Source organism: Sulfitobacter sp. PS-8MA, assembly GCF_040933935.1.
In the GTDB taxonomy this organism is placed as follows: domain Bacteria; phylum Pseudomonadota; class Alphaproteobacteria; order Rhodobacterales; family Rhodobacteraceae; genus Sulfitobacter.
Map to the genome: position 1 here is coordinate 55,614 of NZ_JBFQYJ010000005.1, position 57,671 is coordinate 113,284.

The 57,671-nt window shown below is 61.6% G+C and carries 44 protein-coding genes and 1 pseudogene (1 of these 45 only partly in view); 12 read left to right on the forward strand and 33 right to left on the reverse strand.

The genetic code is table 11. The features are described from left to right. The 9 genes from AB4M76_RS03330 to AB4M76_RS03370 form a co-directional block, all read right to left on the reverse strand. Window positions 1-877 carry the 5' portion of a glutathionylspermidine synthase family protein gene (locus tag AB4M76_RS03330; RefSeq protein ID WP_368440385.1) on the reverse strand. 350 nt of this gene lie to the left of the window's left edge, so only the first 877 of its 1,227 coding nucleotides appear in the window; it begins with the start codon at window positions 875-877; its stop codon lies beyond the left edge, outside the window. Between the two features lie 120 nt (window positions 878-997). Beyond that, entirely contained in the window at window positions 998-4,102 is a 3,105-nt protein-coding gene (locus AB4M76_RS03335; RefSeq protein WP_368440386.1) for an ABC transporter transmembrane domain-containing protein, read from the reverse strand. Between the two features lie 105 nt (window positions 4,103-4,207). Further along, window positions 4,208-4,966, reverse strand: a complete 759-nt coding sequence (locus AB4M76_RS03340; protein ID WP_368440387.1) for a polysaccharide deacetylase — start codon at window positions 4,964-4,966, stop codon at window positions 4,208-4,210. Continuing rightward, window positions 4,963-6,108, reverse strand: a complete 1,146-nt coding sequence (locus tag AB4M76_RS03345) for a glycosyltransferase family protein (RefSeq protein WP_368440388.1) — start codon at window positions 6,106-6,108, stop codon at window positions 4,963-4,965. Before AB4M76_RS03345 ends, AB4M76_RS03340 begins: the two co-directional genes overlap by 4 nt. Continuing rightward, entirely contained in the window at window positions 6,105-6,689 is a 585-nt protein-coding gene (locus AB4M76_RS03350; RefSeq protein WP_368440389.1) for a histidine phosphatase family protein, read from the reverse strand. Before AB4M76_RS03350 ends, AB4M76_RS03345 begins: the two co-directional genes overlap by 4 nt. Beyond that, window positions 6,689-7,765 carry a glycosyltransferase family 4 protein gene (locus tag AB4M76_RS03355; RefSeq protein WP_368440390.1) on the reverse strand — a complete coding sequence of 359 codons (1,077 nt, stop codon included), beginning with the start codon at window positions 7,763-7,765 and terminating at the stop codon, window positions 6,689-6,691. The genes AB4M76_RS03350 and AB4M76_RS03355 overlap by 1 nt, the downstream gene beginning before the upstream one ends. Beyond that, entirely contained in the window at window positions 7,762-9,006 is a 1,245-nt protein-coding gene (locus AB4M76_RS03360) for a glycosyltransferase family 4 protein (protein ID WP_368440391.1), read from the reverse strand. The genes AB4M76_RS03355 and AB4M76_RS03360 overlap by 4 nt, the downstream gene beginning before the upstream one ends. Continuing rightward, window positions 9,003-10,226: a glycosyltransferase family protein gene (locus AB4M76_RS03365; RefSeq protein WP_368440392.1), complete on the reverse strand. Its 1,224-nt coding sequence runs from the start codon at window positions 10,224-10,226 to the stop codon at window positions 9,003-9,005. The genes AB4M76_RS03360 and AB4M76_RS03365 overlap by 4 nt, the downstream gene beginning before the upstream one ends. An 11-nt stretch (window positions 10,227-10,237) precedes the next feature. Beyond that, window positions 10,238-11,518, reverse strand: coding sequence for a nucleotide sugar dehydrogenase (locus tag AB4M76_RS03370; RefSeq protein WP_368440393.1), 1,281 nt, complete (start codon window positions 11,516-11,518; stop codon window positions 10,238-10,240). 163 nt (window positions 11,519-11,681) lie between these two features. Here AB4M76_RS03370 and AB4M76_RS03375 point away from each other — a divergent pair, with 163 nt between their 5' ends. Further along, window positions 11,682-14,054 (forward strand): mechanosensitive ion channel family protein, encoded by a 2,373-nt coding sequence (locus AB4M76_RS03375; RefSeq protein ID WP_368440394.1) that lies wholly within the window; start codon window positions 11,682-11,684, stop codon window positions 14,052-14,054. A 6-nt stretch (window positions 14,055-14,060) separates the two neighbouring features. Here AB4M76_RS03375 and AB4M76_RS03380 read toward each other — a convergent pair whose 3' ends face one another. The 4 genes from AB4M76_RS03380 to AB4M76_RS03395 are packed head-to-tail and all read right to left on the reverse strand — an operon-like array spanning window position 14,061 to window position 19,909. After that, window positions 14,061-15,215 carry an ABC transporter permease gene (locus AB4M76_RS03380; RefSeq protein WP_368440395.1) on the reverse strand — a complete coding sequence of 385 codons (1,155 nt, stop codon included), beginning with the start codon at window positions 15,213-15,215 and terminating at the stop codon, window positions 14,061-14,063. Beyond that, window positions 15,212-16,240 (reverse strand): ABC transporter permease, encoded by a 1,029-nt coding sequence (locus AB4M76_RS03385; RefSeq protein WP_368440396.1) that lies wholly within the window; start codon window positions 16,238-16,240, stop codon window positions 15,212-15,214. Before AB4M76_RS03385 ends, AB4M76_RS03380 begins: the two co-directional genes overlap by 4 nt. After that, window positions 16,237-18,147 carry an ABC transporter substrate-binding protein gene (locus AB4M76_RS03390; RefSeq protein ID WP_368440397.1) on the reverse strand — a complete coding sequence of 637 codons (1,911 nt, stop codon included), beginning with the start codon at window positions 18,145-18,147 and terminating at the stop codon, window positions 16,237-16,239. Before AB4M76_RS03390 ends, AB4M76_RS03385 begins: the two co-directional genes overlap by 4 nt. Beyond that, window positions 18,140-19,909 (reverse strand): dipeptide ABC transporter ATP-binding protein, encoded by a 1,770-nt coding sequence (locus tag AB4M76_RS03395; protein ID WP_368440398.1) that lies wholly within the window; start codon window positions 19,907-19,909, stop codon window positions 18,140-18,142. Before AB4M76_RS03395 ends, AB4M76_RS03390 begins: the two co-directional genes overlap by 8 nt. Window positions 19,910-20,108: 199 nt before the next feature. Here AB4M76_RS03395 and AB4M76_RS03400 point away from each other — a divergent pair, with 199 nt between their 5' ends. Together AB4M76_RS03400 and AB4M76_RS03405 are read left to right on the forward strand one after the other, a co-directional pair. Then, a complete protein-coding gene (locus tag AB4M76_RS03400; RefSeq protein ID WP_368440399.1) occupies window positions 20,109-20,867 on the forward strand; it encodes a polysaccharide deacetylase family protein in 759 nt (252 codons plus the stop codon). Between the two features lie 7 nt (window positions 20,868-20,874). Next, the gene (locus AB4M76_RS03405; RefSeq protein WP_368440400.1) at window positions 20,875-21,729 is read left to right on the forward strand and encodes a GNAT family N-acetyltransferase; all 855 of its coding nucleotides are present in this window, start codon (window positions 20,875-20,877) and stop codon (window positions 21,727-21,729) included. 29 nt (window positions 21,730-21,758) lie between these two features. Here the strand turns inward: AB4M76_RS03405 and AB4M76_RS03410 are convergent, their stop codons facing one another. From AB4M76_RS03410 to AB4M76_RS03420, 3 genes are all read right to left on the reverse strand, one after another. Continuing rightward, window positions 21,759-22,760 carry an NAD-dependent epimerase/dehydratase family protein gene (locus tag AB4M76_RS03410; RefSeq protein WP_368440401.1) on the reverse strand — a complete coding sequence of 334 codons (1,002 nt, stop codon included), beginning with the start codon at window positions 22,758-22,760 and terminating at the stop codon, window positions 21,759-21,761. Between the two features lie 232 nt (window positions 22,761-22,992). Next, window positions 22,993-24,456, reverse strand: a complete 1,464-nt coding sequence (locus tag AB4M76_RS03415) for an MFS transporter (protein ID WP_368440402.1) — start codon at window positions 24,454-24,456, stop codon at window positions 22,993-22,995. Window positions 24,457-24,774: 318 nt separating this feature from the next. Continuing rightward, window positions 24,775-25,224 (reverse strand): MarR family winged helix-turn-helix transcriptional regulator, encoded by a 450-nt coding sequence (locus AB4M76_RS03420; RefSeq protein WP_368440403.1) that lies wholly within the window; start codon window positions 25,222-25,224, stop codon window positions 24,775-24,777. A 357-nt stretch (window positions 25,225-25,581) separates the two neighbouring features. On the opposite strand from AB4M76_RS03420, the gene AB4M76_RS03425 reads away from it, so the two are divergent. The 3 genes from AB4M76_RS03425 to AB4M76_RS03435 all read left to right on the forward strand — a co-directional run bounded on the left by AB4M76_RS03425 (window position 25,582) and on the right by AB4M76_RS03435 (window position 28,558). Continuing rightward, on the forward strand, window positions 25,582-26,532 hold the full coding sequence (locus AB4M76_RS03425) for an MBL fold metallo-hydrolase (protein WP_368440404.1): 951 nt from the start codon (window positions 25,582-25,584) through the stop codon (window positions 26,530-26,532). 173 nt (window positions 26,533-26,705) lie between these two features. Beyond that, window positions 26,706-28,334: an FAD-dependent oxidoreductase gene (locus tag AB4M76_RS03430; RefSeq protein ID WP_368440405.1), complete on the forward strand. Its 1,629-nt coding sequence runs from the start codon at window positions 26,706-26,708 to the stop codon at window positions 28,332-28,334. A gap of 5 nt (window positions 28,335-28,339) precedes the next feature. Further along, on the forward strand, window positions 28,340-28,558 hold the full coding sequence (locus AB4M76_RS03435; protein ID WP_368440406.1) for a DUF2783 domain-containing protein: 219 nt from the start codon (window positions 28,340-28,342) through the stop codon (window positions 28,556-28,558). 52 nt (window positions 28,559-28,610) lie between these two features. Here AB4M76_RS03435 and AB4M76_RS03440 read toward each other — a convergent pair whose 3' ends face one another. From AB4M76_RS03440 to hdhA, 4 genes are all read right to left on the reverse strand, one after another. Next, entirely contained in the window at window positions 28,611-29,657 is a 1,047-nt protein-coding gene (locus tag AB4M76_RS03440) for an FUSC family protein (RefSeq protein WP_368440407.1), read from the reverse strand. 9 nt (window positions 29,658-29,666) lie between these two features. Further along, the gene (locus AB4M76_RS03445) at window positions 29,667-30,758 is read right to left on the reverse strand and encodes an HlyD family secretion protein (RefSeq protein WP_368440408.1); all 1,092 of its coding nucleotides are present in this window, start codon (window positions 30,756-30,758) and stop codon (window positions 29,667-29,669) included. Window positions 30,759-30,850: 92 nt separating this feature from the next. After that, window positions 30,851-32,500: a serine hydrolase gene (locus tag AB4M76_RS03450; RefSeq protein WP_368440409.1), complete on the reverse strand. Its 1,650-nt coding sequence runs from the start codon at window positions 32,498-32,500 to the stop codon at window positions 30,851-30,853. A 106-nt stretch (window positions 32,501-32,606) separates the two neighbouring features. Continuing rightward, complete coding sequence (gene hdhA / locus AB4M76_RS03455; protein WP_368440410.1) at window positions 32,607-33,374, reverse strand: 7-alpha-hydroxysteroid dehydrogenase; 768 nt, start codon at window positions 33,372-33,374, stop codon at window positions 32,607-32,609. Window positions 33,375-33,587: 213 nt separating this feature from the next. Here hdhA and AB4M76_RS03460 point away from each other — a divergent pair, with 213 nt between their 5' ends. Continuing rightward, window positions 33,588-34,034: a hypothetical protein gene (locus AB4M76_RS03460; RefSeq protein ID WP_368440411.1), complete on the forward strand. Its 447-nt coding sequence runs from the start codon at window positions 33,588-33,590 to the stop codon at window positions 34,032-34,034. A gap of 96 nt (window positions 34,035-34,130) precedes the next feature. Here AB4M76_RS03460 and AB4M76_RS03465 read toward each other — a convergent pair whose 3' ends face one another. The 5 genes from AB4M76_RS03465 to AB4M76_RS03485 all read right to left on the reverse strand — a co-directional run bounded on the left by AB4M76_RS03465 (window position 34,131) and on the right by AB4M76_RS03485 (window position 39,942). Further along, complete coding sequence (locus AB4M76_RS03465) at window positions 34,131-35,363, reverse strand: Tm-1-like ATP-binding domain-containing protein (RefSeq protein WP_368440412.1); 1,233 nt, start codon at window positions 35,361-35,363, stop codon at window positions 34,131-34,133. 9 nt (window positions 35,364-35,372) lie between these two features. Beyond that, complete coding sequence (locus tag AB4M76_RS03470; protein ID WP_368440413.1) at window positions 35,373-36,857, reverse strand: aldehyde dehydrogenase; 1,485 nt, start codon at window positions 36,855-36,857, stop codon at window positions 35,373-35,375. Window positions 36,858-36,863: 6 nt separating this feature from the next. Then, the gene (locus AB4M76_RS03475) at window positions 36,864-38,381 is read right to left on the reverse strand and encodes a tripartite tricarboxylate transporter permease (RefSeq protein ID WP_368440414.1); all 1,518 of its coding nucleotides are present in this window, start codon (window positions 38,379-38,381) and stop codon (window positions 36,864-36,866) included. A 12-nt stretch (window positions 38,382-38,393) separates the two neighbouring features. After that, window positions 38,394-38,933: a tripartite tricarboxylate transporter TctB family protein gene (locus tag AB4M76_RS03480; RefSeq protein ID WP_368440415.1), complete on the reverse strand. Its 540-nt coding sequence runs from the start codon at window positions 38,931-38,933 to the stop codon at window positions 38,394-38,396. A gap of 64 nt (window positions 38,934-38,997) precedes the next feature. Continuing rightward, complete coding sequence (locus AB4M76_RS03485; protein ID WP_368440416.1) at window positions 38,998-39,942, reverse strand: tripartite tricarboxylate transporter substrate binding protein; 945 nt, start codon at window positions 39,940-39,942, stop codon at window positions 38,998-39,000. 111 nt (window positions 39,943-40,053) lie between these two features. Here AB4M76_RS03485 and AB4M76_RS03490 point away from each other — a divergent pair, with 111 nt between their 5' ends. Both AB4M76_RS03490 and AB4M76_RS03495 read left to right on the forward strand, forming a co-directional pair. Then, a complete protein-coding gene (locus AB4M76_RS03490; protein ID WP_368440417.1) occupies window positions 40,054-40,863 on the forward strand; it encodes an IclR family transcriptional regulator in 810 nt (269 codons plus the stop codon). Beyond that, the gene (locus tag AB4M76_RS03495; protein WP_368440418.1) at window positions 40,860-42,206 is read left to right on the forward strand and encodes an aspartate aminotransferase family protein; all 1,347 of its coding nucleotides are present in this window, start codon (window positions 40,860-40,862) and stop codon (window positions 42,204-42,206) included. The genes AB4M76_RS03490 and AB4M76_RS03495 overlap by 4 nt, the downstream gene beginning before the upstream one ends. A gap of 514 nt (window positions 42,207-42,720) precedes the next feature. Here the strand turns inward: AB4M76_RS03495 and AB4M76_RS03500 are convergent. The 7 genes from AB4M76_RS03500 to AB4M76_RS03530 form a co-directional block, all read right to left on the reverse strand. Then, the gene (locus tag AB4M76_RS03500) at window positions 42,721-43,095 is read right to left on the reverse strand and encodes a response regulator (protein WP_368440419.1); all 375 of its coding nucleotides are present in this window, start codon (window positions 43,093-43,095) and stop codon (window positions 42,721-42,723) included. 6 nt (window positions 43,096-43,101) lie between these two features. Next, window positions 43,102-44,586, reverse strand: coding sequence for a histidine kinase dimerization/phosphoacceptor domain -containing protein (locus tag AB4M76_RS03505; RefSeq protein WP_368440420.1), 1,485 nt, complete (start codon window positions 44,584-44,586; stop codon window positions 43,102-43,104). Window positions 44,587-44,674: 88 nt separating this feature from the next. Next, window positions 44,675-45,034, reverse strand: coding sequence for a response regulator (locus tag AB4M76_RS03510; protein WP_368440421.1), 360 nt, complete (start codon window positions 45,032-45,034; stop codon window positions 44,675-44,677). 3 nt (window positions 45,035-45,037) lie between these two features. After that, a complete protein-coding gene (locus AB4M76_RS03515; RefSeq protein ID WP_368440422.1) occupies window positions 45,038-48,475 on the reverse strand; it encodes a CheR family methyltransferase in 3,438 nt (1,145 codons plus the stop codon). Next, complete coding sequence (locus AB4M76_RS03520) at window positions 48,468-49,007, reverse strand: PAS domain-containing protein (RefSeq protein ID WP_368440423.1); 540 nt, start codon at window positions 49,005-49,007, stop codon at window positions 48,468-48,470. Before AB4M76_RS03520 ends, AB4M76_RS03515 begins: the two co-directional genes overlap by 8 nt. A 283-nt stretch (window positions 49,008-49,290) precedes the next feature. Continuing rightward, window positions 49,291-50,480 (reverse strand): IS3 family transposase gene (locus tag AB4M76_RS03525; protein WP_368440424.1). Its coding sequence is split into 2 segments (ribosomal slippage): window positions 49,291-50,228 and window positions 50,228-50,480, totalling 1,191 coding nucleotides; the frame shifts between segments, so codons are not numbered across the junction. Window positions 50,481-50,999: 519 nt separating this feature from the next. Next, window positions 51,000-51,713 (reverse strand): endonuclease/exonuclease/phosphatase family protein, encoded by a 714-nt coding sequence (locus AB4M76_RS03530; protein WP_368440425.1) that lies wholly within the window; start codon window positions 51,711-51,713, stop codon window positions 51,000-51,002. 103 nt (window positions 51,714-51,816) lie between these two features. Between AB4M76_RS03530 and AB4M76_RS03535 the strand changes: the two genes are divergently transcribed. Then, on the forward strand, window positions 51,817-52,830 hold the full coding sequence (locus AB4M76_RS03535) for a hypothetical protein (RefSeq protein ID WP_368440426.1): 1,014 nt from the start codon (window positions 51,817-51,819) through the stop codon (window positions 52,828-52,830). Here AB4M76_RS03535 and AB4M76_RS03540 read toward each other — a convergent pair. Continuing rightward, entirely contained in the window at window positions 52,725-54,266 is a 1,542-nt protein-coding gene (locus AB4M76_RS03540) for a phospholipase D-like domain-containing protein (RefSeq protein WP_368440427.1), read from the reverse strand. The genes AB4M76_RS03535 and AB4M76_RS03540 overlap by 106 nt on opposite strands. 251 nt (window positions 54,267-54,517) lie before the next feature. On the opposite strand from AB4M76_RS03540, the pseudogene AB4M76_RS03545 reads away from it, so the two are divergent. Next, a pseudogene (locus tag AB4M76_RS03545) lies at window positions 54,518-54,757 on the forward strand (Glu/Leu/Phe/Val dehydrogenase dimerization domain-containing protein); the annotation flags it as partial. A 419-nt stretch (window positions 54,758-55,176) separates the two neighbouring features. After that, window positions 55,177-57,519, forward strand: coding sequence for a cytochrome P450/oxidoreductase (locus tag AB4M76_RS03550; protein ID WP_368440428.1), 2,343 nt, complete (start codon window positions 55,177-55,179; stop codon window positions 57,517-57,519). The last annotated feature ends 152 nt before the right edge of the window (window positions 57,520-57,671 follow it).

Consider the following 57,671-nt stretch of genomic DNA (forward strand, 5'->3'; position numbering starts at 1 on the left):
CGCCGATCTCCGCTTCGAAAAACGCGGGCAGCAGGTTCGGGTGGCCTTCGAACATCTGCCAGAGAACAGGCAAGAGCCCCTTGTTGGAGAGCAGCGCCTTCCAAGCCGGTTCGAGAAAGAGACAACCCGACCCCGCGATATGCGCGGCGTAATCGTCCCGCAGCAAATCCTCCCAAGGGTAGAGTTTGAACAGGACCGCAATGCGGCGGTCTTGGTCGTCAAGAAACTGCCCGTCCTCGCTGAGCGCGATCTTGTCGAGATCGCAGTAATGCGCCCCCAACCCCGCCTCGCGCGCCGCCCAGCCCATCGCCTCGACCGTGCCATAGTCTTCGGGGTTGTCCGCGACGGCGGTGAAATGCAGATCACTGTCGGGCTCGAAAACCTCGGCAAAGCGCGCGACCAGAGCTTCGTGGATGCCGTTGAACTGATCCGACCCCTGTGGCAGAACATCCGCCTTCAGCTGATCCTCCAACCACTGCCATTGAAAGGCCGCGCTTTCATAAAGCGATGTCGGCGTGTCAGCGTTGTATTCCAGCAGCTTTGCCGGCCCCTCGCCATCATAGGCGAAATCAAACCGCCCATAGATCTCCGGATCGTCGTCGCGCCAGCTTGCCGCCACGAGATCTCGGTGCGCATCGGGGATCGCCAGATGGTCCATCAACTCTTCGCTGGCGACAATCTCTGCCACTGCGGCGCGGCACATCGCGTGCAGTTCGGTCGCCGGGTCTTCGAGGTCATTCTCAATCTGCTCAAGGGTGAAAGCATAGGCCGAGGTTTCGTCCCAATAGGGTTCGCCGTGCATATCGGCAAAGGTGAAACCGACCTCCTGAGCATGGTCGCGCCAATCCGGGCGCTCTGGCAAATCGATCTTCTGCAAGTGTCCACTCCCCAGCCGTTTCGATTGCTTCTAGTCGGCTTTGCCCCGGACCGCTAGGGGCGCTCTGCTGGCGGCGCTGGACCCGCTCAATACCCGAGCCGATATCGCGGCAGGGGCGACCTATTCCTGCTCAAAGGTCCGCGCATCCAATTCGGTCAGATCGACCCCATGTTCGACCGCAAATAACCGGGTTTTTCGCAGCGTCTGTTCAGCACTCATAAGGTGGCCCGCAACAGACCGCAGCAAGCTGGTTGCCACGGCCACGTCGTTTTCGATCACCGCCAAGAGCTCCCGCCCGCCAATGCGCAGGAACTTACTGTCTTCGATCGCGACCAGATGCATGGTGCGGTTTTCGTTCATGATAACGGCAAGATCGCCGATCAACCGGCCGGGTTCAATCTTGGCGACAAGGATGTTCGATGTCCCGGTATCCGACAGATACATCCCGGCCAGACCCGACACACAGAGATAGGCGGCGTCGGCCTCTTGCTGGGCCCTGAAGATTACCTGCCCTGCCGGTGCTTCATACCATTGCGCGCTGAAGGCCAGAAGGCGCTGCTGCTTGCGGTCCAGGCCTTGGAAAAGGTCGGCCTCGGCGACCGTGCGGAGCTTGCGGTTCAAATCCCGGCGCGCATCCTCGTCTAATGTTTCGTCCTCTCGGGTTTCGCCATCGATGCGCCCATCCTCGATCTCGACGAAAAGATCGTAGTATTCGGGGTTGGAGAATTTCTTCTCGATGAAAATCTTCGTCGCATCTGGCAGCAGCTCACTGATCCGTTCGCGCATTCTGGAGCGCATGTCGCTATCATGATTGGCCATCGCGTTCTGCAGGATCAGGACGTCAGGCTTCTTGATCCCGGCCCGGCTGAAGGAAATACGCTCGCGGAACATCGACGGGAGATTCTCGCCGCCTTGGATGGTGGGCAGGTCAAAGATGCTTTGCGCAACCAACCCCCGCAGGCCATGCTCACCGAGCACTTCGACAACAATGTCTTCGACCTGCTTTTCCCGCGCGCCGGCGAGGCTTGAGATCCTGCCAAAAATGGCATTGCCCAGAACGGACATCACGGGGAAGTATTTTTGCGGGTCGATGGTTTCGAACAACCCGTCAAGTTCCGCCACCATCTGCGCCGCGTCGTTCCGTCGGATGGCGAGGATGCGCTCTCTGAATTGATCGCGGAAAGTGGGGCCAATCTGCTCTGCCGAGAATGCGAAAGGCATGGTCAGCAAGAGGGCAAAGTCCGCCGGGGGCAGCCCGGCATCGCCGACCTCGCGCCGTTTCGCCGCGATCTCGCCCAGCCGGAGATAGAGGTCCTCCGAGAGATTAAGACGCCGGAACAGCGGGTGGTTCAGATCCTCTTTGCCGAATGTCGCGGTCAGCCCTTCGATAACACCGGCGGACATCTGGGCCAATTCATCGACCAGCCCATGCGCGCGCAGGATGGTGATGAACTTTTCTTCCTGCGCCAAGGACTCCTGCGGGAGTTTGCGGGTGGGCAAGGCGTAAAGAAGGTTGGTGCCCAGCGGAGATACCGGGTTGAATTTGGTCGGGTCGAACCTGTGCACGATGTCGTTCAGCCCGGCTGCGGTGAGACGTTCGGCGATCACGGGACGCAGCCGAACGATCGCATCCGCCAGTGCCTGTTGCGTGTTAGGGTCCACGCAGAAGCTCAGGGCGCGCCGGACAATGAAGTCATCGATGCCCATCGCCTCGACCAGGCGAAACCACCAATCGCGGATCTCATCGGGACTTTGCAAACCGGCAAACCCCGGCGCGACCCATTCCGTGTCGAAAGGATCGGTGCTGTTGCCTGTGCGGGCGGCCTCGGCCTGCCAAAGCGCGATGTCATCGAGCAGGGCGTCGACGGCCACCGGCCTGTTTTTGAAGGGCATCAAGAGGTTTTCGCCAACGGTCCCCTGAAAGATATAGGGCGTTGAACTGGCATAGCCGATTTTATTGGCGATGACGGTCTGGTGCAGATCATTCAGCCGGTGCCCGGCGATCCGCACCTCACCGCGCGCGGGGAGCACCTCGCGGGTCAGCACATCCGCGAGCGCGAGCGCCGCGGTTTCATTCCCGGTCTTGATCGCAATCCGCGCGCCCCGAGGCAGGACAAGGTTGATGTCTTCGAGAACCGGAAAGCCGTTTTCGTTCAGCACCGTCACATCGCGCAGTTCGATATCGCCATCAAGTTGCGGGATCCTGTCGGGGGTGCCGTTGAACAACGTCTCATCGACGAGGGAGGGCTGGGTAAATTTCTCGGTCACGACCTCCCATCTGAGCGACATATCCTGAGTCTGATTGTAATAGGCCAGCACCTCTTTCCACGGCGAGGACAGGTCTTTGTAGGCGGCCAATGCCGCCACGAGCGCGCCGACGGTGATATCCCCGGTGATCGCCAGATAGCCGCCGACAGAATAGAAGAAAAACGGGGTCAATTGATTGATGAAGTTATTGAGAAACTTCATGAAATACTTTTTCTTGTAGAGTTTCAGGCGAATGCTGAACAAGACGCCCAGACGGGTGGAAAAGAGCGACATTCTGTGCCGTGCGCCGCCATTGCGCCGAATGTCACTGACCCCTGCTGCGGTTTCGCCGATCTCTGTGGCCAGTTTGCGCACTTCCTGAATGCGCGCCTTGTTCAGCAAGCTGACCTGACGCTGCAATTTTGGAATGATCCAGGCCTGCAAGGGGATCAGGGCAATGGATACCAGCCCGAACCAGACGCTTTGCGCAAAGAGGAACACCAGGATCGTGAGCATCTGGCCGAGCTGAAACACGGGCTGCGACAGCATATCGCCCATCAACCCCCCCATCGGCTCGGCCTCTGACGTGACCATGGAGACCAATTCGCCCTGGCTGGTCGCGCGGAAGAAAGGACGGGGAAACATCAGCATCCGCGACAAAAGCTGAAACCGGAACCGCCGCAGCAAACGCTCGGCCAGCACCCCTTTCATCGTATTGAGCCGCATTTTCAGCAAGCCATTCGCCAGGACCGCCAGAAGAAAGGCGAGGCATAGCACCATCAGAAATTCCACCTGGCTCAGCCTTAGCCCCAGAACATCGATATCCGCGCCGGTGCCGCCGATCGCATCGTTGATAATGCGCTTGGGCAATTCCAGAGAGACATAAAGCAAGGGGAAGGTCAGCAACGTGATGGCAAGCAACAGGAGCTGGTCTCGCTTCGAGTTTTTCCAGATGAACTGAAAGAGGCTCTTATCCATTAAGGCCATCCGTTATTCGAGGGTCAGAAATCTATACAGACTTTTCCGGCCCAAAGGCATGGCTGTTTCGCAAAGCGCCCGAAAAAAGGCGTTGGTTGCGAAAAGCTAAGGCAGGTCAAGTGGCTGGCGCAGCAAGTGACGAGCTTCGGCGCCGCCGTCGAGCAGTTCGGACAAGAACCCCCGCGCAAAGTCCCAGATCGCTGCGTCTTGGACCAGATGGTGGCTGAGAAACCCCAGAGGTTCGGTGCAATCCGCCCGCCCGCTGCGCCGGTCTTGCAAGAGCATGATGGTCTTGGCGATGATCGCCTCGGGGGGCATCAACCCACCGCCCGCGCGCCATGCGATCGGGTCGATATGCGTGTTGATCTGCACCAGCCCCGCGCAACGTCTGGCCTTGCGGGGCGTAAAGGTCGACAGGGCGCGATAGCCTTGCGCGGCAAGGCCCGATGTGACGCTCGGGTCAATCCGGTTCCAAGGCGGTACAAACATCGCCAGCATGTCACGGCCGAAAAGCTGGCGCATGTGCCGCAAGGCGGCCTCGGTTTTGGCAGCGGCGTCCGCGTCGGGGTGACCGAACTCGGCCCTTTTTGCCCCTTCGGGAGCGCGGTTTTCATGTGCCCAGCCATGGACGATCGGCACCATCAAAGGCGTGGCACCTGCGATTTCGGCAAGGTCGGGCGAGGCGGTTTTGGGGATCACCGCGATATGTACGGGCAGGTCCAGCTCCGCACTGAGCTTCAGCAACCTGTGCAGGGCGGGGGTGGGGGCGGTCGCATCGTCATCGCGCCACCAGAACGGCAAGGACAGCCCGTCGGCCCGGTGCCGCGCCAATTCGGCACGCAGGGGGGACCAATCGATGCTCATGCCCGCTGCGCCCGTAGCGCGGCAACAATGCGAACGGTCTCTCGTGCCCCGTCAAAACCGGAGAGTGCGGGCCCGCGGTCGGGCGCATGACGCAGGGCGCGGAGGGCGTTCAGAAGGGTCTCACCCGTGAGATCGGCGCTGCGCAGAACCTCGATCCCCGGCAGCCGCGCCAGCGCGGTCGCCCGAATGGTTTGCTCGACCTCGTCCCCCGCATCGAAAGGAATGAAAACGGATCTGCAACCCGCCTGCAATATGTCGATGGCCGTGTTGTATCCGCACATCGAAACGGAGGCCGCAGCGCGGTGGAGCAGCGCCCGGAAATCAGGCCGCGTCGCTTCGATGATGACATTGGCAGGGGCGTTTTCGCGCAGCTGTCTGAGACGGGCCTCTGGCTGCGCCCCACCGACCAACAAGCGCCACAGCCGCCCGTCGGCGCGGGCGGCGCGGGCGGCGCGCAGGGTGGCCTCAAAGATATGCGCCCCCACGTCGCCGCCCCCTGCGCTAACGATGATTTCACCTTCGCCCGCCCCTTGGCGGTAAGGGGCGGCGTCAGTTGGCGCCATAAAGCCGGTATAATGCAGCTTTGGCCTAAGCCCGTCAGACACCGGCCAAGAGGCGTCCAGCGGGGTGACATGTGGGTCGGCATGGACCAGAACCGCATCGTAATACCGCGCCAGCACGCCATGGGTTCTATCGGCCTTTGCCGGCGACGAGGGCGGCGCCAGAATGTCGCGCACCGAGGCGCAGATCAGCGGCGGCTCGGCCGTCTGATCTGCGGCCTGCAACAGGGCGGTGAACTCGCTCTGAAGGACGCGGCGCCCGAAGGGGTAGAGTTCGGTGATCAGGACATCGGGGCCTATTCTGTCGATCTGGTGCAAAAGCTGGGCCTTGCGCGCCTCTTGCGCCGCTTGGTCAACTGACGCGCCCTTCGCGTCCAGCAACCGGGTGAAATTCACACCATCCGAGCGCACCGGGGGGAGTTGCACGATCGGGACATCGCCGCGGTCCAGCACGGGCACCGGCATACCGCCGGACACGACCGTGGCCCGATGCCCGGCATCTTGAAACGCACGGGCAAGGATCAAGGCCCGCGCCAGATGGCCTGAGCCCAAAAGATGGGTGACAACGATCATGACCTTCATGCGCATCGCGCCACCAAACGCGTGAAACCGGGCTCCAGCCGCCAGCGGTCTGGTTCAATCTGCAGGATGTAGAGACGATTGCGCTTGATGTGGAACGGCGCCGGGCCGGTGAAAGCCCAGCCCGTTGCCTGCGCCATCAAGACACGCATCACTCCGATGTGGCAGACCGCAACGGTGTCTTCGGTCAGATCCCCGACCCAGCCGTTCAAACGGTTTCTCACCGCGATAAGGCTTTCGCCCCCCGGCGGGCAGAACTGCCAGCCCCAGTCTTCGATGTGACGATAGCCCGAAGCGCCGTCTGCGAAAAGGTCCTGGCCCCGGCGCCCCTCCCAGTTGCCGAAATCCATTTCGATCAGCGCCATCTCCGTCGCAGGCGGGCGGCCGCTGACGATCCGGGCGGTTTCCAAGGCGCGTGAAAGGGGGCTGGACCAGATCGGCGCATGGTCCCACGGGGCGGGCAGCTGCAATTGCCGCAACTGCGCCCGCGCGGGTTCGTCCAGCGGCAGATCTCTGCGCCCCTGTATCCGCCCCGCGCGGTTCCACGCGGTGTGGCCGTGGCGCAGGAGGGCCAGCCGGGGCATCAGTGCACACCGACGCTGGCAAGGCCGCGGCTGAGGGTTGCAACAGCGGCGGGCAGCAGGTGGTTCTCGGCGATATAATCGCGCGCGGCCTGTCCTTCACGGCGCCGTGCCTCGGGATCGCCCAGCAACTGCGCGAGGTCTTGGGCAAGCCCGGCGGCCCCGGCCTCGACCGGTGGGTATGACCCGGGCGACAATACCTCGCGCACCGCTGGCCGGTTCTGGGCCAGGATCGGCAGCCCGGCTGCCTGCGCCTCAAGGTACACAAGCCCAAAGGCTTCGTTCACGCCGGGCCAGAACAGCAGCCCCGCGCGGGCATAGGCCGCTGTGAGGTCTGAGGCGCCCAGATTCCCCAGAAACTTAACCTTCGCGCCAAAGGGGGCCATCAGCGCCATGACCGCATCCCGCGCCGGGCCATCGCCGGCAATCTCAAGCTGCCATCTGTCATGGGGCAGCAGCGCAAGGGTGTCGGCGATGATGCGGAAAGATGCCAGTTTGTCGCCATGGCGCATCATCCCGACGCTCAGGATCGGCGCATCCGGCGCAAAGGTCGCAGCAGGCAATGCGGTGGCGTTGAGAAAGGGCCGCAGGTGAAGCAGGCTCTGCGTCGAAACGGCATCTCTGCGCAGGGCGACTTCATCGCGGGTGGTGAGGTAGAAAATCACGTCAGCCTGATCGCAGGCCTGCTCGGCGGCGCGTGCATAGTGCGCCCATGGGCCGCGGAGCCGTTTGGCGGCACGGGTTGCTTCGATCAGCAGATAGGGGATGCCAAGGGCCTGTACCACCGCGCCGCCGATCAGGTCGGGGGCCTTGTAGTAGTTGTGATAGGTCACCCAGGCCCGCCAGCCCTCAGCATCTCCGCGCGCGATGAGGGCGGGCAGGGCGGCATCGGCTTGCGCCATGATCTCGCCTTGCCGCGCCGCATTTCCCTGCCCGTCACGACTGCGCAATTCACTGGCAAGGGTGACGGTATGGCCCGCCGTCTCCAACGCTTGGATCAGCGCACGCGCCATGGTGCGATCGCCCGAGGGCACCGGGTGATCAGGGGGTTTCATCGGGGCATAGAAGGCGAGGGTCATTCCGTTACCTGCCCGAGCATTGCACGCAAACGATGAAGGAGTCGCGTGATGCCGGGCGCCATGGTGAAATCCCGGGTCAAACGCCGATGTGCCGCATCGGCCAGACGGGGGCCGAGCGAGGGCGCTGCGGCGAAATCGGCAATCGTCTTTGCAAGCAGCTTGGGGTCATCGCTGCGGAGCAAACCCTCTTTGCCGTCTTCGATAAACTCCGGAATGGCAGAGACCGGCGTGCTCAGAATGGGCAGTTTCTGGCTCGCGGCCTCCATCAGCACATTCGGCAACCCGTCCCGATCCCCATCTTCCGCGACGCGCGCGGGAAGGACGAAGAGGTCATTGGTGCGCATCGCCGCGATCACCTCCGACTGGTCGCAAGCGCCGCGCCAGGTAATACGGTCTGCGATACCCCGTTCGACCGCGCGACTGCGCAGTTTGGCATCCAATGTGCCACCGCCGATATGGGTCCAATGCCACTCAAGACCATCGGGGAGCAGGGCAAGCGCATCGATAAGCCTGTCAAAACCCTTCTTCTCCACCAGCCGCCCGACGGACATGATCCTCAGCAGGCTGCCATCCGGGCGGCTCGCGCGATCGGGAGGGGGCGGGAAGCGGGACAGGTCCAATCCGTGATAGACAAGGCTCACCCGGGCCGGGCTGTCGGCCAGCCCTTGCAGATGCTTCGCGCCAAAACCGGTGCAGGTCGCGCCAAAGGCGGCGCCATGGTGATCTGGCGAGAGTTTTTCGCGCAGCTCCCATTCCGGTGAGGTCCAGATGTCCTTGGCATGGGCCGAAAAGGACCAGGGCAGCCCCCGCAAGATCGCCACATAGCGTGCAACGGATGCGGGCGTATGCAGAAAATGGACGTAGAGCCCGCCGATATCCTGCGGCATCTCATGCGCCATGACACAGGCCTGCCCCCACCGCCGCCGCCGGTTTGCGCTGTCATCGCGGGCGAGGTCGCGGGCATAGGCCGCGGCGGCGGCGTCGAATCCGGGCAGGGAGACGGCGGCCCCCATGGCACGGGCCACCCGGCGCGGCTCATCCCTGAGGTATTCCGGCAGATAGCGTACCGGCGCCTGCAATCTGGCGTGCAGCGCATGGGTCTTTTTGTCGGTGGGGTGGCGCAGGGACCAGATATCGAGATCAAGGCCCGCTTCCTCCAGCGCCACCAGTTCCTGCGCGATGAAGGTTTCCGAAAGACGGGGCCAGCCTTTCACGACGACGGCGAGGCGGGGGGTGGTCATCGCGGGCCCATTTGGGTCATCAGCGCATTGACCCGTGCGATCACGGTATCAAGCCCGCCCAGCAGATCATTCGCCCCGGCCTCTGAGGGTTTCTTCTGCTGCGGCAGATTGCGGATCGCATCGATCATCGCCCGGGTGGTCATGCCGTCCCGGGTTTCCTCCAGCATGCGGACCAGCCCCATTTCCTCGGCACGGCTGGCGCGCAGCCATTGCTCCAGACGCGGGGTCGTGCGCGGTACGATCACGGCGCGTTTGTCAAAGGAGAGCACCTCGCAAAACGTGTTGTAGCCGCCCATGCTGATCACGCCCTCCGCACCGACGAAAAGCGCTTCGATATGCCTGTCAAAGCCGGTGGCGGTGACCCGTCCGTTCAATTTGGCCACCCGCGCGTCAAAGCCTTCGCGCAGGTCGCCCGACAGGAAAGGCCCATAGACCAAGACCGCGTTCGGCGCCAAAGTCGGGTCTTGCTCATAGGCCGACAGGACAAGCGACACCATGGCCGCGCCATCGCCGCCGCCGCCCGGGGTGACGAGGATATAGGGGCTGTCGGGCACATCCGTCTCATTGGCAAGCGCGCGGCGCAGATATCCGGTCCAATGCATCCGCGCGCGGGCGTCATGGGACAGAGGCAAGCCCTGGGTCGGGTCATACATCTCGCGCAGCCCATAGACCCAGATCTCGTCATATAGGTCTTCGGCGGCGCGGGTGGCGCCCTTACGCTCCCATTCGCTGGCCAGTGATCTGGGCTCGTCCAGCACGTCACGCAAACCAAGCACGGTGCGGGTATGCCCGCGCTGGCGCAGCCCTTTCAATGTGCGGAGCAATTCGCCGCGAAACCCTGTCGGTTCCTTGTCCACCACCAGGAGATCCGGCTCATAGCGTTCGATCGCAGCCTGGATCAGCCCCGCGCGCAGGGAGGTCGTATCTTCGATGCCGGTGCCGAGCGACTGGCTGACATAGCTGCCATCGGAAAGTTTCGTCACCCCCGGCAGACGGATGTGATCGACGCGCTCGGGAAAGGTGAACCGCCCCGCGACCGGGGACCCGGTGAGGATGATCGCAGAGGTTTGCGGGTCGCTTTGGGTAAGTGCCGTGGCCAAGGTGCGCGACCGCCGCAGGTGGCCCAGTCCGAAAGTGTCATGGCTGTAGAACATGATCCGGCGCGGCGGCATGTCGTTACGGTGATCTTGGGCCGCTTCCTGCTCCGCGCGTTCGTCCATCTCAACCGCCTTTAAAGCCGCAAATCACTACCGGATTTTCCGAAAATACCCTTGATGTCAAACAATACCGCGCCCGATTTGCCCAGTTTGCGCAGGGCGTCGCTGCCCCGGTCGACAAATTCCCTATGCCCCACGGCCACGACCACGGCGTCATAGATGCCCATCGCGGGCTGCTCGACACCGTTAACGCTATGTTCAGAGCGTAACTTTTCCGCCCCGATCCAAGGGTCATGCACGTCGACGCTGACGGAATAGGCGGCAAGCTCAGACACGATATCCACGACCTTGGTATTGCGGGTGTCGGCGCAGTTTTCCTTAAAGGTGTAGCCCATCACCAAGACCCGGGCGCCGCGCACCGCGATGTCCCGGTTCAGCATCGACTTCACAAGCATCTGCGCCACATGCGCGCCCATCTGGTCGTTGATCCGCCGGCCGGCCAGGATAACCTGTGGGTGATAGCCCATCTGCTCGGCGCGGTATGTCAGGTAATAGGGGTCGACCCCGATGCAATGCCCGCCCACCAAGCCGGGGCGGAAGGGTAGAAAATTCCACTTGGTGCCCGCTGCCTCAAGCACTTCCAACGTATCAAGGCCGAGCCGGGAAAAGATCAGCGAAAACTCGTTCACCAAGGCGATGTTCAGATCACGTTGGGTGTTCTCGATGACCTTGGCCGCTTCCGCGGTCGCGATCGAAGAGGCGCGGTGGAGCCCGGCCTTGACCACCGGGGCATAGATCGCTTCGACACGCGCGAGGGTTTCGGCGTCCTGCGCGGCGATGATCTTGACGACATTCTCCATCGAATGTTCGGCATCGCCGGGGTTGACCCGTTCGGGGCTGTAGGCGAGCTTGATCTGACGCCCGGTCTCCAGCCCACTGCCCGCCGCGAGGGCAGGCCCGCAGATGTCTTCGGTGACACCGGGATAGACCGTGCTTTCCAAAATCACCAAGGCCCCGTCGGTCAGATGGGGGGCGATGGTGGCACAGGCCGTCAGGATCGGGCCTAGATCCGGCGCCTTGGCGTCGGTGATCGGGGTCGGGACGGCGATGATGAAAACATCGCAGTCTTTGAGATCAGAGGCGGTACAGCTATAGCGGGCGGCGCTTGCCGCAAGGGCGGCGTCCGAAACCTCGCCATTGGGATCACGGCCATTGCGCAACGCAGTGACGGTTGCGGTGCAGGTGTCAAAACCGGTGACGTCAAACCCGTTTCGAGCCAGCGCAAGCGCCAGCGGCAGCCCGACATAACCCAGGCCCAGAACAGCAATTCGGGTATCAGTAGCATGGCGGGGCAACGATATATCCTTGGGATTGTGTTGATCCGGGCCGCGTGCAGTCTATGACGGACAAATGGCGGTTTGCCGCGCCGGTTTCAGATAGATTGACCCCTTCAGAATTGCAATAGCGCGATTGCTGGCTTAGCCTCTTAGGGATCTGGGTTGATTTGATGGGGACCACATGCGCGCCATATTCCTCGTCAGCCTGTTCTGCCTCGCTTTGCTTTCGATCCTTCCGGGCGCTGGCCACTCGCAGGGCGTGGGCTCGCTGTTTCCCGGAACGAACCCTGTCGAAGCAACCGATCCCCCCGATCTTGACCCGGGCGGCGCTGCCGACAGCGGCGCGGTCGAGGGGGCGGCGCCCCTGCCAAACGACGGGTCCGATGCGCCAGCGGAAGGGACCGAAGGCGACGGAACCTCATCCATGTTGGGGCTGCAGGACCGCGTCGCGAAGTTTCGCAACGCCCTGGTGGAGCGGGTGCTGACCCTGCCGGTGGCCTTCAATGAAGTGCTCTACATTCTACGCGCCGCCAGCCCGGACGGAACCCTTTGGGCGTTCGGGAAAGCGCTGGTGTTGAGCCTGCTGATGTTGGGGGCCGGCGCTCTTGTCGAAAGAGAGGTCTACCGCAAACGCCTGATGAAGCGCCTGCTGACAAGACGTATCAGCGAGAACCCGGAAGGCTATTATGAGAAAATCCCCTTTCTCGCGCTGCGCTTTTTCGTGGGGCTGGGGGGCATTCTGGTCTCGATGGCGGTGGCCTATGTGCTGGGCGCTTCGATCTTTGGCCCGCTCGATGACACGGCGATGCAATTCACCGTCACGCTGATCAACATCGGCTATTTCGCATGTCGCGTCGTCGCCATTCTGTGGCGCATGATCCTGTCTCCCTTCCTCACGCAATACCGCATTCCGGCGCTGAACGATCGGGATGCCAAACGGTTGCACCGTTGGCTGTGGTTTCTGGCGTCCTGCGAAATCTGCGCAATCCTATTCGGATTCTGGATCGCAGAACTGGGTTTGAACTACGACGCCTATGCCTTTTTTGCCTCCGTCATGTCCGCCACGCTGGTGTTGCTGAACATCCTGCTGGTGCTGGTGAACCGCCGCGCCATCAGCCGGGCGCTGCGTCACGGCAAACCGCCTGAGGAGACGTCGATGACGGTGCGCTTCCTGTCACGTGCCTGGGCGCCCGCCGTCTTTATCTATGTCATCTTTGCATGGTTTGAACTGACGATTGACCTCGTTCTCGGCAATCCCAGTTCGGTCCCCTTGATCGCAGGCGCCTATGGCATCCTGATCACGATCATCGTCGTCTACGGGCTGATAAACTTCGCCATTGAACGCGGCTTTGCCACCTCCCGCAAGTTGCGACGGTTGAACGCCGAAATGCAGGAGACCAGCGCGCCGGATGCAGCGGCGGAGGCGCCCGCGGCCGATCCTCCGGCGGAGGGGGAGGAGAAAACCCCGGCCGAAGGCATGGTGCAGCAGCAATCCTTGAACACTTTTGAGGAACTTGCCCGCCGGGTGGCCGGCATATTGTCCTTTGTCGCCGGCACCTATGCCTTCTTTTATATCTGGGACAATGACGGCGCCGAGATGATCGAGCGCTTTGCCAATCAGCTCATGGATATCCTGGTGGTGATCTTCGTCGGCTATGTGATCTATCACGCGTTCCGCATCTGGATCGACAGCAAGATCAGGGAGGAAACCCCCGAGGATGACGAGGTGGAACCGGGCGACGAAGGCGGCGGCTCCGGCGCCAGCCGGCTTGCGACCTTGCTGCCGCTGTTTCGCAACTTCACGCTGATCCTCGTGGTGCTCACCATCTTGCTGATTGTTCTGATGGAGATCGGGGTGAATGTCGGCCCCCTCTTTGCCGGGGCCGGGATTATCGGCATTGCCATCGGCTTCGGCAGTCAGGCGCTGGTGCGGGATGTGTTTGCCGGGGCGTTTTTCTTGTTCGATGACGCATTCAGAAAGGGCGAGTATCTGGATGTCGGCAATGTCAAAGGCACGGTCGAGAAGATTTCGGTGCGCTCGTTCCAGCTGCGCCACCATCTGGGCGCATTGCACACCATCCCCTTTGGTGAATTGCAGGTGATCACCAATTATTCCCGCGATTGGGTGATGATGAAACTGCCGTTGCGGGTGACCTATGACACCGATGTCGAACAGGTCCGCAAGTTGATCAAGAAACTGGGGCAGGACCTGCTCAGCGATCCGGAAATCGGGGATGCCTTCATCCTGCCGTTGAAATCCCAAGGCGTCATTGAGATGCAGGACAGCGCGATGATCATCCGGGTCAAGTTCATGACCAAACCGGGGGACCAGTGGTTGGTGCGCAAGAAGGTCTATCAGGAAATCCGCAACCTGTTCGAGCGCGAGGGCATCAAATTTGCCCATCGCGAGGTGACGGTGCGGCTGGCCGATGCCCAGGCGGAGGATCTTACCGACGCGCAAAAGCAAAAAATCGCGGCTGCGGCCCATGCCTCGCTTGAGGAAGACATGCTGGACCGCGACGATGAGGGCGACAACGGCGGCGATGACCGCTGAGCCGGGTCAATGTTCGTAAGGGTCCAGAGAGGCGCGTAGCCCGTCGCCCAGAAAGTTGAACGCCAAAACCACCACGATGATCGGCAGCATCGGAATGGCCGTCCACCAGTAGATCTCGATGCTGGCGAGGTTTTGAGCGTCATTCAACATGACGCCCCAGCTGACCGCCGGGGCGCGCAGACCCAAGCCAAGATAGCTCAGCGCCGTTTCCCCGAGGATCATGGCCGGGATCGAGAGGGTCGCGCTGGCAATCAGGTGGGACATGAAATTCGGCAGCAGATGACGGCGAATGACACGCCCCGGTTTGGCGCCCATCATTTCGGCGGCCTTGATATATTCCTCTTCGCGCAGGGACAGGAATTTGGCGCGCACGGACCGCGCGAGGCCGGGCCAGTCCAGAATGCCGAGAATGATCGAGATGATAAAGAAAACCGCCACCGGCCCCCAGCTCGACGGCACCGCCGCCGAGAGCGCGAGCCAAAGCGGCAATTCGGGCAGGCTGCGCAGAATTTCAATGAGGCGGTTAAGAACCCAGTCGATCTTGCCCCCGAAATAGCCCGCCATCGCCCCGAATGTAATGCCGAGCGCGAATGACACGGAGATGCCGATCAACCCCACCGTCAAAGACAGTTGCGCGCCGTATAGGATACGGCTGAACACATCGCGGCCGAGACGATCGGAGCCCCATAGGAATAGGCTCGCGCCCTCGGGAGGGCAGAACAGATGGGTGTTCGACGGGATCAATCCAAAGAGCTTGTAACTCTGCCCCTCGCAGAAGAACCCCAACCGCAGGGGTTGGGTCTTATCCTCGGTATAGGTCCAGCGATAATTCGTCAGATCGGCCTCAGCCGTGATCGGATAGACAAACGGGCCGATAAAGGCGCCTTCGTGCCACAGGTTGATGCTTTGCGGCGGGGCATAGAGATAATCGGGATTGCGTTCATTGGGCGTATAGGGCGCGATGAAACCGGCGATGGGCAGGATCAGGTAAGCGCAGAGCAGAAAGATGCCGGACAGAAGCGCCAGCCTATGGCGGCGAAAATTGCGCCAGATCAACAGCCAGGCGGGCGCGTCCAGCTCTCTGCGTTCGGGGGCCGAAACATCCGGGGTATCGACCCAGGGCTCGGTGTCCACAAATCGGTTGGTCGGCTGGGTGCTCATGTGCCGCGCCCGCCATAGCGGATACGCGGGTCCAGCAAGACCAGCAGCATGTCGGAAATCATCGTGCCGATCAGCGTCAGCAGCGCCACGAACATCAGCACGAACCCCGCCAGAAACTGATCCTGCGACTTCAGCGCCGTCAGCAGATAGGGCCCGATCGTCTGCAGGCCGAGCACCACAGAAACCAAGACCGAACCCGAAACCATGGCGGGCAAAAGGTTCCCGATATCGGCGACAAAGGGGTTAAACGCCACCCGCAGCGGGTATTTCACCAGCAGACGCGTCGGCGTCATCCCCTTGGCCTTGGCGGTTTCGACATAGGGTTTGCTCAACTCGTCCAGCATATTGGCGCGCAGCCGTTGCATCATCGCCGCCGCCCCCGAGGTGCCGATGACGAAGGTTGGCACGATCATATGTAGAAGGATCGATTTGACCTTGGGCCATGACATCGGGGCACCCTCGAACGCCGGGTCCATCAACCCGCCAATCGGCAGATTGAGGTATCTATGCCCGTAGTAGAACAAGATCAGCGCCAAGAGGAAATTCGGCGTGGCGAGACCGAGATAGCCGACAAAACCCGCCGTATAATCGGCCCATGTCTCAGCCTTGGCAGCCGCGAGGACGCCGAGCGGCAGGGCCACGGCATAGACGAAAAGCACGGCGGCGAGATTGACCAAGACCGTCAGCCACAGGGCCTCCCCCACGATCTCGCCCACGGGGCGGTCAAATTCGAAGGACCAGCCGAAATCGCCCTGGATAAGGCCGGAAAACCCCTGTGGGCCGGGGGCAAAGCCGACCCAGATCAGATATTGCTCCCATAGCGGGCGGTCGAGCGCATATTCGGCCCGCAGGAATTCAGCCTTTGCAACGCCTTCCGCCTGACCGGTGGCGCGCAGTTCCGCGATCTGGTTGGACAGGTAATCGCCGGGCGGCAGATTGATAATCACAAAGATCAGGACCGAGACGACCAGCAGCGTGAGCAACATCGTGAAAAAGCGGTAGATTGCATAGCGGAGGAACATCATTGCGCCACCTCCTGATCCGGGTCCGCGAAGTAAAACTCGTCAATGCGGTGGACCCCGAAATGCGCGCCCGGTTCATAGGCCCAAAGCCCCTGTTCAGGGACGTTGCGCAGCCTTTTCGACACGACCACCGGCTGGGGCGCTTCGGAAAGAATGCCGATGGCATAGACCTGCTGCGCGTGAATGCGCAGCATCTCGCGCCAGAGGCGCGCGCGCATCGCATCGTCTTTGGCGTGGTTCCAACGCTCCGCCAAGGCCAGCAGCCGGTTCGGTGCCGCGCCCTGCGGTTTTTCCCCCAACTCGCCTTTGGATTGGTAATACTGCCCCCACATCGGCCAGGCAAAGAACTCCTGATTGGTGGGGGCGAGATACATCGGAGAGGTGCGGGCTGTGGGCACCCCATTGTCCCAGCCGAACCAGACAGCCGCCATGCTGAGCCCCGCGTATACCCGGTTGCGCAGGATATCGCGGTCGAGCGGACGCATCACCAGCTTGATGCCCAATTCACGCCAAGTATCGCTCAGGATGGCGAGCGCGTTTTCGACCTCCTGCCGCTCGCCTGCGGTTTCAACGACGAATTCCATCGGGCGGCCATCAGGCAGTTTGCGGATACCGGCCTGCGTGCGCGCGGTCAGGCCGATCTCATCCAGCAAGGCGTTTGCTTTGGCCGGGGAATATTCTGCATAGGCATGCAAATTCTCGGGGTCATGCAGGGGGCTTTGCGACAGGGCCGTCATCCCCCCTTCCTTGGCCAGCCCGAAATAAAGCGCGCGGTTGATCATATGCCGGTCCACACCATGGCTCAGCGCACGGCGAAACCGCACATCGCGCAGGACCTCTCGCCAGACCGGGTCGGCAAAGTTCAGGTTGGGATAGATCGCGATCTGACTTGCCGCCCCGTTTTCCCACAGCAGCGTGCGATAATCGCCGCCATCCGCCTCGCCCTTTTTCAGGATCGAGATATCGGGGAAATCGAGGCCGCGGGCCTGAAGGTCCGCCTCGCCCGCATTCGCCTTTGCCGCGATAAGACCGCCGGTCGTGATCGTCATTTCGACCCTGTCGATATAGGGCAGTTGCACCCCCCGGGCGTCGACCCGGTGATAATATGGATTGCGGACAAACATCTGCCGGGACGTGCCGGGGGCTGTGGCATTGACCCAAGGCTGCAAGGTCGGTTGCTCCGGATTGTCGAATTTGGCCATATTGTCGCGTTTGTTATGTAATGCAGCCCAGCTTTTGACTCGCGCCTTTGCAATCGCGGCCTGCAGCGCGCCGGGGGCGGTAAACTCCTGATGGAACTGCTTGAGATAATGGGCGGGTCGGTAGATGAACGGCGGGCTTGCCTGCGCCAAGAGGGGCAGGAAATTCGGGTTTGCGGCGGGCCATTCGAAGATCACGGTATGGGCATCGGGAAAATCGACCCTGCCCAAGACCCCATCCACATACATGAAATCCGGCGGGCCGGAGGGCGTGATGTCCGGGTCCTGCGCCACGTTCTCCCACCAATACCGAAAATCCTCCGCGGTGAAGGGCGCCCCGTCCGACCAGCGGTGACCGGGGCGCAGATGCAGGGTGAACCTGCGGTTCTCTGCCACGTCAACAGCGCGGAGGATATCGGGGATAAGCGTGTAATCAGCCCTATAGCCAACCAGCCGGGCATAGCCGTAAGCCGACATCAGCCGCACATCCTTGGACCGCGTGCCCAATGTGCGCAGGGTGCCTCCTTGCCTGCCATAGCTGCGGCCCTTGGCCACCAGATCAACGATCAGGGGCACATCCGGCAGGCGCTCGGCAATCGGGGGGAGGGTGCCGTCTGTCACCTCCGCCACCCAAAAGGCCGTTTCCTGCACTGTCGGCATGGCCCAGACCGGTGTGGCCAGACACAAGAGGAGGGCGGCCAGCCTAGACATGACAACGCACCAGATGCCCGGCGCCGATGTCTTGCAACGCCGGGGCAACCCCGCCGTCGATGCGAAACATCTCTGGCCAGGTGGCGGGCGCACCGGCGCCTTTGGCGACCAGTTCAAGATCGATCGGTCGGGAAATATCCGGTTCCGGCTGGGCCGCGATCAGCGCCTTGGTATAGGGATGGCGCGGGTCGTAAAACAGTGTCTCGGGGGGGGCCTGTTCGACAATAACCCCGGCCCGCATCACCATAACCTCATCGGCAATGCGGGCCACGACAGCCAGATCATGGCTGATGAAGAGATAACTCAAGGAAGCGCGATCCCGAATATCTTCAAGCAACATCAGGATCTGCTCCTGCACAGAGACATCCAAGGCGGAGGTCGGCTCGTCACAGATCAGGAGTTTCGGGTCCAGCGTCAGGGCGCGGGCAATCGAAAGACGCTGGCGCTGGCCGCCTGAAAACGCATGCGGGTAGCGGGTCATCATATCGGGGTTGAGACCGACGAGGTTCAGCATCGCGGCGGCCTTGTCGCGGCGGTCAGCGCGCGAGCCGATGCCGTGGATCTCAAGAGGTTCGGTCAATGCCGCCCCGATCCGCATCCGCGGAGACAGCGAGGAATAAGGGTCTTGGAAAACCATCTGCGCCTGGCGCTGAAAGGCGCTGCGTTGCGCCGCGGACATGCTGTGAACGGGCAGCGGCGGCGCCTCCGGCTCCGGGTAGAACAGCACCTCGCCCCCGGGATCAGGCGTCACGGCGCCAAGCGCCATCTGCGCACAGGTGGTCTTGCCCGAGCCGCTTTCCCCGACCACCGCCAGCGTCTTGCCTCTGACCACTTCCAGATTGACATCCTTGCAGGCGGTCACTGTCGTGGGTTTGCGCCAGCCCCCGGCGCGCAGGGCGAAGGTCTTGGTCACGTCACGCATTTTGAGGATCACATCCTGATGCGCGACCGCCCGGGCCGGGGCGGCGACCTCGGGGATCATTGTCGCGGCGGCAAAGAGCTTGCGGGTGTAGCCATGTTCAGGATGGCCCAGAACCTCTGGCGCGCTGCCGCTTTCCATGACCCGGCCCCCGCTCATGACGACGACCTGCTGGGCCATATTCGCCACGACGCCCAGATCATGGGTCACAAGGATCACCGCCATGCCGGTTTCCGATTGCAATGTCTTAATCAGCCCCAGCACCTGCGCCTGTGTCGTCACATCCAGCGCGGTCGTGGGTTCGTCAGCAATCAGCAGTTCAGGTTTGGCCACCATCGCCATGGCGATCATCGCGCGCTGTCGCATCCCGCCGGAGAGCTCGAAGGGATAGCTGCGCCAGACTCGCTCGGGCGCGGAGAAACCGACCCGCTCGAATTTTTGAAGCACCGCCCGCTTTGCCTCTGATCGGCTCATCGCGCGGTGCAACCGCAGCACTTCGGCCACCTGATTGCCGAGCCGATGCAAGGGCGAGAGCGAGCGCATCGGTTCCTGAAAGATCATCGAGATCCGGTCGCCCCTGATCTGGCGCATCGTCGCTTCGCGCAGGCCCAGCATATCCACCGGGGCGTTACCGCCCGCCAAGATGATCCTGCCGCTGCGGATCTGAGCCGCCTGCGGGAGGATACGCAGCACACTCCGGCAGGTCAGGGTCTTGCCAGAACCGCTTTCACCGACCAAGGCGAGCGTTTCACCGGCCTGTATGGAAAAGCTGACATTGCGCACCACCGGGTCGGCCTTGCCAAAGCCGATTGTCAGCCCGTCAACTTCCAACAGAGGTGCCATTGGTGCCCCAATCCATTCCCGCGCGCGCAGGGTCTGCCGAAGAGTGAAGCCGATTTACATGCATGCGTCCAGTGTCACGGCCGCGCGGGGGGCACTTATTCGGGTGCCACATCGGGGGTGCACAGGGAAAAGTGAATGTACATCGCGCCGCTTGGGTGGTTCAATTGGCGGGTACATCACAGCTGAATGGGGTGCGCTTGTGGCAACCTGGGCAGAGTTAGACGAAGAGATCGGCAAGTGGTCCGCGCAGGGTGAGGTGCCAACATTCTGGTGGCGCGACGATGATACCGAAGCCTGCACAGATCCATTGGAGAGGCTGATTGCCCTGTCTGAGCGTTTTCGCGCGCCCTTGCATCTGGCGGTTATTCCCGCTGCAATAGATGACACACTGGCTGACCGCCTGTCGGCGTCCCCGCAGGTCTATACCCTGCAACATGGATTTGCGCATAAAAACCACGAACCCAAAGGCACCCGCGCCTCCGAGGTCGGCAGGCTGCGCGATTTGGCTTTGATCGAAGAGGATCTGCGCGAGGGCTGGCGGCGGATGCAACTGGCGAGATTGCCAAACATGCTGCCCGTATTCGTCCCGCCGTGGAACCGGATCGGAGAGAAGGTTCTGCCATATTTGCCGCGATGGGGCTATGCTGCGCTTTCGGGTTTTGACGCGCGGCCCCACCCCGAGCCTGTGCCCGGCTTGCAGCATCTCAACGGTCACATCGATCCCATTCGCTGGAAAGAGGGCGCAAAGTTCGCGGGCGTCGAAAAAACCTTGGAGCAATGTCTGCGCCATCTGCGCAAGCGGCGGCTGGAAGACGCCTATCGAAACGAGCCGACCGGACTTGTCAGCCATCACCTGCAAACCGATGCCGAGACTTGGGACTTTATGGAAGCCTTGATGGCGCGGCTGACCCATAGGGCGGCGACCCGGTGGATATCATTGAAAAGCCAGATGAAATGAGCCCGAAATGTTAGATATCGCCTATGCGCCCCCCGCCGAACGGGAGGAGGTCGCGCAATTTATGAACGCCGTCTTCATCCGCGCGAAATGGGGCATCGACAGGTGGCGGGCCTTGCTGGCCGGGCGCTGGTGCGGCCCCGAGGGGCGCTACGCCATAACCGTGCGCGATGACGGGCGGCTGATCGGTGTGCTGGGGCTGGTCTATGCCGAGCGGCAAACGTCGCATGGCCCCAGAACCACGGCGGATATGACCTCATGGTATGTGCTAAAGGACTATCGCGGGCAGGGGGTCGGGAAGAAAATGCTCGCCTTGGCGACCTTGGACCCTGATGTGACGGTGACGAATTTCTCCAGCGCCAAGGCCGCCGTTAATGTTTTGGAAAAAGCGGGGTTGAGGGAATTGGACCGGGAGCGTCTGGTCTGGCATCCCTCGAAGGAGGCAGGTTTTGAAGTGCATGATGACCCTTTGTCTCTGGGGGATCGCCTGCCTGCAAAAGACCGCCGGATCATCGCAGATCATCAGGGGCTGCGGCTGAGATTTCTGGCGGTAGACACCCCCGAAGGGCTCTGCACGATGGTGATATACCCGCAGAAAAAACATGATGACTATGTGACCCATGAAATCATGTATCTCGCCGATCAGCCGCTCTTTGCCCGATATGCAAGGCAGATCGCGGCCTCGGTCCTGCCGTCGGACGCCGCAATCCTTTCACTCGACCGCCGTTTTGCGCGCGAAGGCATTGTCTGTGATGAGGTCCGGGCGTTCGCCACGCCCCGATACTGCCAGCCCGGGCTCTTGGACCCCAGCGAGATCGATATGCTCTATTCGGAATGCGTCCTGCTCAACATCAAGATACATTGAGGCGCGGCAGCGGCGGCCCTTTGCCCGGCTCAGACGTTGTAGAAATCGCGGTACCAGTCCACAAAATGCTGCAGGCCTGCGTCGACCGCGGTGGAATGCTGCTTGCCGATCAGCGTCTGTAGCAGCGTGGTATCGGCCCATGTGGCCGGCACGTCACCGGGCTGGATCGGATGGAAGGTCTTGAGCGCCACCTGCCCGCAGGCCGTCTCGATCGCTGCGATGAAATCCATCAGCGAGACCGGGGCGGCATTGCCGATATTGACGGTTCGAAACGGCGCGACGGGTGACATGCTATCGCCCGCCACCGGATGGGCCGGATCGGGCGTGACATCGATCAGGGCCATGATCGCGCGGACAAGATCATCCACATAGGTGAAATCGCGCTGCATCTTGCCGTGATTGTAAACGTCGATCGGTTCGCGGTTCAGGATCGCTTGGGTGAACTTGAAATAGGCCATGTCCGGGCGGCCCCAAGGGCCATAGACGGTGAAGAAACGGAACATGGTGGTGGGCAGACGGTAGAGATGGGCATAGGAATGCGCCATGTTTTCCGTCGCCTTCTTGGTCGCCGCATAGAAGGACATCTGCGTATCGACCTTATCCGCCTCTTTGTACGGCATCTGGCGATTGGCCCCAAAGATGGACGAGCTGGACGCCAGCAACATATGGGCAGGCGGAAAGGCGCGGGCGGCTTCGAGCAATTCAAAGGTGCCGATAAGATTGGCATCCAGATAGGCCCGCGGATCTTCGATGGAATGGCGCACCCCCGCTTGCGCGGCCAGATGTACCACGACCTCCGGGCGGTGCGCGTCGAAGAGCGACATCAGGGTTTGCGGGCTTTCCAATCTATCGTTCACGATGCTGAACTGCGCATAGGCGCAAAGCTGCGATTGTCGGCTCCGCTTTAGCTCGACGTCATAATAGTCCGACAGGCTGTCGATCCCGATCACCCGCCAGCCCGCCCGCAACAGCGCCAGAGACACGAAATAACCGATAAAGCCCGACGATCCGGTGACGATTGCGGTTCTCATTCAAAGCGCTCCGCTGCCGAACGTCGCAGGCTCTGGAGTGAGAGAGGATTGAAGTGCATAACGGCGTGCGAACTTCCGTGTCACGGGGGGAGAGCAAGGGCGGGGCAGGATAGGCTGCCCTTGCGCTTAGACAATTGGTACTGACAGCGCGGGCCAAAAGCAACTATGCGTTGTGCCGACCGCGGGTCAGAGGGGGCTGCACCAGCAGCGCTCGACCAATCTTCCCGCCGGGTCAGGACGCTTGCCGGCGGTCGCGCAGATCCTTGAAGGCCACCAACAAGGCCAGGACGACAACGACCGAGATCAGGCCGAACCCCACGACCATCGCCACCGTCCAAGAGGTTGCCGACAGCGCGTAGAACGTCGCCGCGGTGATCAGGGCGATGCCAACGGCCGTGCCAATCCGCTGGCCCGTCTGCATGATCGCCCCGGAACTGCCGGCATAATCCAGCGGCACTTGCGCAAGGGTCAGCGTTTGGTTTGGGCTGATGACCGTCCCCTGCGCCACGCCGATAAAGGACAGCGATGCCAGCAGCCACCAGATGCTCAGATGCCCCGCGTCCGCCAGGATCACCACCCCGATGCTGAGGCCAAGACCGAAGAGCGCCAGCACCAGCCCGCCGATCACCAGTTTCCGGCCAAACCGCGCAACCCGGCTTCCGGCCCAATGGGCGGCATAGGCCGAAAGCAGCGCCGCGGGAATGCCAAAGGCGGAGGATTGCAGCGCGGTCATTCCGTTGCCTTCCTGCACATATAGCGCAACCAGAACCCAGACACTGGTCACGCCCATGAAATAGAGCGTCATAATCGTGATGCCATTGGTATAGCTCCGGGTGGCAAAGACCTTGAGATCGACCATCGGCTTCAGCCCCAGCCGGAGATAGCGCTGCTCCCATCTGACCCAGAGCCAGCCCAGCAGCGCACCCAGGGGCAGCAAGCCCCAGACCAGCCTGTCGCCACTGTCTTCGACAAAGGGAAACAGGACCGCGAGCACGGCCAGGGCCAATAGAACCGCGCCGACCGGATCAAGCGAGCGCAGCCCGCTTCCGGTGCGCGGCAGCCGAACGATCAAGGGCCGGGGAAACCAGAGCAGCCCCAGAACGATGGCGGTAATGCCGATCGGGACATTGACCAGAAACGTCAGCCTCCAGCCAAGGTCAGGGCCGCCGAGTTCAATCAAGACGCCGCCGAGCACCGGACCGACCGCGACCGAGAGGCCGACAGTCGTGCCGAAATACCCAAAGGCCCGCCCCCGCGCGTCGCCGCGAAAATAATGCTGGATCATCCCGAGCCCCTGCGGGTTGAGCAGACCGGAGCCGATGCCCTGGGCAAAGCGCGCGGCATTGAGCCATGTCGCATTGGGCGCCAGACCCGCCGCGATTGAGGAGAGGGTAAAGACCGTCACCCCGATCAGAAACAGCCCGCCACGCCCCATGATGTCACCGGCCCGGCCCGCGGCCACCAGCACCACGCCAAAGGTCAGCGCATAGCCCGAGAGCACCCATTGCAGGTCAGACTGCGTCGCATCGAGGCCGATCCGGATCGAAGGCAGGGCCACATTCACGATGCTGACACTGATCAGGGTCATGAATATCGTGACCATAAGCACGGCAAGGATACGCCACCGCACCGGATCCACCGTGGGGTCAGACTGCGCCCCGGCGAATTGGTTTATATCTGTTTGCGATGAAGTCATGGCTGCGGCCCTCATTGATGAACCCAAGCAGGGCTATGTAGCCCTCGCCGCGCGAGAAGACAAATGAGCCGAGGCGGATCGCGCCCGCTATCAGACCGGGTGGGGAAGGACAGCCAGGCGCAGGGGGCAAACTTTCCGGCAGGCCGGCGCTTGGGAGGTCATCAGGTGAGCGCCGCTTCCCTAAAGCGCTTCTTGCAATCGAATTAGGTGGCATGACCTCGATGAGCTCATGTTTCCGCCCCTTTCCCCGCCACAAACGCTTAGCCGAAAACTCTAGCATCGACCGATCCAGTTTTCACGGACGCATCGCACCCGTCATCAGTCAAATTCCTCCAGCAGTTTTTCCAGACCCGCTTCGAGCTTGTCGAAAGCCTCTCCCAGACGCGCTTCGAGTGCGACTTGATGCGATTTCGCAAGGGGCAGCAATTCGGCCATCAGCTTGCGGCCCTTGGGGGTCAGGGTCAGGATCACCAGCCGCCGGTCTGTCGGGTTTTGCCGACGTTCGATTAGCCCGACCTCGCGCAGACGCTTGGCCGAGCGGCTCACCTCGTATTTCTCCATCGCGATCCGGGCTTCGATGTCGCGGACCGAGACCTTGCCGGAATGCGCCAGATGCACCAGCACGCGCCATTCGGAAATCGATATGCCGAACCTTTCGCGATATTGCCGCGCGAGCGCCTCGCTCGTCCGCTTTGCCGCTACAGCCAGCCGGTAGGGTGTGAAGCCGAAGAGGTCGAACTCCGGCAGAGGGGGCAGGTCGTCTGGCATAGGAACATCCTTTTATGGGCAATATCCACCAATCCCGGCGTCCCGCGCAAGCGATTTCATTGCGGATGCTATGAATCTTCTTGACGACGTTGCAATTGCAACGTCTATAGTGGGCGGTGATTCAGCGCCGCGTCTGTCGCAGGGGCGGGGCACAGTCGGGGGGAGCCCAGACGACCAAGCACAAGCGCCCCAAGGGGTCGATCCGCGCGACGGGCGCGGCCCGGGGCGGCGGCATCGGCAGGGTAGACGCGGCACTGGGAGATCGCCCTGTGCGCTAGAACCACATCGGCGCGGCCCTTGCGCCGGGAACGAAACGACCGCGGGCACGCCCGTGACACTAACTGGAAGGACAGCATCATGGCCAAGGCATTCGCATCGCAAGGCGATATGGAAGACAAGAAGATCAGCTTTACCGAGGTGGGCGACGGGCTTTGGGCCTTTACCGCTGAGGGCGACCCGAACACCGGCGTGATCATCGGCGACGAAAGCGTGATGATCGTAGAGGCGCAGGCCACCCCGCGTTTGGCGCGCATGGTGATCGAGAAGGTGCGCGAGGTGACGGACAAGCCGATCTCGCATCTCGTGATGACCCATTACCACGCGGTGCGCGTTCTGGGCGCCAGCGCTTATGGCGCGCGCGAAGTCATCATGTCCGACGTGGCCGCGGCCATGGTCGAGGAACGCGGACAAGAAGATTGGGACAGCGAATTCGGCCGCTTCCCGCGCCTGTTCCAGGGGCATGAGGAAATCCCCGGCCTGACCCGGCCCACCACCACTTTCAGCGAGAGCATGACCGTCTACCTTGGCAAGCGCCGCGTCGACATCATGAAGCTGGGCCGTGCCCATACCGCTGGCGACGCGGTGGTGTGGGTGCCCGATCAGGAGGTCATGTTCACCGGCGACATCGTGGAATATCACTCTGCCTGCTACTGCGGCGACGGCCATTTCAACGACTGGCCCGAAACCCTGGCCAATATCGCCGCTTTCGAGCCAAAGTCCATCGCGCCGGGCCGCGGCGATGCGCTGGTCGGTGAAGAGATGGTGGCGCGTGCCATCGCCAATACCGCGGATTTCGTAGAAAGCACCTATAAGCCCGTGGCCCGCGTCGTGGCGCGCGGCGGCACGCTGAAGGAAGCCTGGGACGCGGTGCGTGCCGAATGCGACCCGAAGTTCAGTGACTATGCGATCTATGAGCATTGCCTGCCGTTCAACGTGGCCCGCGCCTATGACGAGGCGCGCGGCATCGACACGCCGCGTGTCTGGACCGCCGAGCGCGACCAAGACATGTGGAACGACCTGCAGGGGTGACCCGACCCGGCGCGCTGCGGTGAAGCCTCCGGGCCGATCCGCATCGCGCAGGGCAGCCTAATTCTGCGGCGCGCTTTGGTCTGTTCAGGAAAACGCGCCAAAGCGCCCAAGACATATCCCGGGCCGTTCAGGCCAGGGCCGGGCCGCTGGCCTGACTTTTGGAGGAGACGAAAATGCCCTTAGATGATCGCTACCAACTGGCCTTCAAGCTCTACCCCTATGCCCGGTCCGACGACCAAGACAGCGCAACGCCGGTGCGCCATCCGGTGGTTGTCGTCGGCGGCGGCCCCATCGGGGTTGCCACCGCGCTGGACCTTGGCCTGCAGGGCATTCCGGTTGTGCTTCTCGACGATCACGAGGGGGTCGGGCAAGGCAGCCGCGCCATCTGCTTTTCCAAACGCAGCCTCGAAATCGCCGACCGCTACGGCTGTGCCACACCGATGCTGGACAAGGGCGTGGTCTGGAACCTGGGCAAGGTCTTTCACGAAGACCGCAAGGTCTATGAGTTCAACCTGCTGCCCGAGGAAGGCCACCGCTTTCCCGCCTTCATCAATCTGGCCCAGCCCGATTTCGAGAAATTCCTGGTGGAGCGCATCCGCGCGGCCCAGGCCGAGGGGGCGTCGATCGAGCTGCGTGGCAAGAACCGGGTCGACAGTATCGAGGTGAAGGAGGATCATACGCTCCTCAACATCGCCACGCCCGAAGGGGAATACAGCATCGAGGCCGACTGGCTCATCGCCGCCGATGGCGCGAGCTCGCCGCTGCGGTCGATGATGGGGCTGGATTTCGAGGGCCGCGTCTTTCAGGACAGCTTCCTGATCGCCGATATCCGGATGCTCTCCGAAAGCTTTCCGACCGAACGCTGGTTCTGGTTCGAGCCCTCGCATAAGGCCGGCGCCTCGACCCTGTTGCACAAGCAGCCCGATGATATCTGGCGGGTTGATTTCCAGATCGGCTGGGATGTCGACCGCGCCGAGGAGTTGAAGGAAGAGAACGTTCGCAAACGGCTCGATGCGATGCTGGGGCAGGACGTCGAATATGAGATCGTCTGGAAGTCGATCTATACGTTCCAATGCCGCCGGATGAAGCAGTTCCGCCATGGCCGGGTGATCTTTGCCGGGGACAGCGCCCATCAGGTCAGCCCCTTTGGCGCGCGCGGGGCCAATTCGGGCCTCCAGGATGCCGACAATCTGGGCTGGAAACTGGGCATGGTCATCCGGGGCGATGCGCCCGAGAGACTGCTGGACAGCTATCATGAGGAACGGGCTGCCGGAGCCGATGAAAACATCCTCAATTCGACCCGGGCGACGGATTTCATCACCCCAAAATCCCAGATCAGCCATGTGTTTCGCAATGCGGTGCTCGCCCTGTCGGAAACCCATGAGTTTGCCCGCCCGCTGGTAAATTCCGGCCGGCTTTCGGTGCCCTGCGTCTATGACGGGCTTTCGCTGATCGGAGAGGACGCGCTGACCGGCGGACCCGAACAGACCCGCCCCGGCAGCCCCTGTCCCGATGCCCCGCTGGGTGACGGGTACCTGCTGTCGGCCCTCGGTGATCGTTTTACCCTGCTCACGGTGGATGCGGGCGGGGCCGCGGATGTCACCGAAGACGGGATAGTCGCGCGACATCTGGCCGTCGACACGGGGGACGATCCCTCGGGCGCATTGGCGCGCCGTTACCTTGGCGAGGCCCGCTCGGCGGTCTATCTGATCCGCCCGGATCAGCATGTGGTCGCCCGATGGGACAGTTTTGACGAAACCGCGATCCGCGCCGCTCTGCGCTGCGCCTGTGCGAAGGAGTGAGCGCAATGCCCTTGAATACCAAGCCCAATATCGCCGGCGCGGATGAGTTCTACGCCGATCTGATCCAGTCCCATGACGGTCTGACCGACGCGGAAAGCGCGGCCTTTAACGCCCGTCTGGTTCTCGTGCTCGCCAACCACATAGGCGACCGCAGCGTTCTCTCCGAGGCGCTGCAAGTGGCGCGAGACGCCCGGGCGACTGCGGTTTCGCAGGGTAAGACCTGACACCCGGAGGGGCGGGGAAGCCGTTCGACGCCTTGCCGCAGGCTGCGGCAGGTTAGGTCCGCATCTTTTCCGGTGCCGGGGGCGGCTCTGCGGGGTCGGCGTGCCAGCCTGTCGCGGCGTCCAGCAGGGCCACCAGAAAGGCCGCCGTGAAGGCCCCGGCCAAGGTCAAAACGATCCGGGTGAAACTGGCATAGGCGGGGTCTTGGGTCGAGAGCGCGCCGGCGACCAAGGCCAGCGTCACCGAAAACCCATATTGATAGACCATGCTGGGATGGCGGCCGTTCAGCATTTTGGAGCCAAAGAACAGACCCGAAAGAAAGACCAGCCCCAATATGATCGGCAGATGTGATGAGACGGTGAACAGCCACAGCACCAAAAGCGCCACCGCCACGCCATAGACCGTCGCCCGAACCCGCTGAAACGCCTCGTCCCAGACCCGCCGCCGGGTGGGAAAGACGACGACCATCGCCGCGATCATCGCCATCATCATGTCCGAGGGCTGCATCACCGAATAAAGCCAAAAGCTCAGCCCCATCAGCACAGAGGCGCGGATGGCAGCGCCGGTCTCAACCCGTCCCCCACTGGGCATGGGTTCATCCACATGCATCTCCCGCGTGCGGGCCGGCAAAAGGATATAGACCACCGGCCCGATCACCAGCGCCACCAGTGACGCCTGCGCAAAACCGTCGCGCATCGCCTCCAGAGTGGCGGTGCCATGCATCCCCATGATCGACATCAAAAGCGCGACGACAATGATCAGCATCCCGACCTGCGCACCGGTCTTCAGGATCATGCGGAAGGCCATGAAATAGACCAGCCAGATCGCCCCGATATAGACCACAGGGACCGGGCGCAATTGTTCGACAAACCACGTCATGACATAGACCATGATGATCATCACAATCGGCCCCGCCACGGCCTTGACCGGATTGAACGCCTTACGCTGCGCGGCGATCAGCCCCAGGGGCAGGGCCGCGATGATGGGGGGAAGCGCGGGGTTCAAGATCGGTATCGCGGCAAAGGCGAGCATCCCCGTCAGCCCCAGGCGCACCGCATAGAGCGGGTCTTCGGTGACGTCAGGGCGCGGGGTGACATACATCTGCGGGCCTCAATGCAGATGGCTGGTAAAGGATTTGACGCGCTGGAGGGCGGCGGCGAACCATGCGATCGGATTGCCCCGCCCCTCGGCATAGATCACCGCGTTCACCTTGCCGCCCACGCGCACGTTCTGGGGCCATTGCGCCATCCCGCCCGCGAGTTCGATCCGCACCGGGATGCGGCGGGCGGGCTCGAACCAACGGTTGCTGGGCTGGTTGACGACCAGCCCCCCTTGGACATTGCGCCCGGGGTTGATGCCCCATGCGATGCTCTGCACCCGGCCCTCGAAAATCTGCCCCGGCACCGCGTCGAAGAGCAGCCCGACCTCGTCGCCCGGATCGATTTCCTGCAGTTGATTTTCCCGCAGATCCACGGTGACCCAGGCGGCATCGGCGTCGATAAAGGTCAGCGCCGGGTTGCCCGCGCCGACAAACTGCCCCTCGGCAAGCAGCACATTCGTCACCACCCCGTAATGCGGCGCGCGCACCTGGGTCGATGCCAGATCATACTGCGCCCGCTCCAATTGCGCCTGAGCCGCCAAGATCGCCGGGTTGTCCTGGCCCTGAGAGCCCAGCTGCCTGCGCGCACTTTCCAAATTCGCCTCTGCTGAGGCGAGCCGGGCTTCGGCATCGGCGACTTGACCGCGCGCCGTGTCCCCCTGTGCGGTGGTCGCAAGGCCGCGCTCCTCTAGGCGAAACGTGCGGTCGGCCTGCAAACGGGTTGTCTCCAAGGCCGCGCGCGCCTGGGACACGGCAGCCTGCGCGGCGACCAGTGAAGCACCCGAGGCGTCGATGTTCTGCACCGTGGAGGTCAGATTGGCCTCGGCCTGTTTCACCGCCAGTTCGAAAGGCTGCGGGTCGAGCTGAAACAGCGGGTCCCCCGCCTGTACCACCGCGTCATCCTGCACCTGAACCCGCAGGACCTCGCCCGACACCCGGGGCGCGATCTGCACCACATGGGCCGAGACGATGCCCCGGGAGGAGGAAGGGGCCATCCGGTCGGTCAAGGAATAGAGCCCCACCGCGATCAGCAGCAAGATGATCGTGATGAGTGCAATTTTCCCGGCGGGATTTTTTGCGGGCGCTGCGGCGGTGTCGCTCATAGTAACCTCGACTGATACTCTGCCTTATGACCTAGGGTGATCCGCCGCTGGCGCAAACTTATCGGGATGGAACCCACCGACGCGCCACCGCCTTACCGCCTGCGCGCGACGATTGCCGTGCCATCCGCGCTGCGCAGCAGCAGGGCCCCCGTCTCATCGATTGTATAGCTTTCGATGCGGGGCAAGATGTCGAGCAAACGCGCTTCTTGTTCCATCAAAGCCGGCGGGCAGAGCATCATTGTGGCGCCGCCATTCGTGATGTTCAGCTCTGCACCTTCGCGGCTGTACCGCCCGAGCAGCCGGTTGCAGGACGCGTTCCCCGCGAGACTGCCATCCGCCATGAAGGACAGGCTCGCGGGGCTGTTGTCGATCACACCCTTGCCGCCGATGTCCTCGATCACCCATTCGCCGCCGGTCAACTGCGGGCTCGCCGCGCCCTGCATCAGATGCTCGGCCACGGCGCGGTAGGCGGGAAGCGATGTCGGATCGCTCTCGGCATTGGCGGCCACGGGGTTGGAGGCAAAGCGCACGATGACCATCTCGGCCGTCGGGTCGATCCAGATCGTCTGCCCATGCACCCCGCGGGCGGCAAAGGCGCCGTGATCGTCATGGCTGACCCACCACATGCCACGGTAGCTCCAGCCGGGCAGAAGATCATAGCCCGCCTTGGCAAAGGCGTCCTTGTCGCCGCCCTGGCGGATCCGGTCGATCGCGGCGGCGGGAATGATCTCTTCGCCCTGCCAGACACCGTTTTGCAGCACCAGCTGCCCAAAGCGGGCCATGTCGCGCAGGGTGGCGTTAAATCCGCCGCCCGCAAAGGGCGTGCCGATCGAATCCACCGTGAAGAAGGCTTCGCGTTCCGCGCCGATCTTGGACCAGATCCGGTCGGACAGGAACTCTGCCGCCGAGACACCGCTGCTCCGCGCCACCAGCCAGCCGGCCGCATCCGCGTTGACGGTCTTGTAGCCAAAAGCCTCGCCATGTTCGTCGTCGTTCTTCTGCACGGTTTGCAGATAGTCGAAATAGCTGCGCGGCCCGTCATAGCCCTCGGGCTTCGGCAAGGGGCTGCCCGCCTGGGCATAGGTCCAGACCTCGGCATCGGGGTCGGCATAGTCTTCGGAGTAATCCAGCGCGGTGGTCATCTCTAGCACCTGCGCCACCGTCGCGTCGCCAAAGGCGCTGTCGGCCAGTTCGGGGATGATATCGGCCATGCGGTCGGTCTCGTCGAGCTTGCCTTCCGCCACCAAGACTTCCGCCATCAGACCGGTGATGCTCTTCGTGACCGACATCGCCCCATGGAGGGTGTTCTCGTCCAGACAGCCGTCATAGCGTTCATAGACGATCCGGCCCTTGTGCAGCACCAGGGTGCCGTCGGTGTAATTGGCGTCAAAGGCGGCGTCCCAGGTCATCTCCGCGCCGCCGCCGATGGGGGTAAAGCGCACCGCGTCGATCGTGTCGTCCAGATCGCGCGGCAGGGGGCTGGCGCCGCCGGAGCCGTTGCGCACGCCGACCGTGGGCATCAGCTCGCGGAAATGGCACACGGTCCAGCGCAGCTTCGGAAAGGCAAAGTAATCCGCATCGGTAAAACGGATGGTCTTGTCAGCCGGGGGCGGAAACCCCTGCATCCATCCCAGGGGGACCGGGTCAGAGGCCTGCGCATTTAATGGTGTCGCATTCTGTGCCATCGCAGCCCCTCCGAATGCCATGGATGCGGCCAGCGCCGCGTTCAAGAAAAGCTTCATGTTCATGTCTTTCATTCTTTCTTTGATAGCGCGGTGCATCGAACCGGCAAACTGCGTGCTTTTTGCGGTTGCTTGGCCAGCATGCCACTGCCGAAATCAGCGGCGCTCATGACAATTCCTGACTGCCGCCGCCGGAGACGGTCAGGATCTGACCGCTGATCCAGGCCGAGGCCGGCGCGCAGAGAAACAGCGCCGCATTGGCCATATCCGCGGCATCCCCCAGACGTTTTATAGGCGTGTGTTTCAGCATGGTGGCCTCGATCTCATCGGTCAGAACGGACTCCAAGGCAGCGGTGCGCGTGGCGCCGGGGGCCACGCCATTCACCCGGATCCCCTTGGGGCCAAGGTCAAAGGCGATGTTGCGGATCAGATGGTTTGTCGCCGCCTTTGAGGCCCCGTAGGAGGCCATTTTCTCGTTCTTGTTCTCACCCGCCATCGAGCTGATCGCCACGATGGCGCCGCCCCCTGCCTTCTCCATTTCTGGAGCGGCAAGCTGGGCCAGCCGGAACAACGAAAAGACATTGAGATCGAAGGCGCGTTTGAAATCAGCCATCGGCATGTCGAAGGGCTTCGGCCCGCCACCGCCCGCGTTGCTGACCAGAAGAGACAGTTTGCCAAAGGCGTTGACGGTTTCCGTCACACTGGCGACGAGGTCATCTTCTTTGGTGACATCGCATGCCAGTGCCTTGGCCTGTCCGCCTGCCCCGGTGATCTCGGCGGCAACCGCCTCGGCAGCCTTCAGGTCATAGTCCGTGACCATGACACGCGCGCCCGCCCCGGCGAAGGTCAGGGCGATCTCTCGCCCGATGCCGGCCCCGGCGCCCGTGATCAGGGCCACATCGCCATCAAGCTGGAAATTCTTAGCATCAAACATGATCGAACCTTCATTCCTGTGTTAAGACCGGGCGCGGGAAACGGCGCCATGCGCCCTTTGTCAGGCCGCGGGGCCGGGGTGGAACACCCGCCGCCTGCGCTTCTACTTAGGATCTATAGCATGCAGGTCAGGGGCAGAGATACGCCGCCGGGGCCGCCGGTTGCCCATTTTGGGTAATGTGGCTACCTTCAGGGGCCTAGAGGGAGCGAGACAATGCCGCAGAGCCCGCAAGACCCAAGAACCGATTTCGCCCAAGCCTTCCCGGCCCATGTCGGTGCTTTGGTCAGGTTGCTGACTGTCCTGCGTCGGGAGTTCGATGGCGACCTTGATCTGCTTCTGATCTGCGCGATCGTAGGGGAGCGGCATTTCGCCCGGCGGATCGATCCTGCGACCCCGACCTATAAGACGCTTGGCGCAACACCCGTGACGAAGACACCCAGCGTCAACGCCTATTCCATCGCGCAATATTCGGGCATCCCCCGCGAAACCGTCCGCCGCAAAGTGTCGCGGCTGGTCGATAACGGATGGCTTCGCGTTGACGGCAAAGGCAATTTTAGCCCCACGGCAAAGGCGGCCGAAGACCTGATGCATGGAACGCAAGAGACCGTCCGGTTTCTGAAAGACGTCTCCCCCTATGGCGGGTCTCTATCGGAGACGTAGATTCATCGTTCCGGGTTCTGATTGGCTGCGCGGGGAGAATTTAGCGTCATCCGCCCCTGACAAGCGCCGTTTTGACCCCAAGGACTTTGGGCCGTTTCAGCACTTCACCATGCCTGCGGCGCACCAGTCGTCGAAAATCTCCAACGCCTTATCGCAAAACGCCGCGTCGTTGATGTGACAGGGAAGCCAATGCGCCGTGACATTCTCGGGAACCCCCGCCCGCATCTCCTCCAGAAAGGCTTGCAAGCCTTCCTTATCGTGCAGGTCCGCCCCGTCGCGGTCCCATTCCCCCAGCCCCGCTTCGGGCAGGAGCAGCGCCACCGGCCCCTGCGCCGTCGCCAGCTGACGCGCATGGGCGCGCGCGACCTCGCGGCGCTCTTCCGTGTTCAACACGATCGAGGTGAGCAGGCGGTTATGCGCATGTTTGGGATGTTCGGCCCATTTTTCGGGCAGGGGCTGCCAGCCAACGACATCGACAAGGTCGTAGCACCCGGGCGCCACGATCTGCGGGGTGCCGGCCTGTCCTGCACTGGTCAACCGGCCCGCGCCGGCGGAGATGTTGGAGCCATGCGCATGGTTGCCCAGCTCTTGCGTGCAGAAATCCATCACACAGGCAAAAGCCCCCTGCGCGGCCAGGCTCTCGAACGCCCTTCCGCCCATGCCGGTGGCATGGAAGACCGCCACCTCATAGCCGCGCTCTTCGAGCGCCGGTTTCAGTGGGACAACGTATTTCAACGCCGAAGTGCCCAGAGACATGACACCGACCAGCGGCTTGCCGGGGGTGGGCGGCTCCACCGCCCGCGCTGCGCCCAAGACCGCGCCCGCAGCCTGGCTGAGCGAAGATTTGCAGACTGAATTCAACCCGTAGAGCCCGCCGGCCCAGAGGATCATCTGCGTGTCCGCCGCCAGACGCTCTGCCGGGATCAGCGGCGAGAAAGAGACCGTCGAGACCACGTATTTCGGAACCCCGAGCGGCAACGCCGTGCAAACGTCGAGCGCCAGATCGGTGCCCATCGTGCCGCCCAGCACGATCATCCCGTCGAATACGCCCTGGCGGTGCAGACGCGAGGTCAGCAGGCTCGCGCCCCGGGCCATGATCTGCATCGCGTGGTTCTCGTCACCGCTGTCGATCGCGGCCTGAATCGAGCTGCCCCCCTCAGCCGCCACATCATGTTTGGAGTAATCGGTGGGCTGCGGCGGCTCGCCCAAGACAGAGACATCCATGGTGACGACCTTGCCCCCCTGGGCGCGGATCACCCGCGCGAGGTAGGACAGTTCGTCATTCTTCGTGTCATAGGTGCCGATCACAAGGATGGTTCTGTCAGTCATGGCGGCGTCCTACAGTTTGATCCAGGCGGTTTTCAGATCGGTATATTTATCGAAGGCGTGCAGCGACTTGTCGACGCCATTGCCGGATTGGCCGACGCCCCCCAACGGCACGGTCCCGTCAGAGCCGCCATAGGTGTTGATATGCATCACCCCGGCGCGAACGGCGCGGGTCATCCGATGCGCCCGGCCCAGGTTGGCGGTCCAGGCGGCGCCAGCCAGCCCGTAGACGGTGGCATTGGCAAGGCGCACCGCCTCCTCCTCTGTCTCAAAGGGCGTGACACCCAGTACCGGGCCAAAAACCTCTTGCTGGGCGAGCGACGCCTCCGGGCGCACGTCCGTCACCACGGTGGGCGCCATGTACCAGCCGCCGGTCTCCTCAAGAATGCGGCCGCCGCCGGTGACGACCTGCCCGCCTTCCGCCTGCGCGGTCTCGACAAAGCGCAGGTTCTGCGCGAGTTGCACTTCGGAATTGACCGCCCCGATCTGGGTGTCGAGGCGCAGCGGATCGCCAACCTGCATCGCCTCGGCTGCCTTGACGACTTCGGCCACGAAATCATCGTGGATCGAGGCTTCGACCAGCAGGCGCGAGGCGGCGACACAGACCTGCCCGGCATTGCGGAACATGCCCCCGGCCGCGACCTTGGCGGCCTCGGCGAGGTTGGGGGCGTCGGCAAAGACGATGTTGGGCGATTTGCCGCCGAGTTCCAGATAGACCCGCTTGAGGTTGGAGCGCGCCGCATATTCCAGCAGCCGCCGCCCGGTCGCGCCCGAACCGGTGAAGACCAGCACGTCGACATCCATCGACAGGCCCAGCGTCTCGCCCACCACAGCACCCTCGCCGGTGACCACGTTGAGCACGCCCGGCGGCAGCCCTGCCTCATGCGCCAGTTCGGCCATGCGCAGCAGCGTGAGCGAGGCCGTCTCAGCCGGTTTCAACACCACCGAATTGCCCGTCGCCAGCGCCGGGGCCAGCTTCCAGGCCCCGATCATCATCGGAAAGTTCCACGGCACGATGGCGCCCACCACGCCCACCGGTTCCCTGTGGATCAGACCCAGCACCTCTTCCGAAGTGGGGGCGATCTCGCCATAGACCTTGTCGAGTGCCTCGGCGTAGTAGCGGATGGTGCCCGCCGCAGAACCCGGCTCTGCCTTCAGGGCCATGCCGATCTCGGTGCCATTGTCGCGCACCCCCAGCACCGCCAGTTCCAGCGCATTGGCCTCGATCAGCTCGGCCCATTTCAGCAGCACCTTCTTGCGCATCGCGGGCGGCTGTCCGGCCCAGCGGCGATCTTCGAAGGCGGCGCGGGCGGCGGCGATGGCGGCTTCCATATCGGCGGTCGTGCCGCGCGCCACCTGGGTCAGCACCTGGCCGTCGATCGGGGAGCGAATGTCCATCGTGTCCCCGTCCGACGCCGGCACAGACTTGCCGTCGATCAGATGCGAAAACGTCTCTACGGGGCGCGCGCGCAGCGCGTCGATCGTCTTTTGGTCCATGGGGGGTTACCTTGTTTGCGTGTCGTGGATGTCGTCGTCTTCTGCATCCTGATGGGCGCGCCATTCCCGGATGAGCGTCCCGAAATGCAGCGTCAAAACCAGCAGGATGAGCGCGAAAATGATGAAGGATATCGGCCGGTCGATCATGTCGAGCGGGGTCGACAACCGCGGCAGGGCCGAGCGGAGCTTGACCTCCATGATGCCGCCCAGAACCATGCCGAGGATGATCGGCACGATCGGCAGGTTCAGCCGTTTGAGGATCAGCCCCAGCACCCCGAAGCCGGCGGCGATCATGCAATCGGTCAGCGAATTGCGCAGGCTGTAGACCCCGACAAAGGACAGGAGCAGAATGGCCAATCCGAGAAAACGGGTCGGCACACGAATGATCCGGGTCAACAGATTTGTCGAGAACAGCAGGAAGACCATGACGATCACATTCAGCGCGATCAGCGCGAAATAAAGGCCGTAGACCAGATCGATGTTGTTCTGGAAGAGCTGCGGGCCGGGAATGACATTATGCACGTAGAACACCGACAGCATCATCGCGGTCAGAGCCTCACCGGGGATGCCCAGGGCCAGAAGGGGGATCATCGCCGCAGCCGGCACCGCGTTGTTTGCCGCTTCCGAGGCGATCAGCCCCTCGGGCGAGCCCTTGCCAAAATCCTCGGGCTTCTCGGAAGTCCTCTGCGCGTAGGTGTAGCTCATGAACTGCGCGGTAAATTCACCGGTGCCCGGGATCATGCCGAGGATGACACCAAAGCCCGAGGCCACGCTCGCCACGCGCTTGTGCTTCAGCAGCTCGCGTAGGCCGGCGGTCATGCGGCCATTGACCGGCTTGGCTTCGGGACTGTCGTCGGGGGCGGTCAGAAGGAAAAAGGCCTGGCTCAGCGCAAAAAGCCCCAGCACCACGACGATCAGGTTGATGCCCGAGCCCAGAAAGGAAAGCCCGAAAGTATAGCGTTGGCTGTAGGTCACCGCATCGAGCCCGATGGTTTGAAGAAAGATTCCGAACATCGCCAGCATCCCGGCGGCGAAAATCTGGCCACGATGGGCGAGGATCACGAGGATGATCCCCAGCAGCGCGGCCAGAAAGATCTCGCGCGAGCCGAACATCGGTGCCACCACTGCCAACACGGGGGACAGAAGGATCAGGCAGAGGATGCCGAAGATGCCGCCCCAGAAAGAGGCCGAATAGGCCAGCGATACAGCGCGGTGCGCCTCACCCCGCTGGGTCATCGGGTAGCCGTCATAGGAGGTCAGCGCATTCACCGCCGTGCCCGGCGTATTGATCAGCACCGCCGGGATCGCCCCGCCATACATCGACGAGCCGTAGATCCCCAAGAGCATGGTCAGCCCGACGATCGGGTCCAGCGCAAAGGTCGCGGGCAGGAGGATGGCAATGGCCACCGCCGGGCCGACGCCGGGGATCGCGCCAATGATGACACCCCCGATGGAGCCGACGAGCAACGCCAGCACCACGTCCCAGCGGGCGATCATCTCAAGACCGGCAAGCATGTTTTCCATGAAGAAATCCGTTTAGAAATAGGTCAGCATGATTTGGCGCAGCCCGTCCGGCAGGAGATCATAGACCGCCCCCCCCGGCAGGTTGACCTTCAGCAGGGTTTTGAACAGGAGCACGATCACCAGCGCGGTGGCGCCCGCCGCCAAGAACACCTTGGGGCTGCGATAGCCCGCGCGCAGTGTTAGCAGCAGCGCCGCGATCAAGGTGGCGGGAAGATAGCCGGCCAGTGGCACGGCCGCCGCATAGGCGATGAACCAGGCGGCGTATTCCAACGAGGCGGCCCAGCGGCGGATCTCTTGCCAGCGCCCGTGGAGCCGTTTTGACAGCGCCGCCCCCAAAAGATGCAGGGCCGCGAAAATGGTCATGCCGCCCAGAGAGACTGCCGGCCAGAACCGGGGCTGGGCAAAGAGCGGCCCGCCGTTTCTCCAGGCGGTCTGATCCCCGATCTGCGACAGCAGCAGGATCGAGGCAATCAGCGCAAACCAGGCAAAGACGATGTCTCCGGGCCTGCGATACCGCTTGAAAAGGGATTGCAGCGTCTTGACGTGCGACATGGAACAGCTCCGGGCAGATACAAAAAGGGCCGGGCCGCTGCTGCGGCCCGGCCCCGGGATCGGATCACTTCGACAGCATGGTCTTGATGCGGCCCAGGGTCTCGATGTCCTGTTCGATCTGCGCCGCGACCTCATCCGCGGGTTGCCAGTAGACCTGCGCGCCGGTTTCGCCCGCGAGCTGCTGCGCGCGCTCCGACTTGACGGTCTTTTCGGCCACGGCGGCGATCTTGTCGCGCACGTCCTGCGGCGTGTCCTTGGGCACGAAGAGCCCGTTCCACAGAGCCACGTTGAGATCCGGCGCCAGTTCCGCCACCGTCGGCGTGTCGGGGGTCAGCGGAATGCGTTCGGACCCGATCGAGGCCAGCACCTTGATATCATCGAGGCAGGGCAGGATCAGCTGCAACGTGGTATTGACCACATCGACGTCGCCAGAGGCCAGCGTGTTGCAATCAAGCGCATCGAAAGCGGCATCAGAGGCGAAGGCAAAGCCTTTATCCTTGGCCAACCCCAGCGTCACCTGCGTCGGCACAAGCGGGGCGCCGAAATGGCCCAGCACGACATCATTGTCCTGCGCATGAGCGGCGAGACCCTCGATATCGTCATAGGGCGCATCCCCCGAGGTGGCGATGACGAAAGGATAGGTCAGAAAGTTCCCCACCGGCACAAAGGGGTCGGGATCGAGCTGCGGAATGCCCAGCTGCGGCCCGACCGTCGGAACCGCGGCGATGAAGGAGCCGATGGTATAGCCGTCGGCCGGTGCATTGGCGACCTCGATGGCGCCCGGGAAGGGCCCGCCGCCGCCGCCCGGCTTGTTCACCACGGCGGTCGGCACGCCGTATTCCGCCGAGAAATCCTCGGCGATCATCCGCGTCAGCACGTCTTCAAGATCGCCCGGAGGCCAGGGCACCACGAATTCCACCGGTTTTTCAGGATATTCCGCCTGCGCCGCGCCGCCAAGCGCACTCAGGGCGAGCGCCAATGTGCTGGCGGCCACTGTATATTTGTTCATCACTCTCTCCCAGATGATCGGTTCGTATACTGAACCGTCGTTTCAAAAATAACTTGTCTGGATTGAGATCATGTGTCAAATAATTTTTTGTCTCGAACGAAAGGGGCGGTCATGTCCTCTACCACCAAGGCCCTCGAATTGCTTTCCTGCTTCTCCGAAGCGCGGCCCGAACTCGGCCTGTCGGAGATCCGCCGGATCGCCGGGCGCGACAAGGCGACGACCTATCGACATCTTCAGGATCTCGAAGCGGTAGGATTTGTTGAGCAGAACCAGGTGACCAAGAACTACCGGCTTGGCCCGGCCCTGTTGCACCTCGCGCAGGTCCGTGAGGCCAGCGTGCCCCGCAAGGCCGGGGCCGAAGGCCCGCTCGCCGCCTTGGCCAAGGCGACAGGGGAGACCGCACATGTGGCGGTTCTATCGGACAAGACGCTGTACCCGCTTCTGGCCCGCGATTCACCGACATATGCCATACGCGCGATTATCGATCTCGCGACCTTTCCGCTGCATGCCACGTCATCCGGGATCTGCGCCGTGGCTTTCGGCCCGGAGGCACTCTTTGAACAGGCCTGTGCAGCGCTCGAAAAATACACCGAAGCCACCCCCGTCACCCGAGCGGCATTGACCGAGGAGGTCGCCCGGGCCCGGGCAACCGGCTTTGGCCACGGCCTCGGCACTTTCGAAGCGGACATCACCTCTTTCGCGGCCCCGATTTTCGATCAGACCGGACAATTCGCCGCGACAGTGGCTGTGGCGGGGGTCGCGTCGCGGCTCACGCCGCATCTGGAAGCTCTGATCAAGTTTGAGCTTGCCGGCGCGAGCCGCGCCATCACCCGCAGCTGGGGCGGCAGCCTACCCGCCGCGATCGAGGACCTCTGGTCTGATCTTACTCCCCCCTCAGAAATACAGGACCCCACATCATGAAAGATTCGAACTTCCTCAAAGAAAACAATGCCCGGCTGATGTGGCACCCGATGACGTCGCCCGCCGACAGTATCGCGAACCCGCCCAAGATCATCACCGGTGCCGCGGGCGTCTCGATCACCGACATCGACGGGCATACTGTCATCGACGGTGTGGGCGGGCTTTGGAACGTCAATCTCGGCTACTCCTGTCAGCCGGTGAAAGAGGCGATGGCGCGCCAGCTTGACCAGCTCCCCTATTACTCGACCTTCCGCGGCACCTCGAACGATGCGGCGATCGAGCTGTCCTATGAGCTGGCCGAGTTCTTCGCCCCCGATGGGCTGAAACGCGCCTTCTTCACCTCGGGCGGGTCGGATTCGGTGGAAACCGCGCTGCGGCTGGCGCGGCAGTACCACAAGCTTCGGGGCGATGCCGGGCGCACCAAGTTCCTCAGCCTAAAGAAGGGCTATCACGGGACCCATATCGGCGGGGCATCGGTCAACGGCAATGCCAATTTCCGTCAGGATTACGAGCCGCTCTTGCCCGGCTGTTTCCACATTCCCGCCCCCTACACCTATCGCAACCCGTTCAACGAGACCGATCCCGAGCGGCTGGCGCAGCTTTGCATCGCGGCGCTGGAGGATGAGATCGCCTTTCAGGGCGCGCATACCATCGCCGCGATGATCATGGAGCCGATCCTCGGCGCCGGCGGCGTCATCCCGCCGCATAAATCCTTCGCGCCCATGGTGCAGGAAATCTGCAACCGCCACGGCATCCTCTTGATCACCGACGAAGTGATCACCGCATATGGGCGCACCGGCGCTTGGTCCGGCGCAAGGCTCTGGGGCATTCAGCCGGATATGATGTGCACGGCCAAGGCGATCACCAACGGCTTCTTCCCCTTCGGCGCGGTTATGCTGGGCGATAAGATGGTTGAGGTCTTCGAAGATAACCCAAATGCCAAAATCGGCCATGGCTACACCTATTCCGGCCATCCGGTGGGCGCCGCAGCGGCCTTGGCCTGCCTGCGCGAGACCAAGCGGCTGAACGTGATCGAAAACGCGGCGGCGCGCGGCACCCAGCTTTACGAAGGCTGCCTTAAATTGCAGGAGAAATACGACCTGATCGGCGACGTCCGGGGCGGGCACGGGCTGATGACCGCGATCGAGATGGTCAGCGACCGCGTCAAGAAGACACCTGCGGGCGGCGCCACGACGCAGATTGTTCAGGAGGTCGCCTACCAGAACGGCGCCATGGTCCGCGTTTCCGGCCCCAACCTGATCCTCTCGCCCCCGCTGGTGCTGACCGAAGCGGAAGCCGACACCATCCTCGGCGCGCTCGACGCCGGCTTCGCCGCAGCCTGAGAGCGACTTTTATGAAACAAGGGCGGGCCGGCAATCCGGCCCGTCGCATCGACGCCCAACGGCGGGCGTGGCGTGATCCGCAGAGGGGTCGACGGGGATTGCAGGTGCAGGATGTTTTATCAGGCGCTTACATTCCGATCTCGATCTCAAATGGGAGCCGCTGCAAAACGAAGCCTGAAACATCCTAAAGTCACTGGCTGTGGTCTATGCGCCCGTCAATGGCATACTCTATATGGGCAGCTAAGTGCAGGGTTATGACGATTGGGCGCAGGAGCACGGCTGCTCCGACTGGGCATTCTAAGACGTCTTGCCGGTCTTTAAACGGCAGGAGCGCAAGGCGCGGCTGGTGGTGCCGGACCCCGGCGCACCGCACCATCCACGGGATAAACCCGAAAGCACCTTGAGAGGGCTGAGTTTATACTAGTGTAGCACGCCCTACCGCTGGCACCATGGGTCGAGGTTCAGCTGGTTGAAGCGCAGGCGAAAGTATGAGGCTTCCCTGTGGTTTGCGGTATCAGGGGAGCGTCGTATCCTCATCAGAAAACGCATCAAGCGCGTCTGCAACCAGATGTGGCAGGGTAGGCTTGCCCAGCATCGCGATCGGATTGAGGGATCTGAGCCGGTCCTGCGTGACCTCATCCAAATTGGCGCTCATGAAAACGCAGCGGATATTATGTTCTGACAGCAGCCAATGCGCGACAGTTTCACCGGAATCGCCATGCGCCAGGCGCAAATCCATGAAGGCCAGATCAGGGCGGTGCTGCTCTACCAAATCACGGCAGGTAGCGAAATCCTTCGCCGGTCCAACAACCTGATGCTGGAGTTGTTCAAGCTGCATCTGAAGATCCAACGCGATCAAGAATTCATCCTCTACGATCAGGATATTCACCCGAACTCACCGCGTTTGCAGGGGGATCTCAATGACGACGCTGTAACCATGTTCAGTGGCCTCTTTATTCATGGTTGCTTCAAGCTGGCTGACGATTCCTGCTATAATCTTCGAACCAAGCCCCTCTTTACCGGGTTTCGCAACTTCACCAAGCCCATCGTCCGAAACAATCAACCTCAGCTGCCCATCCTCGCGGTGTAAACGAATATGGACGCGGCCTTGTTCCCGCTGGGTGAATGCATGTTTATGGGCATTGGTGACAAGCTCGTTAATCAGCAGAGCGAGGTTGATCGCCATGTCGGTCGAAAGAACGATGGCCTCCGCATCGACGATATGCTCGATCTTCTTATCGACGGAGGTCGTGCTGGTAGAGAGGAAATCGACAAGTTGAGGCACATATTCGCCGATGTCCACGCGGGTGATATTCTGTGACTTGTAGATAAGCTCATGCACCGAGCTCACCGCATGCACGCGCGATGAAGCCTGTTGCAACCGGTCCCTGACGTTCTTATCCGAGACCGAGGCGGCCTCAAGACGCAGGATGCTGGAGACGAGATGCAGGCTGTTCTTGATCCGGTGGTTCACATCCCCAAGCAGCGTTTCTTTCTGCTCAAGAAGCCGATCCCTTTCGACCAGGGTTCGCTGCAAAACCTCTTCGCGGTTTTTGGAATGGGTCAGATCAATTGATGCACCAATAAACCGCGTTGGCTTGCCATGCTCAAAAAGGACTTTCCCGCGCGTGTTCAACCATCGAATGTCGCCCTGCGGCAAAACGATGCGATAATCTGCATTCACCACGGCCTGCGCATCGCCCCGGGCCATCGCTTCTTCTAATTTCTTGTTCACCTCCGCTATATCATCGGGATGCACCCGCTCGACGAGTTTGGCGACGGGCATCGTGCCCTCGGTATCAGGGTAGCCAAAAAGTTCAGCGAGCTCATGGGATACATTCGCGGTGCCGGTAAGCAGGTCCAATTCACCGTAACCGATCCCGGAAACCTGTTTTGCCAAATTCAACCGAATGGCCTGATCGCGGCGGCCGAGAAACTCCGAAGTGACGTCTTCCACATGATGAATAAGGGCGATCAACTTGCCATCTTTGAATACGGGGGAATTCAAAGGTTGCCAGTATTTCTCTTCGAATGCCCCGGTCGCGCTATCGCGGATGGGGATATTGTATTTCTGTACGGCCATGCGATGCGGTTCACCGTTGGCGACAACTGTCTCAAGAGATCGGCGCAGGTTATTCGTGCCATCCGCCGCCGCATCAGCCGGGTCATCGGGGAAGGCGTCGAACAGCAGTTTGCCAACCAGATCATCGGCCTGGGACCCGGTCATCGAGAGATAGCGGTCATTGACGTCAATAATCACGAAATCAGTGTCGAGTATCAGATAGCCGTGCGGCGAAGCTGCAAATATGATCGAGCGCGGCACCCCGCAGCCTGTCGAATTAGAGCCGTCCATATGATCCCCCTGAGCGCTCATCGTCATAGATTTTTACTCTATCCTTTTCGGTTAGGGCGGGAAAGTTGCCGACGGTTGATTAAAGTTAAGCGCCACCGTCGGAAAAGGTTTTTGATTAGCTTTGCAAACTGGCCACCTGTTGCATGATAACAGAAATCAGCTCATTTGGGGTCGAAGGTTTTTCGCAAAAGCGGGCGTCTGGATAGCGAACGCCGTAATCATGCGCCCGCGCATGTCCGGAATGGAACACCAAAGGCACGGACCGCTCGGAAAGCCAACTGGCCAGCGGGTCGACAACACCATCGGCCAGGCGCACATCCAGAAATCCGATGTCCGGCAGCGAGGTTTTGGCGACCGATAGCGCTTCGGCCACCGTGGGATAGGGCCCGTCCACCTGAAAGCCTTCGCCTTCCAGCGTCAATTTGATGTCCAGTCCGACAAGCAATTCGTCTTCGACCAATAGGATCGTGACCATGGTTTAGGTTCCTTTCTCGCCGGGACGCGTCAGGCTCCATTCGAACATCCTGTCCGCGGCGTGGTTTTCCAATTTAGCATTCAATTGCTGCGCGGCGATTTGCAGCATATTCGAGCCAAAACCCGATGGGTCGGCATCCGCCTGCAAATGTTCATCGCGCATTTCTCGCCAATGCAGGGTCCAGCCCGCGTCTGGGGTGGCCTCCCATGTGATTTGAAGCTGACCCTTCGCCGCGCCCAAAACACCGTATTTTGCCGCATTGGTTGACCATTCGTGAAAGATCAGCGCCAGCGGCGTAACTTGGGATTGGTCGAGAATAAGATCACAGCCGGTGATCGTAATATCAAAATGCGGCAGAAAGGGTTTGAGAACCGCCTCGATGAGGCTTTCCAGCGTGACGCCCTGCATTTCGTCCGGCCGGTTGGTCAGCGCATGGGCACGGCCCAGCCCGGCGATCTTCTCGCGCAGGTCACGGACGAATTGTTCGGTGCTCACAGCGTCGCGCGCCATTGTCGCCACCAGCGCATTGATCACGGCGAAAAGGTTCTTCACCCGGTGGTTCATCTCGCCGATCATCAGCTCGCGGTTTTCGGCAAGATGGCGGTCAGAGGTCATGTCGAAACTGACGCCCAAGACGCGGGTCTGCCTGTCAGCGACAATCGGGCGTGCCAGACAGCGCAGCCAGCGGGGGCGGTCTTCACCCGGCACAGGGACGCGGAATTCGGTCGAAATCTCCTTGCCCTCCTGCGCGCAATTTTCGAGCGCCTCGCGCAAGGCGTCCCGATCCTCCTCCAACACCTGTTCGAAGAATTCCAACGCCGGATGCCCGCCGGGTTCTGGCAGTTCCAAAAGCGCGGCCTGACATTCGTCGACCACAACCCGCTCGCCCTCTGGGCTATACTCCCAAATACCGATCCCGGCGAGCTGCACGGCAAGCTCAAGCTGCTCGCGCTCGCGGTCCAATTCGGCCTGTAGGTCGGTCATTTCCGTCACATCGGTAAAGATCAGCGTGACCCCGTCCTGTTTGTCGTCGCGCACGTAATAGGGGTAGACCATCAGGATCCACTGCCGCGAGCCATCGGCGTGCATCATCGACTGCCGCAGCGCTTTTTCCCCGTCGTTGACCCGCGCGGCGGCGGTCAGATGCGCATCGCTCGACAGAAGGCTGGTCACCTGTTGCAGGGGGCGGCCCAGATCACCGGGCTGGAAAGGAAAGATTTCAAGCGCCGCATCCGTATGGCTGCGCAGGCACATATTGCTGTCCAATACGACCATCGGCAATTGTGTGGATTCAAAGAAGTTCCGCAGATCGTCATTTGCCACGCTGAGCTGATCGACCTTCTCCTTCAGCTCATCGTTCACGGTGGAGAGTTCTTCGTTCGTCGACTGAAGCTCTTCGTTCATCGACATCATTTCTTCGTTCGAGCTTTTCAGCTCCTCATTGGCGGTTTCCAGTTCCTCGGTCTTGTCGCGCAACTGGCGGCGGATATGCTGCAACTCACCTTCGAGCATCTCGATCTGCCCGTCCGCCGGCCCAAGCTCAAGCAGGTCGTCATCCGGCTCGACCTCGAAGGCGGCGAGATCGCGGAACACCATGAGCACGGTGTCATCGGCCAGCGGATCGGCCACGACGTCGATCTTCTGGCGGCCAAATTCGGCACGCACTTCGATATTCCGCGCGACCATTCTTTGCCGGTCCGCATTGGCCTGGCGCATCAGGGGCAGCAGCACTTCACGCAGACCGGGCCGCGCGGTCTGCGACGCCGAGAGATTGGCGCCCGCGGAGAATTCAAAATAGCGCCCAAGCCGCCCGTGGCTTTCGATGATCATCCCGTTGCTGTCGAGCACGACACAGGGCCGCGCATAGCGGCTGGCCAGACGCTCCAGCGCCAGACTGCGCCCCGTCGTGGCCCCGCCGCGCTCGCCCGAGAATTTGCCATGCAATTGCCGCGTCCTGCGGTCGGTCGAGAAGGGCAACTGCACGGAATAGCGCGCCTCCCCGTCGTTGCGCGAAAACACCCGCGCCTTGTGGTCGATGGCCGTAAACAGCTCTTCCGAACGGCCGATGGTCTCGGACGGCCCCAAAAAGAGAAACCCGTCAGGCCGCAGCGCATAGTGAAAGGTCGGCAGCACCTGCGACTGCAATTCTTCGCCGAAATAGATCAGCAGGTTGCGGCAGCAGACCAGCGACAGGCGCGAGAACGGCGGGTCCTTGATCACACTATGGGGCGAAATGCGCACCATATCCCGGATGCCCGGCGCGATGCGGAAATGATCGCCATGCTGGATGGTGTAACGCTCCCGGCATTCTTCGGGAATGTCGTTGAGGGCCGAGGCGAGGTAGCGCGCCTCACGCGCAATCTCCAGCATTTGTTCGTCGATATCGGTCGCGAAGATGCTGACCCGGGGGGCCGCGTCTTGCCGCAGGGCCTCATCGTCGAAGAGCATCGCAAGCGTATAGGCTTCTTCGCCACTGGAGCAGCCGGGCACCCAGACGCGGATCTCCTGATGCGCCGCGGCGCGTTTGACCAGCGGGGCGATCACATGTTTGCGGAGCGTCTCGAAATGTTCGGGATCGCGAAAGAACCGCGTCACGTTGATCAGCAGATCACGCAGCAGCGCCGCGGCCTCGCTGTCGTCGTCGCGCACCTTCTTGCGGTAGTCGACCGGGTCGGAAAGCTGCAGGACCTGCATGCGCCGCTGGATGCGGCGGGCCAAGGTGGTGTGTTTGTAGCCGGAAAAATCATGCCCGGTCTGGCTCCGCAGCGTCTGGCAAATGGCGTCGATCTGGTCACTGTCGCCAACCACCGCCCCCATCTCGCCGATGGCGCGGCTGAAGTAATCCCGGAGACGGTCGAGCATATCCTCGGGCCGCAGCACGAAATCGACCATCCCGGTGGAGACCGCCGACAAGGGCATCCCGTCATAGCGCGCCGAGCGCGGCGTTTGCACCAGCGCCAGCCCGCCATGCTCCTTGATCGCGCGCAGCCCCAATGTGCCGTCCGCCCCGGTTCCCGACAGGATCACACAGGCCGACAGCCGGCCCGCATCCTCGGACAGCGACATGAAGAAGTCATCAATCGGGCGGCGCAGGCCGCGCGGTTCGTCAAAAGGTTTCAGCGACAGTTTCCCGTCATGGATCGACAGGCCATGACCGGGCGGAATGATATAGACATTGTCCGCCATGACCATCTCGCCCTCTTCGGCCTGGCGCACCGACAGCGTGGTCTGGCGGCCCAACAGTTCGGCCAGAAGGCTTTCGTGATGGGGGTCAAGATGCTGCACCACGACATAGGCCATCCCGGTCGGCAGTTTCGCCGGGGCCAGCATGTCGCGCAGCGCTTCGAGCCCGCCCGCGGAGGCGCCGATGCCAATGACCGGCGGCCCATCTTCTTGCGACAATGGCTTCTGCGCGCTATCGGCCCTGACGCGCTTATCCATCGTAGCGGATGTTTGCGATGGTGGTTGCGGATTGCGACAAAAGCTCTGCCGATTGGCGCATCATCAACCCGTAATTGGCGCTCAGCTCCGCCATATCATCGATATTTTTGCCCAGCTTTTCATCATAGTTCTTAAGGTCCGTCATCCCCTTGGACGCTTTGAGATCGAACTGGGAGGCGAAGATCAGGCTGCCCATGCCCGACCGTTTCTTGAGCCGGGACATAAACACCAGATTGACGAATGGCGTGCCATCGGCGCGCAGGTTCGGCACCTCGAACCGGCCGGCCTCGGCCTCGGGGTCGTTCAAAAAGTCGCGCATCTGCTTGCGTGCTTCGCGAACCTCATCGGTCTGAGGCTGCAAAAACCGGCAGTTCCGCCCCAATACCGCATCGCGGCCATAGCCGGTCAAGGTACAGAAAGCTTCGTTCACTTCGACCAAGGGTTCATCCGGCTCATCCAAAGCGCCAAGCGCGAGGGGAATATTCGCCTCACGAATGTATCCAAGAAGAGAGGCCGGCAGGTGTGAAGTCATTTTCTAGGTCCTGAACGCAGTTTGGAGCATCTCAGGTTCGCGGGCCTGAAAGGTCGTATGGGTGGCTTGAACGCTTGCGGTGCAAGTCTTCTAGAGCCGGGAGCTAAGGCGGGATAGGGTTAGATCAATATTTGATCGTAAAAAAAAACGGTAGGTACGAGGGTGATTACCGGTCCGCTGAACGCGGATTGGGCGGCCGCGAGCGTTCTCGTGCGGGTCTTCGCGCCGAAGGGTCCGCAGGATTGATCGTTTGTCGAGGTGAAGCTGACCTGCCACTGAACTTTCATCCAGCCGCGACCGGAGCCCGGTTAGTGTTTACGCCAGCCGGCGCAGGTTGAGCAATCGCCCGGCGCGCGGAGCTTTCATCTCGCGTAGCGGGGCGGGCGATTGCGGTGGTCAGGGTTCGCGCGTAGTCGGCCGGGGACTGGTAATCCAAAGCCGAATGCGGGCGTTCGGTGTTGTAGTCGGTTGCCCAAGCGGTGATGACGACGCGAGCATGGGCCAGGTTGCGGAACATGGTCTCGTTGAGCAATTCATCCCGCATCCGTCCGTTGAAACTTTCCACGAAGCCGTTCTGCATTGGCTTGCCCGGCGCGATATAGTGCCATTCAACCCTTTGCTCGGAACACCACCGCAGGATGGCGTTCGAAGTCAGTTCCATCCCATTGTTAGAGACAATCATCCCCGGCTTCCTGCGGCGGTCGATCAGAGCCGTCAGTTCGCGCGCCACCCGACGTCCCGAGATCGAGGTGTCTGGGATCGCAGCCAAGCATTCACGCGTGACATCGTCGACCACGTTGAGAACGCGGAAACGCTGGCCGTTGGCGAACTGGTCGTGGACAAAATCCAACGACCAGCGCGCATTAGGCCGTGCAGCGACCAGGGTCGGGGCCCGTGTTCCAACCGCCTTGCGCCGGGCCTTTCGCTTGCGCACCGTCAGGCCTTCCTCGCGGTAGAGCAGATATATCCGGTTGATGCCGGATGGCTCGCCCTTGCGGCGCAGCAGCACGAAGCGCCGCCGGTAACCGAACCGCCGGCGCTCGTTGGCCAAGTCCCGCAACCGACCGCGCAACACTGTGTCCGGCGCACGCCGGGATCGATAGCGGCTCATCGTGCGGTCCACGCTGACGATGCTGCAGGCCCGCCGCTCCGACAAGCCATGTTCGGCCCGAAGATACGCAACGGCTTCACGCTTCACGGCGAGCCCTACCACTTTTTTGAAACCAGATCCTTCATTGCTGCCAGATCCAGCATTTGCTCGGCCAGAAGCTTTTTGGGCTTGGCGTTCTCGTCCTCGAGCGTCTTCAGCCGCTCGGCATTAGACACCGTCATGCCGCCGAACTTGCCTTTCCAGTTGTAGAAAGTGCCTTTCGACATGCCGTGCTTGCGGCACAGGTCGGCGCTCTTTGCCCCTGCCTCATGCTCCGCCAGAATCCCGATGATCTGCTCGTCTGTGAATCTCGTTCGCTTCATTGTCCGTCCTTAAGGTGGGCCGGACTCTAATCGAAGGTGGAGGAAAAATCCCGTGGCAGGTCAATTGCACAACGACTTTCGCGTCTTCCGGCAAAGCATGACGGAGAATAGAGTCTGGATTGAATGTATTGATTTTCGGCATGGCCTTCATCCATGGACGAGTTAATCGTAATCGGTGTCTGCAAGAGCTTTGGTGCTAGCCGGGCGATCCTATCAAAGCCGGGTCCGCCGGGGTGTCGAACACCAGTACCGACGCGCTGCTTAGTTGGACGCGGATTCGGCTACACCCGACAGAGCATATAGCTGTTCCGACCGCTACGAGTGGCGCGTAACCAGTGAAGCAAATCAACCTCCAGCGCGACAAGCTATCGCATACCGCAGTTACTTCCCGCCTTTTGTGGCCGTTCGGCTCGCTTATGCGGCGCCCTTGGCCGTGCCCGTTCATTGTTCACACTGGATGAAGACATCGGCGTGGCGGAAGGGGTAGATCTCTGCTTCTCGTACCTCTGCCATTGGACACTATGGGCATTTCCCCAACTCCAGATCCGCAATAACCGGAAGGTGGTCCGAAGCAAACCGGGCCGCGGGATCCGTCCAGCAGCGGTGTAGTATCGACCTGGGGCGACAATATATACGGTCCAGCGAGAGAATAGGGCGATATGCGGGGAACGTCCGCAGGTGGCTATGCCCGGGGAACTGTCTGTCCAAGACCCGTCGCACCGCACTTCTGGCGATCCAATCGTTCAGATCGCCCATGAGCACCGAACGTTCCCCCCCGTTCTGGACGATCTGCACGAGCTTCTCGGCTTGTTGCAACCTTTCGCGGAAGCTCAGACCCAGATGCGCGGCCACGACCTGCAGCGGCCCCTGAGGTGTTTCCAATATCGTTTCTATCGCGAGACGCGGCTCGCGGCGCTTGTAGGAAATATCATGATAGCGGGCCGCTGCCATTGGCCAGCGGCTGATCACCGCATGGCCATAGTCGCCGTCCGGGGCGCGGATCAGACGGGTCGCATAGCTGTTGCCGCCCAGCTCCTCGCCTAGGAAGTCGAAGGCGTCGGGCGTAGCCGACGTCTGTCCACGGGAGTCGATTTCCTGCAGTGCGATAATGTGAGGTTCATGGCGTTGAACCAGATCTACGACGCGCCGCAGATCGCGGCGCCGGTCCGGGCCGCGGCCGCCATGAATGTTCCACGTCATCACCCGAATGGATCGTGCGAGGTCATCATTCATGCGCGAGCCGCCCCCTTTGGCACCTCCGAAAAAAGATACGGGCAGGCAGCAAACCCGTGTACCGGCTGTGGATCGAAAACCCGGCACGAAGCGTTAAATCGCCATGACGCATGAAGAAAACCCGAAGACGCCAGAAGATACGCCATCCCCGAAAGTGGACGATGGGCAAAAGTCTCAAGCGCGCCGATGGCTTGGCTATGCCATCGGCGTCGCTGTCTTCGCACTGGCGCTCTATCTGCTTTATCGGGCGTTGTCGCGCTACGACTGGCCCGAACTCGTCGCGGCCGTTACGGCGGTGTCCGGGGCGCATATGTTGGCCGCCTTGGGGTTTGCAGGGCTGAGCTATCTCACCTTGACCGGGTTTGACTGGCTGGCATTGCGATATGTCGATCGTCCGCTGGCCTACCGGAAAGTTGCCCTCACCTCCTTTACCAGCCTGTCGATCGGCCATTCCCTGGGATTGGCCGCCCTGTCGAGCGGCGCGATCCGCTATCGCTACTATAGCCGCTGGGGACTTGCCCGCGCCGACATCGCCAAACTGATCGTTTTCTGTGGGGTGACCGTTGGGCTGGGACTCGCGATCCTCGGGGGCTTTGCGCTGCTCGTGGCGCCAGAGATCGCAATAAATGCCTTGGGGCTGAGCCCCGCCGTGGCGCGGCTCATCGCGCTGGTGACGCTTGCCTGCCCGGTTGTGTATCTTCTGATGGCGGCTTTCGCCACGGGCGCGATCAAGATCCGCGGGCACAGGCTCGCGATGCCCAAGCTCAGGCTGGCGGTGGCGCAATGTGTTATCGGGCCGGTGAATTTTGCTTTTGTTGCCGCAGCACTGCATCAGACTGTACTTTCCGTTGCCGAGATCAGTTATTTCCCCATCGTGGCCGCCTATGTCAGCGCGAATGTCGCCACCATCGTCAGCCATGTGCCCGGCGGCCTAGGGGTGATCGAAGCGGTGTTGACCTATCTGCTCCCCGGTGAGGGGCTGATCGGCGCGATCCTCGTGTTTCGGTTCGTCTATTTTCTCATCCCCTTATGTATTGGATTGTTGGTGCTGGGGAGTTCCGAGCTCTTCTTCGCGCGCGTCCGGCCAAGGCGGGTCAACCGGGACCAGAGCGCCTGAATCCCGTCGAGGAATGGCAGGGGCCGTTCGGGGTCCAGTAAGAAGGTGCCGGGAAAGGGGCGTGTCCTTCCCGGGCCGACGTCGAGAGGTTCCAGGCTCTTGCGATCGCACAGCAGTGCGTTGATGACCTGGGGTAGTGCCTTTCCAGATAGAGAGGATCGTTGCAGTTTCTCGGGCGCGACGCCCAGATGCTCCCCTAGGAGGGTGTTTTGCAGCTGCCGGACCGTCTCACGCGCTTTCTGGGACTGGGCGATTAGGGTCACGTCGCATTCGGTATCCAAACCCACCGACCGGTTGTTGAGGTTCGCCGAGCCAATACGCAGATATTGGTCATCAATAATCATGACCTTGGAATGAATGAGCAGCCGATGCCGGTCATCATCGCCGGTGACGGGACAATAGACATGAAGACGCTTGTAGCGATCAACCGCTTTTAACCGACGCAGCAGACGCTCCCGGTTCGCGCCCATAATAAAGCGTTCCACAATGCCATTGGCAACAAGCGTACAAATGACGACAATCTGGGGTCCCTCCGGCCGCGCAAGCGATTGCTTGAGCTTCCTCCCCATGCGACGCCCGGTGAAATACTGCGCTTCGATATAGATCGTATCCTTTGCCGCCCCCAGCAGATCGTCGGTCAACTGAGCGGTCTCCTCTACACTCGTCTGAGCGCCAAAGCCGGGTTTAGTTCGCGAAACCGCGACGCTGATAGTCGTAAAATCCGGGGCCACTGAGGCGGGCCAGCGGTCTTTTGCAGGCCAGGCAGACAACAGCTCCCCCGTGGCATCATACCAGCGCGAATGCGCGACCTTGCAGAGTTCACCGACGACGGGCCCGTCCAAAACCATTTGCACATCATGCACCGGCTCATAGGGCGTGCCATCAGCATCCCTTCGCAGCGGCTCGTCCAACGAATGCCCGGGCCTGTCCCAGCGGGCAACCGTCAGGTCCATTCCGCCAACAAAGACCACTGCGTCATCAACGATGACGATTTTCTGATGGTGAGAAGCATATATCGGATGATGCGTGTCGAGTTTCAGGTGGATACGCTCATGGTCTGCCCATTCCGCACCCCGAAGCAGGGGCAGGGTCGCACTTGGTGTATGAACCGTCGCCAGGCTCCAGATCAGAATGCGAACGTGGAGTTCTGGGCGCTGTTCGACCAATCCCCGCAGCATATCCCCCAAGGCAGAGGCGTTCGGTCCATCCTGGGGGCGGAGCTGAATACTGGCATCAAAATCCCAGCCGATAATTGTGATCGAGCGTTCCGCCCGCGTTAAAACACCGTGCAAGGCTGCAAAATATGAAGCGCCATCGATCAGGACCGCCGCGCGGTCCGCGACCGATACGGCGCAGCAGTTCCGGTCGGGTGAGATAACAGCCCGCGTAGCTGCGGCGGGGGTTTCCATAACGTCACACAATGGCTGTTCGTCCATTTATCACCCCGTTCGAAGAAAAGCGCATCTGCTGAAACCTTGCCTGTACCAACAGCTTAGGGTGATGCGGCTCCTTCGTATTCTTTGGCAGGTCGTTGTCTTATATAGAACTATTCCCCCAGGGAGATGTTCCGGCATAACCCAGAAGCCAAGCACTAAGTGAATGAGGCGATACCCACGAAGGCCCCATTCTCGTCGGGCTTGACCCGTGGCGCAGCGTCTCTTCACAGGATTAATGCCAGTTGCGCCGCCCCAAAGGAAAGTCCGACCGCGAAATCATGCGGTTTTGCCGGTCTTTCATGGTCGAACTGCATCGCCACATTGGCGAATTTGTCGATGTACCGGCGGATGACATTGGCGTCGGCGCCCGTGAAATCGGCGATATGTTTGGCATGTATAAACGGCTGAACAACCGTTTCGAAGCAGGCGTTCCCACAGGCAAGGGGCTGGTTTATGGCGGCTCACGCGCCCGCAAAGAGGCAACGGGCTTTGCGCAGACCGAGAACCGGTTGGAAGAAATCATGACCAACATCCACGCCGCCTGCCATGAAACCTCAGAAGAATATGGCGCACCGGGGAATTACGTCTGGGCGCCAACATTGCGGGTTTCGAGCGTGTAGCTGATGCGATACGTGCGATCTAAGGAGCGGTCTTTGGGTTTATCAAGCGCGTCGGATATGTCCTGCTATCAGACTTGAGACCGTAGCCACTGTCGCTGTTGAAGGCTCCCCAAGAGCTTACCGGCGTTCGACGCGGGCTCTGCGCTCCCGCGTCTGCGTCAGATATTCTCGACAGAACACCTATGACGCGACCGGATTTGGCACGCTGTTTGCGACCATATTGCGTGTTGCCCGCCTATTGGTCGTAAAATACAAATGATCTCGTACAGCTTGAGCGAGGGGGCGACGAGATGGCAGGCCAGATTAAAGATAGTCCGCGCGAATGCCCCTTTGGCGACGCGGCCCATGATGAGTGGGGGCAAGACTGCCCGATCGGCGATCCGGCTGCCATGGCGCGAAGCTTTGATGCCTTCGGTGGCTCATACCAACTGAACCCGGCGGAAGCATTGCGCTGGTCGCGTGACCAACTTCCCGTTTTCTATGCGCCAAAGTTAGGCTATTGGGTCGTTACACGTTACGATGACATCAAGACGGTGTTCCGCGACGCCATCCTGTTCTCGCCGCGCAATGTGCTGGAAAGGATCACGCCGGCGACGCCCGAGGCACAGGAAATTCTCAAAACCTATGGTTATGGCATGGGCCGCACCATGGTGAATGAGGACGAACCTGCCCATATGGAACGGCGGCGTACGCTACTGGATCATTTCATGCCTGACAAGCTGGAAGCTCAGCAGGATATGGTCCGCCGTCTAACCCGTGAAAAGATTGATGCTTTTATCGACAGTGGGCGGGTCGATCTGATCGAGGGCATGCTCTACGAGGTCCCGCTGTTGGTTGCGCTCCATTTCCTTGGTGTGCCTGAGGATGAAATCGCCACTATCAAGACTTTCTCGGTCGCCCATTCCGTCAACACTTGGGGCAAACCATCGGATCAAAAGCAGATTGAGGTTGCACATGATGTGGGGCGTTTTTGGGAATATGCCGGCGCGATCATAGAGAAAATGCGCGCCGAGCCCGAAGGCACCGGCTGGATGCATCACACCATCCGTATGAACGTCGAGAAGCCAGAGGTCGTCACCGATAACTACGTACATTCGATGATGATGGCGATCATCGTTGCCGCTCATGAGACGACTTCGCTGGCTTCGGCTAATATGTTTAGGACTCTGCTGGAACATCGCGAGGCGTGGAACGATATCTGCGCGGATCCGTCACTGATCCCCAATGCGGTCGAAGAATGCCTGCGCTATGCAGGGTCAATTGTCGCTTGGCGCCGCCAAACCACTGCGCCCACGAGATTGAACGGTGTCGACTTGCCCGTCGGTGCGAAACTCTTGATCGTCCAAGCCTCAGGCAATCAGGACGAAAGACATTTCGAAGACGGCGATACGTTCGATATCTACCGCGACAACGCAATCGATCACCTCACATTTGGCTATGGAGCGCATCAATGTATGGGCAAGAACATTGGTCGGATGGAAATGCGGATCTTTCTCGAAGAGATGACCCGCCGCCTGCCGCATCTACGTTTGGCGGCGCAAGACTTCGATCAGCTCCCTAATATTTCGTTTCGGGGGCCTGACGCGTTGTGGGTCGAATGGGACCCTACACAAAATCCGGAACGGGCCGACGCAAAGGTAAAGACTCCGCGTCGCAGTTTTGCCGTAGGCCCCCCCGCCCGCCGCGACGTTGCCCGCAAAGTGCGTATTGCCGACCTGCACCAAGAGGCCGAGGGTACCCTTGGCTTGACCATCGAAGACCCGCAGGGCCGTCCCTTGCCGAAATGGAGTGCCGGATCTCACATTGAGCTCTGCGTGGGTGAGTATGACCGTAAATATTCGCTCTGCGGTTCACCCGACGACAATAGCTATCGTGTCGCCATTCGGCGTGAAGATCTGGGACGTGGCGGGTCGCGTTACATCCATGAAACTCTTCAGGCCGGTGCCGAAATTCGTATGCGCGGGCCGTCGAACCTGTTCCGGCTCGATGAATCCGCACCGCATGTGGTGTTGATTGCAGGTGGTATCGGTATCACGCCTATTCTCGCCATGGCTGATCGGTTGAAAGATTTAGGGCGCAGCTATGAACTGCACTATGGGGGGCGGTCAAAGTCCACGATGGCGTTTCTGGATCGTGTCGCCCGAGATCACGGCGCAGTGCTATCGCTCTACGCGGGCGATGAGAGCCAGCGGATGGACCTGCCTGCCCTGGTGGCCGATCTGAGGGAAGGCGCGCAAATTTATGCTTGTGGACCAAAGGGACTGTTGAACACGTTGGAGGTGCTGACGAAGGATTTGCCAGAGGGTTCATTCCACTTTGAACACTTCTCTTCCAATGTGGCAGGGCTTGATCCCGAAAAAGAACAGCCCTTTCAGGTGGAGTTGAGCGACTCGGGTTTGGTGCTGAATGTAGCAGCCGATACCACTCTATTGGACGCGATCATGGCGGCAGGCATTGATGTCGCTTGTGATTGCCGCGAGGGCCTCTGCGGGTCCTGCGAAGTGACGGTTATAGAGGGAGAAGTTGACCACCGAGACATGGTGCTCACACGTGCTGAACGGGCTGGAGGCAAACGCATGATGACCTGTTGTTCACGCGCCAGACACGGTGCGCGGCTCAAGCTCGCTCTCTAAGAGTGCAACTAGGGACGTGGTGAGCGCATTTGGACTTCAACGTGGAATTAGGCCATTCGCCATGAACCCATTGGGCTGGACCAAGCCCCACCGAGACACCGGGTGAACTGGAGGGAAGGCGGACGAAAGTGTCGCCCGCCTTCCCGTCAACT

What these genes read in the sequence shown, in the direction of transcription:
- AB4M76_RS03515 (WP_368440422.1), bottom strand. Translation starts at nt 48,475, where the DNA reads ATGGATAAGCGCGTCAGGGCCGATAGCGCGCAGAAGCCATTGTCGCAA.
- AB4M76_RS03505 (WP_368440420.1), bottom strand. Translation starts at nt 44,586, where the DNA reads ATGACGATGAGCGCTCAGGGGGATCATATGGACGGCTCTAATTCGACA.
- hdhA (WP_368440410.1), bottom strand. Translation starts at nt 33,374, where the DNA reads ATGTTTGATGCTAAGAATTTCCAGCTTGATGGCGATGTGGCCCTGATC.
- AB4M76_RS03375 (WP_368440394.1), top strand. Translation starts at nt 11,682, where the DNA reads ATGCGCGCCATATTCCTCGTCAGCCTGTTCTGCCTCGCTTTGCTTTCG.
- AB4M76_RS03550 (WP_368440428.1), top strand. Translation starts at nt 55,177, where the DNA reads ATGGCAGGCCAGATTAAAGATAGTCCGCGCGAATGCCCCTTTGGCGAC.
- AB4M76_RS03460 (WP_368440411.1), top strand. Translation starts at nt 33,588, where the DNA reads ATGCCGCAGAGCCCGCAAGACCCAAGAACCGATTTCGCCCAAGCCTTC.
- AB4M76_RS03470 (WP_368440413.1), bottom strand. Translation starts at nt 36,857, where the DNA reads ATGGACCAAAAGACGATCGACGCGCTGCGCGCGCGCCCCGTAGAGACG.
- AB4M76_RS03430 (WP_368440405.1), top strand. Translation starts at nt 26,706, where the DNA reads ATGCCCTTAGATGATCGCTACCAACTGGCCTTCAAGCTCTACCCCTAT.
- AB4M76_RS03535 (WP_368440426.1), top strand. Translation starts at nt 51,817, where the DNA reads ATGACGCATGAAGAAAACCCGAAGACGCCAGAAGATACGCCATCCCCG.
- AB4M76_RS03520 (WP_368440423.1), bottom strand. Translation starts at nt 49,007, where the DNA reads ATGACTTCACACCTGCCGGCCTCTCTTCTTGGATACATTCGTGAGGCG.
- AB4M76_RS03405 (WP_368440400.1), top strand. Translation starts at nt 20,875, where the DNA reads ATGTTAGATATCGCCTATGCGCCCCCCGCCGAACGGGAGGAGGTCGCG.
- AB4M76_RS03540 (WP_368440427.1), bottom strand. Translation starts at nt 54,266, where the DNA reads ATGGACGAACAGCCATTGTGTGACGTTATGGAAACCCCCGCCGCAGCT.
- AB4M76_RS03345 (WP_368440388.1), bottom strand. Translation starts at nt 6,108, where the DNA reads ATGAAGGTCATGATCGTTGTCACCCATCTTTTGGGCTCAGGCCATCTG.
- AB4M76_RS03485 (WP_368440416.1), bottom strand. Translation starts at nt 39,942, where the DNA reads ATGAACAAATATACAGTGGCCGCCAGCACATTGGCGCTCGCCCTGAGT.
- AB4M76_RS03465 (WP_368440412.1), bottom strand. Translation starts at nt 35,363, where the DNA reads ATGACTGACAGAACCATCCTTGTGATCGGCACCTATGACACGAAGAAT.
- AB4M76_RS03510 (WP_368440421.1), bottom strand. Translation starts at nt 45,034, where the DNA reads ATGGTCACGATCCTATTGGTCGAAGACGAATTGCTTGTCGGACTGGAC.
- AB4M76_RS03420 (WP_368440403.1), bottom strand. Translation starts at nt 25,224, where the DNA reads ATGCCAGACGACCTGCCCCCTCTGCCGGAGTTCGACCTCTTCGGCTTC.
- AB4M76_RS03365 (WP_368440392.1), bottom strand. Translation starts at nt 10,226, where the DNA reads ATGGACGAACGCGCGGAGCAGGAAGCGGCCCAAGATCACCGTAACGAC.
- AB4M76_RS03440 (WP_368440407.1), bottom strand. Translation starts at nt 29,657, where the DNA reads ATGTATGTCACCCCGCGCCCTGACGTCACCGAAGACCCGCTCTATGCG.
- AB4M76_RS03415 (WP_368440402.1), bottom strand. Translation starts at nt 24,456, where the DNA reads ATGACTTCATCGCAAACAGATATAAACCAATTCGCCGGGGCGCAGTCT.
- AB4M76_RS03395 (WP_368440398.1), bottom strand. Translation starts at nt 19,909, where the DNA reads ATGGCACCTCTGTTGGAAGTTGACGGGCTGACAATCGGCTTTGGCAAG.
- AB4M76_RS03445 (WP_368440408.1), bottom strand. Translation starts at nt 30,758, where the DNA reads ATGAGCGACACCGCCGCAGCGCCCGCAAAAAATCCCGCCGGGAAAATT.
- AB4M76_RS03410 (WP_368440401.1), bottom strand. Translation starts at nt 22,760, where the DNA reads ATGAGAACCGCAATCGTCACCGGATCGTCGGGCTTTATCGGTTATTTC.
- AB4M76_RS03360 (WP_368440391.1), bottom strand. Translation starts at nt 9,006, where the DNA reads ATGACCACCCCCCGCCTCGCCGTCGTCGTGAAAGGCTGGCCCCGTCTT.
- AB4M76_RS03385 (WP_368440396.1), bottom strand. Translation starts at nt 16,240, where the DNA reads ATGATGTTCCTCCGCTATGCAATCTACCGCTTTTTCACGATGTTGCTC.
- AB4M76_RS03335 (WP_368440386.1), bottom strand. Translation starts at nt 4,102, where the DNA reads ATGGATAAGAGCCTCTTTCAGTTCATCTGGAAAAACTCGAAGCGAGAC.
- AB4M76_RS03530 (WP_368440425.1), bottom strand. Translation starts at nt 51,713, where the DNA reads ATGAATGATGACCTCGCACGATCCATTCGGGTGATGACGTGGAACATT.
- AB4M76_RS03495 (WP_368440418.1), top strand. Translation starts at nt 40,860, where the DNA reads ATGAAAGATTCGAACTTCCTCAAAGAAAACAATGCCCGGCTGATGTGG.
- AB4M76_RS03450 (WP_368440409.1), bottom strand. Translation starts at nt 32,500, where the DNA reads ATGAAGCTTTTCTTGAACGCGGCGCTGGCCGCATCCATGGCATTCGGA.
- AB4M76_RS03355 (WP_368440390.1), bottom strand. Translation starts at nt 7,765, where the DNA reads ATGACCCTCGCCTTCTATGCCCCGATGAAACCCCCTGATCACCCGGTG.
- AB4M76_RS03475 (WP_368440414.1), bottom strand. Translation starts at nt 38,381, where the DNA reads ATGGAAAACATGCTTGCCGGTCTTGAGATGATCGCCCGCTGGGACGTG.
- AB4M76_RS03390 (WP_368440397.1), bottom strand. Translation starts at nt 18,147, where the DNA reads ATGTCTAGGCTGGCCGCCCTCCTCTTGTGTCTGGCCACACCGGTCTGG.
- AB4M76_RS03490 (WP_368440417.1), top strand. Translation starts at nt 40,054, where the DNA reads ATGTCCTCTACCACCAAGGCCCTCGAATTGCTTTCCTGCTTCTCCGAA.
- AB4M76_RS03350 (WP_368440389.1), bottom strand. Translation starts at nt 6,689, where the DNA reads ATGCCCCGGCTGGCCCTCCTGCGCCACGGCCACACCGCGTGGAACCGC.
- AB4M76_RS03340 (WP_368440387.1), bottom strand. Translation starts at nt 4,966, where the DNA reads ATGAGCATCGATTGGTCCCCCCTGCGTGCCGAATTGGCGCGGCACCGG.
- AB4M76_RS03480 (WP_368440415.1), bottom strand. Translation starts at nt 38,933, where the DNA reads ATGTCGCACGTCAAGACGCTGCAATCCCTTTTCAAGCGGTATCGCAGG.
- AB4M76_RS03380 (WP_368440395.1), bottom strand. Translation starts at nt 15,215, where the DNA reads ATGAGCACCCAGCCGACCAACCGATTTGTGGACACCGAGCCCTGGGTC.
- AB4M76_RS03435 (WP_368440406.1), top strand. Translation starts at nt 28,340, where the DNA reads ATGCCCTTGAATACCAAGCCCAATATCGCCGGCGCGGATGAGTTCTAC.
- AB4M76_RS03425 (WP_368440404.1), top strand. Translation starts at nt 25,582, where the DNA reads ATGGCCAAGGCATTCGCATCGCAAGGCGATATGGAAGACAAGAAGATC.